This is a genomic window from Thalassotalea atypica, from assembly GCF_030295975.1.
GTDB lineage: Bacteria > Pseudomonadota > Gammaproteobacteria > Enterobacterales > Alteromonadaceae > Thalassotalea_F > Thalassotalea_F atypica.
This window is the reverse complement of the sequence record NZ_AP027364.1, coordinates 1,326,446-1,384,116: the sequence shown is the minus strand read 5'-3', so window position 1 is coordinate 1,384,116 and position 57,671 is coordinate 1,326,446. Positions and strand designations below refer to the sequence as shown.

Annotated in this window: 50 protein-coding genes and 1 pseudogene (2 of these 51 running past the window's edge); 10 read left to right on the top strand and 41 right to left on the bottom strand. The window is 40.2% G+C overall.

The genetic code is table 11. The features are described 5' to 3' along the window. The 3 genes from QUE03_RS06435 to topA all read right to left on the bottom strand — a co-directional run. Nucleotides 1–98, bottom strand: partial view of a TonB-dependent receptor gene (locus QUE03_RS06435; RefSeq protein WP_286266307.1) — the 5' portion only. 2,143 nt of this gene lie to the left of the window's left edge; the window shows 98 of its 2,241 coding nt (coding positions 1–98); the start codon lies at nt 96–98; its stop codon lies beyond the left edge, outside the window. Nucleotides 99–177: 79 nt separating this feature from the next. After that, nucleotides 178–1,584 carry an amidohydrolase gene (locus tag QUE03_RS06430; protein ID WP_286266304.1) on the bottom strand — a complete coding sequence of 469 codons (1,407 nt, stop codon included), beginning with the start codon at nt 1,582–1,584 and terminating at the stop codon, nt 178–180. Nucleotides 1,585–2,103: 519 nt separating this feature from the next. Further along, on the bottom strand, nt 2,104–4,770 hold the full coding sequence (gene topA / locus QUE03_RS06425) for a type I DNA topoisomerase (RefSeq protein WP_286267776.1): 2,667 nt from the start codon (nt 4,768–4,770) through the stop codon (nt 2,104–2,106). Between the two features lie 407 nt (nt 4,771–5,177). Between topA and QUE03_RS06420 the strand changes: the two genes are divergently transcribed. Further along, entirely contained in the window at nt 5,178–6,287 is a 1,110-nt protein-coding gene (locus QUE03_RS06420) for an arginase family protein (RefSeq protein ID WP_286266302.1), read from the top strand. 131 nt (nt 6,288–6,418) lie between these two features. Here the strand turns inward: QUE03_RS06420 and QUE03_RS06415 are convergent, their stop codons facing one another. The 16 genes from QUE03_RS06415 to QUE03_RS06340 all read right to left on the bottom strand — a co-directional run bounded on the left by QUE03_RS06415 (nt 6,419) and on the right by QUE03_RS06340 (nt 25,652). Next, nucleotides 6,419–7,345, bottom strand: coding sequence for a DUF4097 family beta strand repeat-containing protein (locus QUE03_RS06415; RefSeq protein WP_286266300.1), 927 nt, complete (start codon nt 7,343–7,345; stop codon nt 6,419–6,421). 204 nt (nt 7,346–7,549) lie between these two features. After that, entirely contained in the window at nt 7,550–9,022 is a 1,473-nt protein-coding gene (locus QUE03_RS06410; protein ID WP_286266299.1) for an NADH-quinone oxidoreductase subunit N, read from the bottom strand. Next, the gene (locus tag QUE03_RS06405) at nt 9,016–10,500 is read right to left on the bottom strand and encodes a complex I subunit 4 family protein (protein WP_286266297.1); all 1,485 of its coding nucleotides are present in this window, start codon (nt 10,498–10,500) and stop codon (nt 9,016–9,018) included. Before QUE03_RS06405 ends, QUE03_RS06410 begins: the two co-directional genes overlap by 7 nt. Then, the gene (gene nuoL / locus QUE03_RS06400) at nt 10,497–12,353 is read right to left on the bottom strand and encodes an NADH-quinone oxidoreductase subunit L (RefSeq protein WP_286266295.1); all 1,857 of its coding nucleotides are present in this window, start codon (nt 12,351–12,353) and stop codon (nt 10,497–10,499) included. The genes QUE03_RS06405 and nuoL overlap by 4 nt, the downstream gene beginning before the upstream one ends. Nucleotides 12,354–12,360: 7 nt before the next feature. Further along, a complete protein-coding gene (nuoK, locus tag QUE03_RS06395) occupies nt 12,361–12,669 on the bottom strand; it encodes an NADH-quinone oxidoreductase subunit NuoK (RefSeq protein WP_286266293.1) in 309 nt (102 codons plus the stop codon). Then, nucleotides 12,666–13,181 carry an NADH-quinone oxidoreductase subunit J gene (nuoJ, locus tag QUE03_RS06390; RefSeq protein WP_286266291.1) on the bottom strand — a complete coding sequence of 172 codons (516 nt, stop codon included), beginning with the start codon at nt 13,179–13,181 and terminating at the stop codon, nt 12,666–12,668. Before nuoJ ends, nuoK begins: the two co-directional genes overlap by 4 nt. Nucleotides 13,182–13,194: 13 nt before the next feature. After that, complete coding sequence (gene nuoI / locus QUE03_RS06385) at nt 13,195–13,710, bottom strand: NADH-quinone oxidoreductase subunit NuoI (protein ID WP_286266288.1); 516 nt, start codon at nt 13,708–13,710, stop codon at nt 13,195–13,197. Beyond that, entirely contained in the window at nt 13,703–14,677 is a 975-nt protein-coding gene (nuoH, locus tag QUE03_RS06380) for an NADH-quinone oxidoreductase subunit NuoH (RefSeq protein ID WP_286266286.1), read from the bottom strand. The genes nuoI and nuoH overlap by 8 nt, the downstream gene beginning before the upstream one ends. Next, complete coding sequence (nuoG, locus tag QUE03_RS06375; RefSeq protein WP_286266285.1) at nt 14,670–17,687, bottom strand: NADH-quinone oxidoreductase subunit NuoG; 3,018 nt, start codon at nt 17,685–17,687, stop codon at nt 14,670–14,672. The genes nuoH and nuoG overlap by 8 nt, the downstream gene beginning before the upstream one ends. Beyond that, complete coding sequence (gene nuoF, locus QUE03_RS06370; RefSeq protein WP_286266283.1) at nt 17,629–18,933, bottom strand: NADH-quinone oxidoreductase subunit NuoF; 1,305 nt, start codon at nt 18,931–18,933, stop codon at nt 17,629–17,631. The genes nuoG and nuoF overlap by 59 nt, the downstream gene beginning before the upstream one ends. Further along, nucleotides 18,926–19,510 (bottom strand): NADH-quinone oxidoreductase subunit NuoE, encoded by a 585-nt coding sequence (gene nuoE / locus QUE03_RS06365; protein WP_350227409.1) that lies wholly within the window; start codon nt 19,508–19,510, stop codon nt 18,926–18,928. The genes nuoF and nuoE overlap by 8 nt, the downstream gene beginning before the upstream one ends. After that, the gene (gene nuoC / locus QUE03_RS06360) at nt 19,485–21,281 is read right to left on the bottom strand and encodes an NADH-quinone oxidoreductase subunit C/D (protein WP_286266282.1); all 1,797 of its coding nucleotides are present in this window, start codon (nt 21,279–21,281) and stop codon (nt 19,485–19,487) included. The genes nuoE and nuoC overlap by 26 nt, the downstream gene beginning before the upstream one ends. Then, a complete protein-coding gene (locus QUE03_RS06355) occupies nt 21,281–21,880 on the bottom strand; it encodes a NuoB/complex I 20 kDa subunit family protein (RefSeq protein WP_434020152.1) in 600 nt (199 codons plus the stop codon). The genes nuoC and QUE03_RS06355 overlap by 1 nt, the downstream gene beginning before the upstream one ends. A 38-nt stretch (nt 21,881–21,918) precedes the next feature. Further along, nucleotides 21,919–22,326: an NADH-quinone oxidoreductase subunit A gene (gene ndhC / locus QUE03_RS06350; RefSeq protein ID WP_286266280.1), complete on the bottom strand. Its 408-nt coding sequence runs from the start codon at nt 22,324–22,326 to the stop codon at nt 21,919–21,921. Nucleotides 22,327–22,840: 514 nt separating this feature from the next. Further along, on the bottom strand, nt 22,841–24,685 hold the full coding sequence (locus QUE03_RS06345) for a M1 family metallopeptidase (RefSeq protein WP_286266279.1): 1,845 nt from the start codon (nt 24,683–24,685) through the stop codon (nt 22,841–22,843). A 100-nt stretch (nt 24,686–24,785) separates the two neighbouring features. Further along, nucleotides 24,786–25,652 (bottom strand): flagellar protein MotY, encoded by an 867-nt coding sequence (locus QUE03_RS06340; protein WP_286266278.1) that lies wholly within the window; start codon nt 25,650–25,652, stop codon nt 24,786–24,788. A 174-nt stretch (nt 25,653–25,826) separates the two neighbouring features. Here QUE03_RS06340 and rnt point away from each other — a divergent pair, with 174 nt between their 5' ends. After that, nucleotides 25,827–26,504, top strand: a complete 678-nt coding sequence (gene rnt / locus QUE03_RS06335; protein ID WP_286266277.1) for a ribonuclease T — start codon at nt 25,827–25,829, stop codon at nt 26,502–26,504. Between the two features lie 63 nt (nt 26,505–26,567). Here rnt and QUE03_RS06330 read toward each other — a convergent pair whose 3' ends face one another. Next, nucleotides 26,568–27,173 (bottom strand): peroxiredoxin, encoded by a 606-nt coding sequence (locus QUE03_RS06330; RefSeq protein WP_286266276.1) that lies wholly within the window; start codon nt 27,171–27,173, stop codon nt 26,568–26,570. A 105-nt stretch (nt 27,174–27,278) separates the two neighbouring features. Further along, on the bottom strand, nt 27,279–27,617 hold the full coding sequence (locus QUE03_RS06325; RefSeq protein ID WP_286266275.1) for a Grx4 family monothiol glutaredoxin: 339 nt from the start codon (nt 27,615–27,617) through the stop codon (nt 27,279–27,281). 250 nt (nt 27,618–27,867) lie between these two features. Here QUE03_RS06325 and sodB point away from each other — a divergent pair, with 250 nt between their 5' ends. From sodB to QUE03_RS06305, 4 genes are all read left to right on the top strand, one after another. Further along, nucleotides 27,868–28,449 (top strand): superoxide dismutase [Fe], encoded by a 582-nt coding sequence (gene sodB, locus QUE03_RS06320; protein WP_286266272.1) that lies wholly within the window; start codon nt 27,868–27,870, stop codon nt 28,447–28,449. A gap of 226 nt (nt 28,450–28,675) precedes the next feature. Then, nucleotides 28,676–30,610 carry a PrkA family serine protein kinase gene (locus tag QUE03_RS06315; protein ID WP_286266271.1) on the top strand — a complete coding sequence of 645 codons (1,935 nt, stop codon included), beginning with the start codon at nt 28,676–28,678 and terminating at the stop codon, nt 30,608–30,610. Nucleotides 30,611–30,633: 23 nt separating this feature from the next. After that, the gene (locus QUE03_RS06310; RefSeq protein WP_286266267.1) at nt 30,634–31,911 is read left to right on the top strand and encodes a YeaH/YhbH family protein; all 1,278 of its coding nucleotides are present in this window, start codon (nt 30,634–30,636) and stop codon (nt 31,909–31,911) included. 22 nt (nt 31,912–31,933) lie between these two features. Continuing rightward, nucleotides 31,934–33,445, top strand: a complete 1,512-nt coding sequence (locus tag QUE03_RS06305; protein WP_286266265.1) for a SpoVR family protein — start codon at nt 31,934–31,936, stop codon at nt 33,443–33,445. A 66-nt stretch (nt 33,446–33,511) separates the two neighbouring features. Here the strand turns inward: QUE03_RS06305 and QUE03_RS06300 are convergent, their stop codons facing one another. The 4 genes from QUE03_RS06300 to fadR all read right to left on the bottom strand — a co-directional run bounded on the left by QUE03_RS06300 (nt 33,512) and on the right by fadR (nt 37,653). Beyond that, complete coding sequence (locus QUE03_RS06300; protein ID WP_286266263.1) at nt 33,512–34,336, bottom strand: tetratricopeptide repeat protein; 825 nt, start codon at nt 34,334–34,336, stop codon at nt 33,512–33,514. Nucleotides 34,337–34,828: 492 nt separating this feature from the next. Next, on the bottom strand, nt 34,829–35,656 hold the full coding sequence (locus tag QUE03_RS06295) for a tetratricopeptide repeat protein (RefSeq protein WP_286266261.1): 828 nt from the start codon (nt 35,654–35,656) through the stop codon (nt 34,829–34,831). Between the two features lie 213 nt (nt 35,657–35,869). Next, nucleotides 35,870–36,694 carry a tetratricopeptide repeat protein gene (locus tag QUE03_RS06290; protein WP_286266259.1) on the bottom strand — a complete coding sequence of 275 codons (825 nt, stop codon included), beginning with the start codon at nt 36,692–36,694 and terminating at the stop codon, nt 35,870–35,872. Between the two features lie 248 nt (nt 36,695–36,942). Next, on the bottom strand, nt 36,943–37,653 hold the full coding sequence (gene fadR / locus QUE03_RS06285; RefSeq protein WP_286266257.1) for a fatty acid metabolism transcriptional regulator FadR: 711 nt from the start codon (nt 37,651–37,653) through the stop codon (nt 36,943–36,945). 306 nt (nt 37,654–37,959) lie between these two features. On the opposite strand from fadR, the gene nhaB reads away from it, so the two are divergent. Together nhaB and dsbB are read left to right on the top strand one after the other, a co-directional pair. Beyond that, entirely contained in the window at nt 37,960–39,549 is a 1,590-nt protein-coding gene (gene nhaB, locus QUE03_RS06280; protein ID WP_286266255.1) for a sodium/proton antiporter NhaB, read from the top strand. An 88-nt stretch (nt 39,550–39,637) separates the two neighbouring features. Then, nucleotides 39,638–40,156 (top strand): disulfide bond formation protein DsbB, encoded by a 519-nt coding sequence (gene dsbB / locus QUE03_RS06275; RefSeq protein ID WP_286266253.1) that lies wholly within the window; start codon nt 39,638–39,640, stop codon nt 40,154–40,156. Nucleotides 40,157–40,216: 60 nt separating this feature from the next. Here dsbB and QUE03_RS06270 read toward each other — a convergent pair whose 3' ends face one another. Continuing rightward, the gene (locus tag QUE03_RS06270; protein ID WP_286266251.1) at nt 40,217–40,858 is read right to left on the bottom strand and encodes a LiaF domain-containing protein; all 642 of its coding nucleotides are present in this window, start codon (nt 40,856–40,858) and stop codon (nt 40,217–40,219) included. Nucleotides 40,859–41,022: 164 nt separating this feature from the next. Beyond that, a complete protein-coding gene (locus tag QUE03_RS06265; protein WP_286266248.1) occupies nt 41,023–42,156 on the bottom strand; it encodes a tRNA-queuosine alpha-mannosyltransferase domain-containing protein in 1,134 nt (377 codons plus the stop codon). A 145-nt stretch (nt 42,157–42,301) separates the two neighbouring features. Here QUE03_RS06265 and QUE03_RS06260 point away from each other — a divergent pair, with 145 nt between their 5' ends. Then, on the top strand, nt 42,302–43,054 hold the full coding sequence (locus QUE03_RS06260) for an MBL fold metallo-hydrolase (RefSeq protein ID WP_286267772.1): 753 nt from the start codon (nt 42,302–42,304) through the stop codon (nt 43,052–43,054). 71 nt (nt 43,055–43,125) lie between these two features. Here the strand turns inward: QUE03_RS06260 and QUE03_RS06255 are convergent. Beyond that, nucleotides 43,126–43,898 (bottom strand): annotated as a pseudogene (locus tag QUE03_RS06255) (alpha/beta hydrolase family protein); the annotation flags it as partial. Then, the gene (locus QUE03_RS06250; protein WP_286266246.1) at nt 43,883–44,179 is read right to left on the bottom strand and encodes a hypothetical protein; all 297 of its coding nucleotides are present in this window, start codon (nt 44,177–44,179) and stop codon (nt 43,883–43,885) included. The gene QUE03_RS06250 and the pseudogene QUE03_RS06255, both read right to left, overlap by 16 nt. A 199-nt stretch (nt 44,180–44,378) precedes the next feature. Between QUE03_RS06250 and QUE03_RS06245 the strand changes: the two genes are divergently transcribed. Continuing rightward, nucleotides 44,379–44,594 (top strand): dodecin, encoded by a 216-nt coding sequence (locus QUE03_RS06245; protein WP_286266245.1) that lies wholly within the window; start codon nt 44,379–44,381, stop codon nt 44,592–44,594. 38 nt (nt 44,595–44,632) lie between these two features. On the opposite strand, the gene lepB is transcribed toward QUE03_RS06245, so the two are convergent. The 12 genes from lepB to ileS form a co-directional block, all read right to left on the bottom strand. After that, nucleotides 44,633–45,280 carry a signal peptidase I gene (lepB, locus tag QUE03_RS06240; RefSeq protein ID WP_286266242.1) on the bottom strand — a complete coding sequence of 216 codons (648 nt, stop codon included), beginning with the start codon at nt 45,278–45,280 and terminating at the stop codon, nt 44,633–44,635. A gap of 113 nt (nt 45,281–45,393) precedes the next feature. After that, nucleotides 45,394–46,332: a DUF808 domain-containing protein gene (locus QUE03_RS06235; protein ID WP_286266240.1), complete on the bottom strand. Its 939-nt coding sequence runs from the start codon at nt 46,330–46,332 to the stop codon at nt 45,394–45,396. Nucleotides 46,333–46,725: 393 nt separating this feature from the next. Then, a complete protein-coding gene (locus tag QUE03_RS06230) occupies nt 46,726–47,043 on the bottom strand; it encodes a TapY2 family type IVa secretion system protein (RefSeq protein ID WP_286266238.1) in 318 nt (105 codons plus the stop codon). A 1-nt stretch (nt 47,044) separates the two neighbouring features. Then, nucleotides 47,045–47,467, bottom strand: a complete 423-nt coding sequence (locus QUE03_RS06225) for a type IV pilin protein (protein ID WP_286266236.1) — start codon at nt 47,465–47,467, stop codon at nt 47,045–47,047. A gap of 2 nt (nt 47,468–47,469) precedes the next feature. Beyond that, nucleotides 47,470–51,042 (bottom strand): pilus assembly protein, encoded by a 3,573-nt coding sequence (locus tag QUE03_RS06220; RefSeq protein WP_286266234.1) that lies wholly within the window; start codon nt 51,040–51,042, stop codon nt 47,470–47,472. A gap of 2 nt (nt 51,043–51,044) precedes the next feature. Then, complete coding sequence (locus tag QUE03_RS06215) at nt 51,045–51,509, bottom strand: pilus assembly PilX N-terminal domain-containing protein (RefSeq protein ID WP_286266232.1); 465 nt, start codon at nt 51,507–51,509, stop codon at nt 51,045–51,047. Continuing rightward, nucleotides 51,500–52,471 carry a PilW family protein gene (locus QUE03_RS06210; protein ID WP_286266231.1) on the bottom strand — a complete coding sequence of 324 codons (972 nt, stop codon included), beginning with the start codon at nt 52,469–52,471 and terminating at the stop codon, nt 51,500–51,502. Before QUE03_RS06210 ends, QUE03_RS06215 begins: the two co-directional genes overlap by 10 nt. A 10-nt stretch (nt 52,472–52,481) precedes the next feature. After that, a complete protein-coding gene (pilV, locus tag QUE03_RS06205; protein ID WP_286266228.1) occupies nt 52,482–53,015 on the bottom strand; it encodes a type IV pilus modification protein PilV in 534 nt (177 codons plus the stop codon). 282 nt (nt 53,016–53,297) lie between these two features. Then, complete coding sequence (gene ispH / locus QUE03_RS06200; RefSeq protein ID WP_286266227.1) at nt 53,298–54,227, bottom strand: 4-hydroxy-3-methylbut-2-enyl diphosphate reductase; 930 nt, start codon at nt 54,225–54,227, stop codon at nt 53,298–53,300. A 9-nt stretch (nt 54,228–54,236) separates the two neighbouring features. Continuing rightward, nucleotides 54,237–54,674 (bottom strand): FKBP-type peptidyl-prolyl cis-trans isomerase, encoded by a 438-nt coding sequence (gene fkpB, locus QUE03_RS06195; RefSeq protein WP_286266225.1) that lies wholly within the window; start codon nt 54,672–54,674, stop codon nt 54,237–54,239. Between the two features lie 5 nt (nt 54,675–54,679). Continuing rightward, nucleotides 54,680–55,192 carry a signal peptidase II gene (lspA, locus tag QUE03_RS06190; RefSeq protein WP_286266223.1) on the bottom strand — a complete coding sequence of 171 codons (513 nt, stop codon included), beginning with the start codon at nt 55,190–55,192 and terminating at the stop codon, nt 54,680–54,682. A gap of 115 nt (nt 55,193–55,307) precedes the next feature. Then, nucleotides 55,308–57,671, bottom strand: partial view of an isoleucine--tRNA ligase gene (gene ileS / locus QUE03_RS06185; protein WP_286266221.1) — the 3' portion only. 474 nt of this gene lie beyond the right edge of the window; the window shows 2,364 of its 2,838 coding nt (coding positions 475–2,838); the start codon falls outside the window, past its right edge — the gene reads right to left on this strand; it ends in the stop codon at nt 55,308–55,310.

The following is a 57,671-nucleotide window of genomic DNA, read 5'->3' as shown; positions in this document are numbered from 1 at the left end:
CCCTCCACTGCATCTTCTGCTAATGCAGTCGATGGCAATGTCAAAGGGAGTAAGCACAAAGATGCCTTGATACTTCTTGTTAAAACGTTAAGTTTCATTGTATTACAATCTCTAATTTTAAAGGACAATTGGTTGAATTTGACGATGCTCACATACTGAGATTCATGATGCGCATCGCTATAAAATGCTTTTTCCTTGCTGAAGCAAACTTTGTTTTATTTCTTGGCTAAAAGCTGTCGCTTGATCGATAATTTCTTTTTCGTCTGCGGTTAATACGTTTCTGTTTTTCATTAGTAACCTACCATCGACAATGCTGTGCTGAACATCTGTAGCATTTGCTGAATATACCAGTGCGGAATAAGGGTTATAGATAGGTGTCATGTTGGGAGATTTAGTACTAATAACAATAATGTCTGCTCGTTTGCCAAGCTCAAGTGAGCCAATTTCTTTTGCTAGATTAAGCGCACGAGCGCTACCTATAGTTGCCATTTTGATAACATCAATGGCTGGCATCAAACTACGGTCTTGATGCCATAGTTTATGAACTTTCGCGACTTGATTAAATTCATCAATCAAGCTTAATGTATTGCCAGACATAGGCCCGTCAGTGCCAAGCCCAACATCTACATGTTGCTTCAACATTTCAACCACAGGTGAGACGCCTTTAGCTGACTTAATATTTGCACTCATGTTGTGAGCAACACCAACCTGATGCTTTTTTAGTAAAGCTATATCTTGTTCACCGGCCAATATGACATGCGCACCAACAAGCTTTTCGTTTAACGCACCTATGCTTTCCAAGTAAGCGATTGGTGACAAACCACCACTTCGTTTTGCGATAACATTTTGTTCTTTTTTAGACTCGGCTAGGTGTGTAAGTACGGGAACATCGTATTCTAATGAAAGGCGTGCAACGGTTTTTAGGTCGTCTGTAGAATTAGTGTAGGGGCCATGTGGAGCAAATGCCGGAGTAATACGCGGATGTCCTTTATATTTTTTTATGAACTGCTCTGTAAGCTCAATAGCGTCTTTGGGCGTTTTTGCATCAGCTTGTGGATATTTGATGATGGATTGGCCCAATACTGCTCGTAAGCCCATTTCATCAACTGCTTTTGCAACTTCTTCTTCAAAGTAATACATATCGGCGTAGGTCGTCACTCCACCTTTAAGCATTTCCAAGTTGCCAAGGCGCGCCCCTTTATAAACCATCTCACGAGACACAAAGGCCTTCTCCAATGGGAAAATATAGTTATGCAATCGGTTAGCTACATCATCTCCCAATGAACGAAATAGTGACATCGAGGCATGGGTGTGCGCATTGATCAAACCAGGCATGACAATATCACCGTCAACATCCAGTGTTGTTTGTGCCTGATACCTTTGTGCCATTGATTGAGGGCCTATAGCGACGATTCGGTTTCCTTTTATTGCAACCACGCCACAGGAGTATTCGTTGAGTTGATCATCCATGGTCAACACTCGACCATTGATGATTAAGATATCTACAGGCTCTTTAGCACAAATTGAGGTCGAGATTACAGAGCAGAAAAGAAAGATAAATAAGCTTAATTGATACTTAACCATAATGGATCCAATTGAATAACTTTCACTTCCCTAATCAAAATAGGGCCTTATTAAAATCCATTTCAGCAAAACAACGAAAATAAAAAAATTAAACTAACACGAAATAAAATGATTCAGACGTACAGTTCAGTTACAAAAAACAATGAAACATAACAATTTATAACCTTATAAATCAATTAGTTAAATACATATTCATGGTTCATTTTTTGCCGAAAGGATTATACTCATGAGATAACGACGCACAACTGTTTTGAGGCTAAATTGCGACAAATTACGTTAAATTGGAAAAATTGGGACAGGATGAAAATCAAGCGTAAATTACTGCAACTAGAATTAACAAAAAATCAACATCTGTGGCTACTTTGAAGTGAGTTAACACAAGGAGATATTGAGATATTAGTCGTAGAATTTTTATGGAATGCTGTAGAAGTTGTTACACTTACACGTTGGTTTGAATAATTACAGGCATTAAAAAAGGCGCAAAGCGCCTTTTTATTTTTTCAAACTAAAAGTACCATACTAGGCTTTCTTTTTAGTGGATTTTTTAGCGGGTTTCTTAGCGGCTTTCTTGGTTTGCTCTTCAACCCACTTACCGTCTACAAATTTAGCTACCCAGCCGGTCGCTTTCCCTTCAATCTCGGTCATCACGTATTGTTCTTTGGTTTTTCGACTATAACGAACAACCGCAAGATTGCCTTGAGGATCTTCTGCTGGCGCATCGGCTAGATAATAAAATTTCGGTGAAATTCTATCCCTAAAACGTTGTAACTCTGCTACTTTAGGGGCTCTAGTCTCGCGAGAACGCGGGAATGAGCTTGCCGCCATAAATATACCCGCAGCACCATCACGAAGTACAAAATGCGCATCTGATTTTTCACAAGGTAGCTCTGGCAAGTGCACCGGATCTTCTTTTGGTGGAGCAGCTTCTCCATTAGCCAATAATTTGCGGGTGTTCTTACACTCTTCATTGGTACAATCAAAGTACTTACCAAATCGACCGGATTTCAGCTGCATTTCCGCACTACAGCGGTCACATTCCAAAACTGGGCCATCATAGCCTTTGATTTTGAATTCACCTTTTTCCAGTTCAAAGCCATCACACTGAGGGTTATTACCACATACGTGCAATTTACGTGTTTCATCGATCAAGTAGCTGTCCATCGCTGTTGAGCACTTCTTGCAGCGATGCATCGCACGTAAGGCTTCAGTTTCTTGATCTTCTGCTAATACATTGACATCTTCAGCCTCTTCACCAGGCGTAAGGTTCATTGTCGTTGTACAGCGTTCTTTTGGCGGTAAAGCATAACCAGAACAACCAAGGAAAACACCGGTAGATGCGGTACGAATGCCCATTTTGCGGCCACAGGTAGGACAATCAATATCAGTAATTACCGGCTCATTAGCTGGCATGCCACCTTCTTCTGTCGGCATATCAGCATTGGCTAACTGACCTTTAAAGTTTTCATAGAATTGATCAAGCACCAATTTCCATTCAATTTCACCACCTGCAATATTATCAAGCTCTTGCTCCATATTGGCGGTGAAATCGTAGCTCATTAAGTTGCTGAAACTAGTTGATAAACTATCAGTAACTATTTCACCCATCTTTTCTGCATAGAATCGTTTTTTATCTAAACGGACATAACCGCGATCTTGAATGGTCGATATTATTGATGCATATGTCGATGGGCGACCAATTGAGCGCTTTTCAAGCTCTTTTACAAGCGATGCTTCACCAAAACGAGCCGGCGGCTTAGTAAAGTGCTGAGCAGGCTCTAGAGCTTTAAGTGTAAGCACTTCGCCAATGCTTAAATCAGGCAAGTGTCTATCATCACCTTTTGAAAGTTGTGGGTGAACGCGTGTCCAACCATCAAACTTCATCACACGACCTTTTGCTTTTAAGTCGAACTTATCGGCAGATACCGTAATGGTTGATACGTCATAGCGAGCAGCGGTCATTTGACAAGCAACAAATTGACGCCAAATCAGTTCATACAATTTCTTGGCATCGGCTTCAATACCTTCCATAAAAGCAGATTCAAGTTTGACATTTGAAGGGCGGATCGCTTCATGCGCCTCTTGCGCATTTCCTTTACTGCCATAAACTTTAGCTTTTTCTGGTAAGTAGTTATCGCCAAAAGTATCGCTAATATAACTGCGTGCCATCGATACTGCATCGGCACTCAGATTGGTTGAATCGGTACGCATATACGTTATATGGCCAGCTTCATACAGACGCTGTGCTAGACCCATCGTACGTTTTACACCAAAGCCTAATTTTGTACTTGCCGCTTGTTGAAGTGTTGAGGTAATAAATGGAGCAGATGGCGTGCTTTTCGATGGTTTATCTTCACGCTTCGCAACTTTATACTCTGCTTTTTCTAAAATCGCTAAAGCAGTATCTGTCTGCTTTTTATTATTAGGTTTGAAAGCTTTACCGCCATCGTGGGTGACATCAAGTTGTAACTTAATACCGTCACTGTTTACGGTATCTGCAGAAACATCCCAAAATTCTTGCGGATCAAACGCCTTAATTTGACGTTCTTTTTCAACCACTAACTTCACCGCGACAGACTGAACACGCCCAGCTGATAAGCCTCTGGCAACCTTTTTCCAAAGTAGAGGGCTCACCATAAAGCCAACAACGCGGTCTAAAAATCGACGCGCCTGCTGAGCATTAACTCCAGGCATACTTAACTCACCTGGCGTAGCGAAGGCTTGTTGAATCGCGTTTTCAGTAATTTCGTTAAATACTACGCGGCGAAACTTATCATCGCCACCACCAATGATCTCTTTCAAGTGCCACGCAATTGCCTCTCCCTCTCTATCCAAATCGGTCGCGAGATAGATAGTGTCAGCAGTTGCTGCAATTTTTTGTAATTCGGCAACTACTTTTTCTTTACCGGGCAATATTTGATATTGTGCTTGCCAGTCTTTATCTGGGTCAATACCCATTCGATTGACTAAGGCTAGGCGATCACGCTTTGCTTTATATTTCGCCTTGGCCTCTGGTGACATTTTTCTTACTTCAGCCGCAGGCTTAGTTGCTACTTTTTTGCCAGTACTACTCGTTGGAAGGTCACGCACGTGACCAACACTAGATTTTACGATGTAATCCTTACCAAGATACTTGTTAATTGTTTTCGCTTTGGCTGGCGATTCCACAATTACCAGAGATTTTGCCATATAGTTTTGATTTCCAGCTAATGCCCATAGCATGTTTATGCAATGAGTCATTTTTCTTTTCCAACCCCACTTATAAATAGCGAGCAATCATTATTCGCGAAGTGCTGAGATGAAAAGAAAAGTTAATTATTAAGATTCTGTTAAATACTTATTAGTAGGTATATCCATAAATATGCAAAGTGACAAGTAAATATTTTTTATATTCATCTAAATGCCCTAATTTGCTATAATACTGCCACTTTTTTGGCGCATCATAATAGACTTTTACGAAAAACTTAAGAGGTGATTGACATTATTATTGTAACTGAACTAATAATTCAGCCATAAAACATGTGAAACATCACGCCAAAAAACATATCAATTGCTATATGCATATGACTTCAAAACTGAACAATTAGAGATTCAACATGACAAAGCCAAATTCTGATTTTTTTCAAAAACTTGCAAATTGTTTATGCCCTCCTGGCAACGGCGTGTTTACCGTCAATACCGCTAAGGAAAGAAAGGAAGCTTTGCACTCAGCGCTTTATGGTAAAACAGATGGCATTGAAACGTTGTGGAAAGAATCAATCAATAATATTTCAGCGCAAGATAAAGCCGTTATTCTAGGTATTGCCTCTGATTGTGGTGGTGGTATTTTACGTGGAGCAAACTGGGGACCACTATTTTTGCGCTCTTCACTTTTAAAACAATATCCCGAACTAAAAGCCTTCGATTTAGGCGATATCCGCGTTATTCCACATTTACTGCATGATAAATACTTAAATGATGCAACACTGGCCAATTGCCGTCGCGCGTTATATCAGGACGAACAATCAAATTACCCAGTTAGTCCACTATCTATTACAGAAGATGTATTACATGACTTTTACGCCCAGTATCCAGATAAAGGCATATTTGGTATCGGCGGTGACCATTCAATCAGTTACCCATTAACTAAGGCCTATTTACAAGCTAAAAAGGCCAATGGAAAACGTACGGCGATTATTCACTTTGATGCTCACACCGATTTACTCAAGGAGCGATTAGGTATCGATTTATGTTTTGGCTCTTGGTGTACGCACATATTGGAAGATCTTCATGAGAACCATCATTTAATTCAAGTAGGCATTCGCTCTAGCGGTAAACCAAAGTCGCACTGGGAAGGCACTTTCGGCGTTAAGCAACATTGGGCCCATGAGATTAAGGAGAAAGGTGTAGACGCTGTAATTGAATCAATCAAGGCACAGTTAGCACCAGAAAATATTGATGAGCTTTATGTCAGTTTTGATATTGACGCTCTCGATGAAGAATTTGCTTCTGCAACAGGCACGCCAGAGCCGAATGGCTTATCGCCAGAAGAAGCAATGAAGATACTAAAAGCGCTTGCAGATAATTACCCAATTACAGGCGCAGATATGATGGAAATTGCTCCATTTACAGACAGTTCAGGTCGAGGCGCAGTAAGTGCGACAAGTACCCTAAATGCGGCGTCAGAAATTTCTGCTTTCTTGCTTAATCAGATGAACAAAAACTAGTAGCTATAAGTTGAAAAAATAAAAAAGCCCTAGCTAGTTTGATAGCTAGGGCATTACCCAAAGGGTATAATGACAGATCTAAAACTAATTCACTTAAAGACTAAACTCACTACGAGTTTGGTCTAGTTTTTTCAACTCCCTATTTCAAATTCACCTTTCACTTGTTGTACTTTTAAATCTCCGGAGCCAGCTTCAATAATACTGAGCCCTCCTGCTTTGACTACATGTATGTCGCCTGATCCATCGTTGACCGTAACCTTACCTGTAATATTTTTAACAAGCATGTTGCCTGAGGCATCATCGATATCCACAGTACCATTAACGTTATTAACCTCTAGCTCGCCAGAGCCATCTTTAATTTCAACGTTTCCTATCACTTGGTTTACCGTCATATCACCTGAGGCATCAACAATTGACACCTGACCACCAATATTGTCGACACTCATCGCGCCTGACCCGTCTTCAATTGTTACATCACCGTTAATGTTAGTAACATTCAAATCACCCGAAGCATCGTCAATAACTAGCATTCCTTCAATATCAGAAACAATTAACGCACCTGAGCCGTCTTCAATCGCAAGGTTTGCACCAATATTAGCCAATGTTGCGCGACCTGAAGCGTCATCTAACTCAACACTACCATCAATGTTTTTGATCCATAAATCACCAGAGCCATCGGTAACATCAAGAGCAAGGTGCTTTGGCAAAGTAACTACAAGATCTATTCGTGGAGAATTGCCAACCCAAAAACCAGATGTGTTAAGTTTGGATATTAAATAAGCCTTGGTATGATCGCTATCTAAGCTTAATTCAAAACTATTGCTACCTTCTTTAGCTGTATAAATATCTGCTTTTACTGAAATATCAGAAGCTGTATCACTCCCGATAATACGTAATTCACCCGCTCCCGCATCGATATCTAACTTAACAATATCGTTTACCTCAATAGTAAGCTCCCGTTGCAGATGCACATTGGCTGTTGACGGTTTAGCAATAACCACACAACCTGAAAGCAGTGTAAAAAGTACTGCCGGTACTAAACATTTCGTTAATCTCATTTTAAAATCCGTGTTTTTCTTATTTATGATTCATTATGTGCTTAGTATCAAGTATCGCGCCACTAATTTATAACTAATAAATTCAATTACTTAGATTAATTATCTATAAAGCATTAGCATGTTTCGCCAATTACATTAGTCAAACATACTATTTATTGGGAAGATAAATGAGGTAAAGAGTCAATGACGGCTTAAAAAAGGGCTCTAAGTTAAGGCAATTAATTTGAGTAAAACATCAGGGTAAAGACCAATCGCCAAACCTAAAATAATTAGAGTTACAACGAAATTTAACGAATAGTTATTGGTAACTAAGCCTGTTGATTGAGGCAGTTTCATATCTTCAACAACTTGCTTTGCATTATCAAGTGTTTGATATTTATCGACCGCTGAAAACAAATTAATGATCAATGTCAGGTAGTAAAATAGACCGATTCCGCTTCCTACAACCATACCGCCTATCAAAATCCATTGGTTAGCTAATACCGCGTGAGAAAATAAATAAAACTTTCCTATAAATCCGGCTGATAGAGGAATGCCTGCTAAACTCAACAAGCCTACAAGTGTTAGCAATGCTAACGGCCTGTCTTTCCAAAACAATCCTTTGAAGTCATCAACACGAGTGACGTCTTCATTTAGGTAACGATAATTGAACTGAAAAACAACATAAAACACGGACATACTGGCGAGCACATAAGCAAACAAATACACCAAGGCACTTTGTTTAGCAAATACTATCGCATCGGTGTTTGTGATAACAACAACAACGAGTATATAGCCCATATGTGCGATTGAAGAATACGCCAATAGGCGTTTAACATCCGACTGACGTAAAGCAAGAAAATTACCGATAATCATAGACAGCACAGAAATAAATACGAGCATTTTGATGAAAATAGCCTCTTGAAAAATTGAGAAACTCGTTATTACCGTCAAGAGCACGATAAACATGGCGACCTTAGTGACTGTTGCCATAAACAAGGTGACTAACGTATGAGCACCTTGGTACACATCAGCTACCCATAAATGCAGAGGCGCTAACGCTAATTTGAATGCAACACCTAATAAAAACAACAACATGCCCGCATAATAAAAATTTGAGAATGTGTGTTCAGGACTTATGGCGCTGCTAAATGACAAAGAGCCCAACTCCCCATAAATGAACGCTATGCCAAGCAACATAAAGCTCGAAGCGACCGCACTTAAAATGAGGTATTTAAAGCTCGACTCAATCGCTAGGTCCCCTTCTCTGCAATAGCCTACCAAGCCAACAAGGGAAATACTTAATATTTCAAACCCTAAGAAAACTGCAGCAAAATGATCCGAGACCACTAAAACACTGGCGCCCAATATCGCGAGCAATATCAACAAATAAAACTCATCGTGCACTTCAACTTGATACATCAAAAATTTATAACTTAAACTGGCAACCATTAAGCCAGATAAGTAAACCAATATCTGCGCATATATTCCCATGGTACTAACCGAAAGCAATATAGTGACTTGCGTCGTTTCAATGCCAAGCAGATTAAAACATTGTATTGTTGCTAGCCCTAAGGCCAAGCAGGTATATATTTGAATAATACGTTGTGTTCTCTTCATTGCGATTAATAGCAACATAAAGGTAATAGCAAGCGCAATGATAAGCTGCGGAGAAAGTGCTAATATTTGATTTAACATAATGATACTCCTTTACCAATTGCGACAAGGGGCTCACCCCAAGCGCTTGCCAGTGTTGGGAGTTGCTTCAAAACGAGTTCAGGAAATAGCCCAAGTAATAATAAAAGTAAAAATAAACAGGCATTTACCGTTAGTTCACGAGAATTAATGTCAGTAATTTCCACTTTTGTTGGCCCGTGAAACGATGATTGAAACAACACCATGCCATATATTGCAGAGCCAATTAATCCTAAGGCAGCAATCGCAGTATAAAGAGGGAATTGCTTGAACGCGCCGACCAGAGATAAAAATTCACCAATAAAATTTGCAAGACCAGGTAATCCAAAAGCAGCTGATGCAAACACTAAGGCAAATCCACCTAACCTAGGCGCACCATGCCAGAACCCTCCCATTGCAGACAAGTCTCTCGAGTGGATGCGTGAATATATCATCCCTGCTAATGAAAACAGTGCCGCACTGCTTAGTCCGTGAGCCACTAAAGTTATAATTGCCCCTTTGTATGCTAAGGCGTTAAAGCTAAATAGCGCTAACATAACAAAACCCATGTGACTAATACTGCTATAAGCCACCATTCGTTTGATGTCACGTTGAGCAAAAGCTAATTTGGCTCCATATATCACACTGAATGCTCCCAATGGCACCGCAATAAATGCAAACCACTGACTGGCGTCAGGAAATAAGAAAATAACGAAACGTATTAAGCCATAGGCTCCAGTTTTCAACAGAACCCCTGCCAGTAATACACTACCTGCCGTAGGGGCTTGTGTATGAGCATCGGGTAACCAACTGTGAACAGGGATAGATGGTAGCTTCACCGCAAAAGCAATAAAAAAACCTAACATTAACCAGCGCGCAATATTCTGTGGCAGTTCCATACTGAGCCAGTCTTGATAGTAAAAGCTGAGTTGGCCTGTGATAGTTACATGTGAATATGCCATGGCAATAATCGCCGTGAGCATCAATAAACTACTCACTTGAGTAAAAATAAAAAACTTAATCGCCGCGAATATTCTATTCTCATGACCCCAAACGGCGATTAGAGCAGTCATTGGCAATAGCATGACTTCCCAAAAAAAGAAAAACAAGAATAGATCTACTGCGCTAAAAACGCCGATGATACCCGCGATAGACGCTAAAAGATTAAAATAATAAAAACCCCGTTTATCTTGAATTTCCTGCCAAGACACTAATACGCAAATAATACTCAACGCCAAAGTTAACAAAATCATCAACACACTTAAATAATCAATGCCAATTGCATACTCGATGTTTAAAAATGATATCCATGACACTCTTTGTAGCGTATTTAGTTGAGCAAAATTCAATTCACTGTTCGCAAGAAAAACAATAAAGAACAATAGGCTAGAAGATGTTGCAGCTAATGCTATCCAACGAGCACTATTGTCGAATTTACTGTCCAAGAACCAAGCGAAGATACCACCAAGCAGCAGTAGAAGCATTAATGACGAGATGATCATAATAAGAATACTCCAACTAAAAATAATGCCGCAAGACCAATACTGGCGGCAAACCAACGTGCTTGTCCGTTTTGCAGTCCAGACAAAGCGTCATGGCACAATTTTGAATACCATGCGAAAAACATCAATAATTGATCAAATATATCTTTGCGATTTAAATTGGCGATAAAGCAAAATGGATTGACCAACAGGGTTTGATATAAACCATCAAAACCTAAGCCCTTTCTACAAAATTCACTCCATTTACTTGTTGGTTCAATTAAATTAACAGGCGCTTTGCTCCGATATTCTTTAAAATAAAACCAAGAGAAAGCAACGCCGATAAAAGGGGTTGCAATGGCCAATGGATGTAACCAGATCGGTTCAGTACTCACGTTGGTGGCGTGAGATGGTAGTACCGTAGTAAGATCCAAAGGGATAAATCCACCTACGATAGAAAGCACAGCAAGAACGCTTAAAGCCATGACCATTAAATTACTGTTATTTTGTTCAACAGCAGACTCCACTCGCGAGGCTCCTAAAAAAGCGAGAAAGAATAATCGACAGCTATAAATACTCGTTATCAATGCGCCAACAATTGCTGCCCACCACAAAGTAGGTCCTGCCGTCGAAGACGACCACAGAGAGCCTATAATCGCTTCTTTAGAGAAAAAGCCCGATGTTCCCGGTAAAGCTATTAAGCACACGAGGCCAACGCTAAATAATGTGCTTTCTATAGGAAGTTTTTTGAATAAACCGCCCATTTTGAATAAATTTTGTTGATGATGTAAGGCAAGAATAACAGCGCCTGCACTTAAGAATAATAATGCTTTAAAAAAGGCATGCGTCATTAAATGAAATACTCCGGCTGACCAAGCGCCAGCTCCTAGAGCCAGCATCATGTAGCCTATTTGGCTCATGGTCGAATAGGCCAAAACCCGTTTGATATCCGTTTGAGCCAAGGCAGCAACACCGGCAAGTAACAATGTACCTGCACCTATCCACGCCACATAATTCATGACTTCCGGCGCTAAAATGAATAAACCGTTCATACGAGCAATAAGATATACGCCAGCAGTTACCATGGTTGCGGCATGAATCAAGGCACTTACAGGAGTAGGGCCAGCCATCGCGTCAGGCAACCAAGTTTGTAACGGTAATTGTGCTGATTTCCCAACGGCACCACCAAGTAAAAATAGGGCAATCCAATACGGGGCATTGTCGCCAACTTCCCACAATAGCGGAGCTTCTGCATTAACATTAGCAATGGTTAGGTCACCTAAAGTGTTAAATAATAAAAATAACCCTATCGCTAACGAGGTATCTCCAACACGAGTGACAATAAATGCTTTACGCGCAGCAAGCATATTATTTCTATCTTGATACCAAAAACCAATCAACAAAAAACTGCAAAGACCCACGCCTTCCCAGCCCAAATAAAGCAGCACTAAATTGTCAGCTAGCACTAGAATCAGCATCGCAACAACAAACAGATTCATGTACGCCATGAAACGAGTAAAATGGGGATCGGGTTTCATATAAGCCGCAGCAAATGCATGAATTAGAAAGCCAACGCCAGAAACGACCAAAATCATCACGCCTGATAACGCATCCAATGTAAAGCCAAAACTGATCGGTACGGCAGTCTCCAAATAGGGGGCGGTAAAAGAAAACCACTGCCATAACTCGGTGACCATTAAGTGATCTGACGTGGAGGCTAGCTGACTCACCAATACCATACTAGAGAGCGCACTCAAGCCAATACTCCCCACGCTCAGTAGACTTGCCACAGTCCAGCTCAAGCGCTGGCCAAAAGCAATTAATATCAGAAAACTCACCAGGGGATAAAAGGGTAACCAAGCTAAAAGGTTCATCTATTACCTAACCTCGCATCTTAGATAAAATGTCTATATCGACACTTTGAAACTTTTTCTGCATTCTGATGAGTAGTGCCAAACCAACGGCAACCTCGCTAGCTGCAAGTGTTAGAACGAGAATAAACATGATTTGGCCATCAGCCTGATGCCATGCACTGCCCGCGCCAATAAACGCGACGCCAACAGCGTTTAGCATCACTTCCAAACTCATTAGAATAAACAAGGTATTCTTTCTTACAATAACGCCGACAAAACCGATGAGGAACAATATGCTGGCCAGAATATAGGCATGTGTTAACGGTATTTCACTCATAAGTGTCCTCCCAAAACATCGGGTTTTGCATAATGATATGCAGCAATTAGCCCAGCGAGTAAGAGAAATGAAGCGATTTCAACAGCGAGTAAATATGGACCATAAAGCAAGATTCCCACTTGTTTTGCATCAATGATATTAACCGTTAGATGTTGTTGAAGTTGAGACTGATTTATAATGGCAATCAAGATCACAAGTAACGCTCCACCAAGTATAATCGGCCCAAGCCAGTTAATCAGACCACCAGCTTGAGGGGAATGCGCTGTTTCGTCCTGTGTCAGGCCAAACATCATCACAGCAAAGACGAAAAGAACTAAGATAGCTCCTGCATATACTATGACTTCCAAGCCAGCAGCAAAGGGTGCTCCCATTAAATAAAAGCAAACAGCAACCGCTAACAGCGATAGAACAAGGTAAAGAAGCGCATGTACGCTATGCCGACTTGAAACAACCTTTATGCTTGAAATAATGGCAATAGCAGCGGCCATATAGAAAAAAAATTCGATTGTCATGTTGTGCCCTCCACTATGGCATCAATCCTTTTACGTCTATGGGTGGTCTTTCCTTTTCTGCTTGTCCTTTTTCCTTTGCACCAACTGCAATACCACTGTGATGATAAAAATTGTATTCCGGGTATTTGCCAGGGCCGTTAATAAGTAGATGTTCTTTCTCATACACCAAATTTTGTCGGTCATATTCAGCCAACTCAACATCAGGTGTCAGCTGAATGGCATATGTGGGGCATGCTTCCTCGCAAAAGCCGCATAAAATGCACCTTGAAAAGTTGATCCTAAAAAACTCTGCTCGCTTTCTACCGTCATCATCAATCACCTGTTGCAAAGCAATACAGTCGACCGGGCACGCTACAGCGCATAAATTGCAAGCGACGCAGCGCTCTTCTCCATCAGGATCTCGGGTCAGCACAATACGGCCTCGATATCTTGGCGCTAAGTAAGGTTTTTTATCTGGATACTCGACAGTATCCGGTTTAGTGAATGTATGCTTTAAGACTAGCCACATGGTGCGAAATTGACTAAGCATAAAAACCTCCTAATTTTAATAAGGCGGTAACCACTAAGTTTATCAATGCTAATGGCAGCATTACCTGCCAACCAAAGGCCAGTAATTGGTCAAACCTTGGGCGAGGCAGTGACGTACGTAATAGAATAAAAAACATCACAAATCCCATCACCTTAGCTATAAACCAAAATAGTGGCGGTAACCAAGAAGCAAGAGGCTCTGGCATTAACCAGCCACCGAAAAACAATGTTACTGACATCGCAGAAATAAGCGTTACACCAAGGTACTCACCTAGAAAAAACAGTGCGAACTTTAATCCTGAGTACTCTGTATGAAACCCTGCAGTAAGTTCAGTTTCAGCTTCAGGTAAGTCAAACGGCAACCGGTGGCTCTCCGCAATTCCTGCTATAAGAAAAATACCAAAACCAACGAATTGGCTGGTAATTAACCAACCGGTTTGCTGGTATTCAACGATACTGCGTAGGTTAAAAGTGCCCGTGATAAGTACGACCCCCATCACTGAAAGTCCCATAAACACTTCATAGCTCACGGTTTGTGCCGCGGCTCGCATGCTACCTAAAATGGCATATTTTGAATTTGAAGCCCAACCGGCAAGTACTACGCTATAAACAGCTAAAGAAGCCATGGCCAAGAAAAATAGCAAGCCAATATTTAAGTCTGAAACGCCTATGGTAGGTGAAAATGGCATGACCGCAAAGCTCATCAATACACATACTGCGCCAATAACAGGCGCAAGTATAAAAATTCCCTTCTCACTAAACGAGGGAACCCAGTCTTCTTTACCTAAAATTTTGAGCAAGTCAGCAACTGACTGTAAGATTCCAAACGGTCCCACCCTATTGGGCCCCAATCTGTCTTGCCATATGCCAATCATTCTGCGCTCTACCCAAACCAACATAGCTGCTGTAGGGATCAATACGGCAATAATAATGAAGATTTCTAATAACTTATATATTACTTCAAGCATCGTTGAGCCCCCCAGCGTGAAGCCGGATCGGTATATATTGATCACGTTCCTGCAAGCGACGCAATACTTCTTCTTTGTTAATTTTGGCAACAGCAAATCGTGACTCGTTTGCTAAAACAAACTGTTTTTCTTCATCAGGACTTGCCAGTGCAAGTTCAATTGAGTCATGTTCTACATGCTTAGTGTATTCAGTACAGTCCAAACAAATAATGTTCTCGTCTATTAGGTAGTTCTTATTTTCTCTATGATTATCAATAACTATCCGTGCAAAGCACGTTAAATGGGAAAAAGTAAATTTTAGCAATTGCCCATGAGACCAAACTTTTGCCAACGCTACTTTGGGCGATACAGTGCAAGTATTTTCAGTGTGTAATAGGGTAAACTCAGGATTTAAGTTTGATTGCCATTCGCCTCGATACCACGGAGTTTTGGTCAGAACAGTAGTTGATATTTTCTCGGACGGTCTGGGTGCTGCTTCATCTGCTGACTTAATTGGCTTAGGTGAATTATTCGAAACATTATTTTTCATCGGTATATCATTGAGGCTTGATAAATCAATGAATAGTCGCGATATTTTTTCCTCTAGCTCTCCGCCAACTTGCTGTTGAAATTGAGTAACCGCTTGATTAGAATTCCAACCTGGCGCCCAAACAAAAGGAATTTCAGCATCTGCTGTTCCTGGCTTTCCTTCCATTGAAAATTTAAATTTTCCTTCTTTGACTTCCGTCGACTTAGGCTCATGAACGGATAAATTTGCAGTCTTAGCTGTTCTACCACTTGCACGTTTAGTTTCTCTGGCTATAACGCCAGTACCTTGCTCTAATGCTGATAAATCAAACTGTTGAAAGCTATCTGACAACGATACTCTTAGGTTTGTAAGGGCTTGAATGCGGTTGGTAAATGGTTTACTCGAAGCCTTGTTGATTAATCCGTCAAAGTAAGTCAGCCAGCGCCAGGATTCCATGATTGGCAGTTTCGGCAAACAACTTTGGTGGAACTGTTGTATTTCACCTTGGTAATTTACGTAGCAGCCACTTGATTCACTTACTGTTGCTACTGGTAGAAGTATATCCGCCTGTTCAGCAAAAATATGATGACTGTGATCCAATACTATCAGTAGCTTAGCTGCTTGTTTTAGCTTTTCTTTTTGTTGAAGACTCAGACCTTCCAATGCATTCTCTACTACAATCAAGCCATCACAATCGTCATTTTCCAACGCAGAAATGACGCCTTCAATGCTTAACGTCGACGAATCAAGTAAAGAAATTAACCCTATGGTATTCACCTCTGGAGGCAAAACAGTGCACTTAAGTCTAACGGCACTAGATGTTGTAGCTTCATTTGCACTAGTGTTATTCAATAACGCTGAAGTTTTTTGCATCAATTTTGTTATGCTAGCAATTAACTCCGGCATTGATAAAGACCAACCGCTGACTATTAAAGGAGCTTTAGCAGCAATCAAATCTTTACAAAGAACCGCTAATAGGAGCTGCTCTTCTTCTGATAATTGAGCAAATAATTCACCTGATTGCTCTGGCTTTTCAAGGAGCTTAAGATCAAGCATTTGGCTCAACGCCTGTATTAAATGCATAATACGTTGAGGGGTTTGTCGAAAAACCTTTTTGCTCACTTTATCAAGCTTAGTTTCAACGCTGTTAAGCGAATAAAGTGGCGTTAGCTCTTTTCCACCACACGTCCTTACCGCATCATCTTGCCATTTAGGAATGCCAATCGCCTTCGCTTTTTCGAAACTCTTGTTTCGCAGTGCTTGCCTTACAGCAAGTGATAAACGAGGGGATGTTTGGGTAATATCTTCGCCGACAATGAGCACGAAATCACTTTGCTCGACTTCTTTAATGCTTGCATTCTCAAATTGCTTAACATGCGCTAAATGCAATGAAGACAAGGCCATATATTCTTCGGTAAACCCACAAGAAAATGCGGCGTCACCAACAATTACCTTCAAATAGGCGTTTGTTTCCAAACTCGCTCTGGCTGAGCCAATGCCAATGAATTTTTTTCCTCTAAAATGCGCTAACGCCTTTTGGACATCCAATGATTTAAGTTGTTCAGACGATGCTTGGCTGATGCCTTTTGCTTGTGTTACTCGCTGATTTCCGTTAACAAAGCCCAAACCATATCGACCTCGATCACAAAGAAAGTAACCATTAATATCAGCGTTGAATCGGTTCGTCACCCGTCGGACCGAACCGTAACGCTCTCCGATACTGGTATTGCATCCAATAGAACAATGCGCGCATATCGACGGCGAAGATTGAAGATCCCATTTGCGGGTGTAATGGCTAGAAAATACCTTGTTTGTAAATACCCCTGTTGGGCATACCTCCACTAAGTTGCCACTGAATTCACTTTCCAAAGCACCATCAGATTGACGGCCGAAATACACTTGGTTCTTGGAGCCATAAACACCAAAGTCTTCACCACCTGCGTAATCCTTATAAAATCTGACACAACGGTAGCAGGTTATACAGCGGTTCATTTCATGACCAACAAGCTCACCTAAATATTGATTAGTGAACGTTCGTTTAGTCCCTTGATAAGATCGCGCACTATGACCTGTCATCACAGTCATGTCTTGTAAATGGCACTCTCCTCCTTCAGCGCACACCGGGCAGTCATGCGGGTGGTTTGTCATCATCGCGCTGACGACTTGCTCTCTAAATTCACTTGAGCTGTCATCTGATAAACCAATACGCATACCATCAACAACCGGAGTCATGCACGACATAATCACTCGACCACGACTATCATTTTCATCCATATATTGCGTGACGGCACATTGCCGACACGCGCCGACAGAGCCCATTGAAGGATGCCAGCAAAAATAGGGAAGATTTAGTTTTTGAGAAAGCACATTCGATAACAAGTTGTCTTCTTCATCAACTTGATAAGGCAAATTATCGATGTAAATGGTGATTGATTTAGTCAAATTACTGCCCTCCTTGGTACGGGCAACACCTATTTTCAACGTGCTGTTCAAATTCATCATGGAAGTACTTTAATGCACTTTTCAATGGTTCAACCGCACCAGGCGCCAATGCACAGTGTGTTTTTCCTAGCCACATGAAATCACAAAGCTTATGTAATGTGTCTATGTCTGCTTGAGTACCCCGCCCTTGCTCAATTCTCGCCAGTGTATCGACAGCCCACGGTGTGCCATCACGACAAGGCGTACACCAACCGCAAGATTCCTGAGCGAAAAACCTCATCAGGTTTAACACCATTGAAACTGGGCACTGATGATCGTCTAAGACAATTAAGCCCCCTGTTCCTAAACGACTTCCTGCTTTAGCGATGGAATCAAAATCCATCGCGACATCTAAGTGTTCTGGGAGTAAAAAATCTGTTGATGCGCCGCCAGGCAACAACCCTTTAAGCTTCAGTCCATCTTGCATACCGCCAGCATAGTCATTGAGGATCTGACCGATAGTCACACCCATAGGCCGTTCCCACAAACCTGCACTTTTCACCCTGCCACATGCGCCGTATATTTTAGTGCCTGCATCACTGCGAGGTGAAAGCTCCTTAAACCAACTGGTTCCATTTTTTAAGATATGCGGAAGGTTACTCAAAGTTTCCACATTATTCACGATGGTAGGTTTACCAAAGAGCCCACTAACCTGAGGAAATGGCGGCTTGGCTCGAGGGTTTGCGCGTTTACCTTCTAATGCATTGATAAGTGCGGTTTCTTCGCCGCAAATATATCGACCTGCACTGGTATGCAAATAAAGTTCAAGGCAATAGTCAGTTGCCTGTATTTTGTTGCCTAACCAATTGGCTTGATATGCTTCATCAATTGCTTTTTGCAATCGCTGCGCCGCGAGGTGATATTCCCCGCGCAAGAATATATAGGCCTTGTTCGCGCCAATGGTATAGGCCGCAATAATCATGGCTTCAATGAGCTGATGTGGAACACCTTCAAGCAATAAACGGTCTTTAAATGTACCGGGTTCCATTTCATCGGCGTTACACACTAAGTATTTATTGTCCGGTGCATTCTCGTCATCAGGTGAGAACATCGGAACAAAGCTCCATTTCATTCCTGTTGGAAAGCCTGCCCCTCCGCGCCCCTTCAAGGTGCTCTCCTTCACAATATCTAACACTTCAGCTGGGCTATGCTCTTGAATAGCCACAGTCGCTCCTTGATATCCGCCGGACGCTTGATATGCGCTAATATTCATTGGTTGTTCCAGGTCAACCCGGTAGGTTAATGGAAAGTCAAAGGCTTTATCCATTATCACCTCCATATTCGGCATCCACCGTGCTCTTGAGTGATTGTAAAACACTAACCGCTGACTCAGGAGTTAAATTGGTATACTGCTTTTTCCCAATCATCATGACTGGCGATTTATCACAAGCTCCTAAGCAGGCATTACTCAGCAAAGTAAACATACCATCGGCGCTAGTCTGGCCATACTCTATATCTAGGTGGCTACTGATAGATTCAAAAACTCTCTGGTAGTCCAGTAAGTGGCAACTAATACTGTCGCATAAATGAATAACAAAACGTCCAACTGGCTGGCGATAGATAAGATTATAGAACGTTGCTACCCCTTCTAATTGACTCGCTGGCATCTGCAACATATCGGCAATGGCAAAAAGACTTTCATCACTTATCCACCCCCTATATTGCTGAACAACTTTCAAAGCTTCGATGCCTGCTGCCTCTGGCGTTTCCATAATGCCAAGTTCATGAGTAATGGCTTCAATTTCTTGCTCTGAGAGGTAATGCGTATAGTCAATCTGAACGGTCTTAATGGTTTCAATTTCAATTGTTTTCATTTGCTCACCTATCCACATCGGCCATGACATAATCAATACTGCCAAGCGTGGCTATTAAATCTGCCACCATTTGACCCTGACTGATCAATGGCAACATTTGTAAATGCGCAAAGCTGGGTGTTCGTATACGGGTTCTATAACTCATGGTGCTGCCATCACTCACCAAGTGATATGCCATGATGCCCTTAGTTGCTTCAACACTTACCGTGACTTCTCCTGCAGGAATTGTTGGGCCCCAAGAGACATTGATGAAATGCGGGATCAAGGTATCAATATCCTGCATTGTTTTTGATTTATCTGGCGGTGTAGTTTGTGGATGTTCAGCTTTGTAAGGGCCTTCAGGCATGTTATTCAGGCATTGTTCGATGATTTTTATACTTTCTCGCATTTCATCAACGCGTACGCGGCAACGGTCATAACAATCTCCCTTGTTTCCTGTTGGTACTTCAAACTCAAATTGGTCGTAGCCGCTATAAGGTCGTTGTTTTCTTAAATCCCAGCTATACCCTGTAGCCCTTAACCCTGGACCGGTGACTCCCCAAGCTATTGCTTCTTCTGAGGTATAGGCGCCGATATCTACTGTGCGCTTTTTCAAGATTGAATTTTGCATGACCATTTTGTCATATTCGTCCAGGCGCTTTGGAAAGTAATTTACAAAGTCTCGTACTAGCGTATCCCACCCTTTAGGTAGGTCACTCGCGATGCCGCCAATCCTGAACCAACTAGGGTGCATTCTTGCACCTGTGAATGCTTCTATAATGCCAAAAAGTTTCTCTCGATCGACAAACATATAAAAAATTGGAGACAACGCCCCAACGTCTTGAGCAAAAGTGCCGTAAAACAGTAAATGACTCAAAATTCGAAACATTTCTGCTGTCATGATGCGTATCATTTTCGCTCTATCCGGTACATTAATACCGGCAAGTTGTTCAACTGCCATGACGTAAGGGAAGTTATTCATCACCCCGCCAAGGTAATCAATGCGATCGGTATAAGGAATGTAGCTATGCCAAGATTGCCGCTCGCCCATCTTCTCAGCACCACGATGGTGGTAACCTATATCAGGAACACAATCGACAATTTCTTCTCCATCCATTTGCAGCACAATTCGAAAAGCGCCATGAACACTTGGATGATTTGGGCCAAGGTTTAAAAACATAAAGTCGCTATTTTTACTCTGCCTTTTCATGCCCCATGCTTCAGGATTAAATTGTAGTGCTTCTTGCTCTTTGTCTTGCTGGTACTCAGGTAGCGTAAACGGGTCCATTTCAGTTGCACGGGCAGGATGTGTTTTCAATAATGGGTGTCCTTTCCATGTGGTTGGCATTAAGATTCGGGCTAAATGAGGATGTCCATCAAATGTGATACCAAACATGTCCCACACTTCTCTTTCATACCAATTTGCATTCGGCCAAAATTGGCAAATACTGTCTATCCTCTTGTCATGCCCAGCGAGAGACACTTTGATACGCAAATCAGTGTTTCGTTCATAGGAGCGAAGGTGATAACTAAGGGTAAATGCATCAGTTTGTGCGGACTTGTTTTGACGTTCACTTTCATCAATGGCTGAAAGATCAAAACACATATCAAATGCAGGCTGTAGTTCAAACCTTAGGATTTGCATTAACCCCAAAACATCTTTTTTATCGACCCAAACCGTAGGAATATCATCTTTGATCACATCCAAGACGGTAACAGGTGTGATTTTCAATGACGGAGATGTAGCTTTAATTTCGTCGATAACAGGAATTGCATCATTTAGCTGCCAATCCTGACTTAGGTGTAAATTAACGCTTCCCATCAGCAATCATCCGGCGAGTCAAGGTTAACCGTGCTAATACGATGGTCCAATTTAATGTCTCTTAAAGACGGCTTAGGTATTTCACTAATGCCTTGCTCGCCCACAACCCAACTCAGTGGTCGAGGTTGGTGCTGAATTTGATTTTGAAGTAATAAAAGTCCTTCTAACAAGGCTTCTGGCCTCGGAGGACAGCCTGGAACATAAACATCAACAGGAATAAATTTATCAACCCCTTGGACAACGCTGTAAATGTCATACATGCCACCAGAGTTGGCGCAAGAGCCCATTGAAATAATCCATCTTGGCTCTAACAATTGTTCGTATAAATGCTGAATAACAGGCGCCATTTTCCTAAAACACGTTCCTGATATAACCATCAAGTCTGCCTGTCTAGGCGTTGCTCTTATCACTTCAGCACCAAACCTTGCAATATCGTGTCTTGAAGTGAAGCTGGTAGCCATTTCGACATAACAGCAACTCAAACCAAAATTAAATGGCCAAATGGAGTTTTTACGACCCCAATTGACCAAGTCATCAAGTTTGGCAAACATCACATTTCTTTTCAGCTCTTCTTCATGAATGAGCTTAGCGTGTCCCATTTGCCTATCAAGTTCAGCCTTGGTTATAGACCAATCCATTAGGAAGCTCTCCTACTTCGTGACGGTTCATGACGTTTTTTAAGTTCCAACGCTCCAATTCGCCATAAATAAACTAGTGCGGCGAGCAAAATAGTGATGAAGATGCACGCTTCGATAAAGCCTGCCCAGCCAACTTCATCAAAAGCGATAACCCAAGCAAAAAGAAAAATAGTTTCTAAATCGAAAATAACGAAGAAGATGGCGTAGAGAAAAAAATGATTGGTGAAGCGGGTTCTATTGTCATCAACTGAAATAACACCCGACTCATAAGGTGTGTGTTTGGCTCTTGATTTAGTTTTGGGGCCGAGTACGTATGACAAAAGCAACATGCCAATAAGCATGATGACTAGGATGATGAAAAAGGCAGCAATTGGCCATAGTTGTTCTATTTGACTTGTAGTTTCCACAAATTCCCCAACAATCACTTCAGTGTGACAATTCCAATAAAGAAAAGATGATATGAACGCTCCGCTAGAAACAACACTGATATTGGTAGCGTACTAAGCAAGGTCACTTTTATTTACATCGATTCTTTCTAAATTGCTTAATTTTTAGTCTTATAATTTAAGGATAGTAAAAAATTTGGAAAAATGAAATTTATTCTTATATTTCAACAACTTTACTTATTAAAAGACGCAAAAGATGCCCTACCGAATTGTTCATTCAGCAATACAAGCCTTTGCTTGGGGTTTGACGAAATTTGTTCTTATTATATTAAGTCGTTCTTAGTGGTTTACCTCTTAAGATCTATAGCGCATTTTATTTTTAGTTAGAAGCATCTAAAGAAGTATAGAAAACAATTAGTTAAATTTACAAATAGCTAAATATAATTTTCATTAGTTTGCAGAAAAAATAAGATTAAACGCCATAAAAAAACGCTGATTAAAATCAGCGTTTTTTTATCTCTAAATGCGGTAAATATCAATTTAATATATTATCAATAGTCCCTTGTGCCAAAGGATGGTAGCCAGGTCGGGCTATTTGATATACTTCCCTAGCCCAAGCTTTCCCTTCACTTGACTCTGCCAATGATTTGTATATCGGCACAATCAACTTTCTGCGCCCAATGCCAATCAAATAATCTCTCATTGGCGCCATGACAACTTTGTAATTTGCCTTTAAAGCAAGCATGTACCAAGCGTGTGCAATTTCTGCATTGGTGCTTGTTGTTAGCTTAAATTGCTCATCCAACACTTTCATTTTTTCTAAAGAAATATTTACCGGCAAGTTATTAATGAAGTGCAGCCACTGATGAACTGTCCATTTGTCAGTTGGTAATGCTGATAACGATATTTGATCGCCAATATATTGAGATATTTGCTGATCAATTATGATGAATGCGTTTGAGGTTGGTTTTGGTACAAATGAAGGCAAGCCCTGCTCGTATATCCATTCATTGACCTGCTCCATACTAACAACACCAGGGTGTTTGTTGATCAATTCTTTTTCGATGTAAGTAACAAAAGCTTGTGTTCCAATCGGTTCGAAAGCGAATTGATCAAAATACTCACGGACGAACACGTCAAAGACATCACGACCAAACTTATTTTCTAAATAAATTAAGAACAATTGGCCTTTAGTATATGGCACTCCAGAAAAGGCGTCGTCAGGATCTCTGCCCGCTAAATCTATATAAAGCTGCGTATCGCCCGGAGGTAATTCAGCAATTTCATAACTTAAGCCTTGTGCGTCTAATGATTGCTCCATCACAGCACGGTTACGTCCAAATACTTCTTCCATGATGCGATTTTCAACATAACTGGTAAAGCCTTCGTTTAACCATAAATCGCGCCATGATTCGTTAGTCACCAAATTACCCGACCACGAATGTGCTAGTTCATGGGCAATAAGATTGACTAGGCTCTTGTCGCCGGCGATTACTGTTGGTGTAATAAAGGATAAACGAGGGTTTTCCATGCCGCCAAACGGAAAGCTTGGTGGCAAAATTAGTAGATCATATCTACCCCAACGGTATGGACCAAAGAGCTTTTCTGTCGCATCAATCATCGCCTGAGTATCGTTAAATTCTGCAACGGCTGAGTCAACAACACTTGGCTCTGCGTAAATACCAGTATATTTACTCATCGGCTTGAATGTTAAGTCCCCTACTCCAATTGCAATCAAGTATGGAGGAACAGGCTGCGGCATAGAAAAGTAGTAATCACCATCTTTTTTGGTGTCAGGCACATTATTCGCACTCATCACGGCGAGTAATTGAGGATCAGTACTGATCCGTGCTGTATAAGTCATACGGACACTTGGCGTATCTTGAATAGGGATCCAAGAACGTGCGTGAATGGCTTGGTTTTGACTAAACATAAACGGATGCTTTTTGCCTGCAGTCTGCGCTGGCGTTAACCATTGCAAACCTGATGCCTTGTCTGTCGATTGATAGTAAACACGTAACTTAGCGGCTTTAAATGGCGCACTCACCGTAAGCTTACTACCTAAAACATCGTCTCGTTTTGCTAATTCGAAATCAGCTTTTTGCCAATTGCCACTAGCACTTTTGGCCATCACTCGCTCAATAATAAGATCTCGTGTATCTAAATAAATTGGCTGGTTCGATTCACTGATCCAATGTAATGAAAGCTCGGCAAAACCTTCTAAAGCTTTTTCTTCAAAGTTGACAGACAAATCCAAATAGGCATGTTTGACTTTAACTTGGTCATAATTAGCATAGGTGTAATCGTCATTAACTTCGGCATAGGCAAGATTTACTATGCAAATTAGCGACAATAAGAAAACTGAAAAACGATGTTTCATTTATCTCTCTACTTTGTTGATGTATAAAAAATAGGCGTGTAGATTAAACCCAATCTACACGCCTATTCAACTGTTATATCTATTATACAATTTCTTTTTTCTATGGTTTTTCCATTTGGATCACAACACGGCGGTTTTTACTGCGGCCAATTACGCTGTTATTAGAGGCTATGTGTCTTTTCTCACCATAACCTTTAGCTTCTATTCGACTGGCATCAATGCCATTTTTAACAAAATATTCTCGAATTTTATTTGCTCGTTTCTCTGATGTTTTTTGGTTAGTCCAACGGCCACCATAACTATCAGAATAGGCATCAATTAGAACAAGCTCCAGTTCTGGATCTAAACTTAAATACTCACTGATCATCGCCATACGGCGCAAAGAAGCTTTAGTGAACTTATCGCCACCAAATTCAAAATTAAGTACGGTATAGGAAATATCCTCAAAGCTAAAATTCAGTAAATTCCCTAGACAACCAACGAATTCTCGATACGCTTCTTGAAAGCGGGCCGTCGACAATCCAACAGCTATTTTGTCTGCATTGCTATACCAATCATCATAATAAAACGTGGGATTCATGCCTTGCTCTAATTCACTGAGCATAGTCCAAGCAACTTTCTTGGATAGGCTAGGGTTGAATTGTTTAAACAACTTCATGTCTGCAAGTGTTCTATCACTCATACCTGGCCTAAAACTAGGGGCAACTGAACGTACTTCGGCTAATGAATAGCTGTCGGGCATCCTTAACATATCCAACTCAAACATCAAATTGTTTGAACGACTGGCTATACTCGCAAAGCGAGCTTCACCATAATTTGGAATGTTATGCGATAGAGTGCAATTTAAACGAGAGTTTTGAGACAGCTGCCACTCGGAACTAGCCAAATCCGCTTGATATTGGCGCATGCCTGCCTGTGCTTGGCTGGCTATAATTATCCCTAGAAATAGTGAAATTGTTTTTGTCATAGCATTCATTATTTAAAGTAACTTACACCCTATGTATCGACAGTCCTACGTTAAACTTTACCACTAATTAAAAAAAAGCGGGCTCTTAACAAATTCAGTAAACTCAGGTCGAGTTTGCTTGCTATATCTGAGATAATACAAAAATTATAGCTTTATTCATATCATTGTTCATTTATGTTAGACGTATCTAAAGAAACTACCGTAACCTCTAAAGAAGAAAAGTCGCCAATGGCGCAAAGATTCAGAGGATATTTCCCTGTAGTAATCGATGTAGAAACCGCAGGCTTTAATGCAAAAACCGATGCCCTCTTAGAAATGGCGGCCTGTACGTTAAAACTGGATGAGGCAAGTGGCGAATTTTCTATTGATGAGAAGATTTGGTTTAATATTGAGCCTTTTGAAGGCGCAAATCTTGAGCCCGCAGCATTAGAGTTTACCGGCATAGACCCAACAAACCCATTGCGCGGTGCAGTAGAAGAAAGCGATGCACTTAAAGAAATGTTTAAGCTCATTCGTAAAAAAATGAAAGCAGCAGGATGTCAACGCGCAGTTATGGTTGCTCATAACGCCGCCTTTGATTTAGGTTTCTTAAATGCAGCCATTGAACGTTGCAATATAAAGCGCAGTCCGTTTCATCCCTTTGTAAGCTTTGACACAACTACTTTATCCGGACTTGCTTTCGGTCAAACCGTGCTCGCTAAAGCTTGTGAAGCAGCAGAAATTGAGTTTAATAACAGTGAAGCTCACAGCGCACTTTATGATACCGAGAAAACGGCTGAATTGTTTTGCAAAATTATCAATAAATGGCAGCGCTTAGGTGGTTGGCCTTTAATTGCTGAAGAAGCCAAATAATGTATAAAAAAAGCCAGTCATTGACTGGCTTTTTTATTTACACTAATTTATTTTGTGGATAAATTATAATTCGTCAGCGTTATCCGCTAAGTAAGATGCAACACCTTCTGGAGATGCAGTCATACCTTTGTCACCTTTGTTCCAACCAGCAGGACACACTTCACCGTGTTCTTGGTGGAATTGTAATGCATCAACCATACGAATCATTTCATCAACGTTACGGCCTAGTGGTAAATCATTAACGACTTGATGACGAACATTGCCTTCTTCATCAATTAAGAATGAACCACGGAACGCAACACCTGCTTCAGGATGCTCAACGTCGTAAGCTTGACAAATTTCATGTTTAACGTCAGCAACTAAAGTGTATTGAACTGGGCCAATACCACCTTCATTTACTGGCGTGTTACGCCATGCATTATGAGAGAACTGAGAGTCAATAGAAACACCAATTACTTCGACGCCACGGCTTTGGAACTCTTCCATACGATGATCAAAAGCAAGTAACTCAGAAGGACATACAAATGTAAAATCTAATGGATAGAAAAATACAACTGCTTTTTTACCTTTAATTGCTTCTGAAAGTGTGAAGCTATCTACAATTTCACCGCTACCTAAAACTGCTGCTGCAGTGAAGTCCGGAGCTGGACGACCGACTAATACACTCATGTTATTCTCCAATGTTATAAAGTGTGACAATTAACAGCGTTAACCATTAATTAATTAATTCAACAGCACTAGTATTGTGCTGTATTGTAAAAATTCAACAGATTACTATGAATTTTCTTCAGTGCTTGCTTTGGCGGCAGACTCGGTAATTAACGTCTGTAATTCACCTTGTTGGTACATTTCCAAGATAATGTCACAACCACCAACTAGTTCACCGTCAATCCATAGTTGTGGAAATGTAGGCCAATCAGCATACTTTGGCAGCTCGGCACGAATGTCAGGGTTTTGTAGGATATCTACATAAGCAAACTTTTCACCACAAGACATTAACGCTTGTGAAGCTTGTGAAGAAAAGCCACAACTTGGCAACTTTGGTGAACCTTTCATATATAGCAAAATAGAATTTTCTGCGATTTGCTCTTTAATACGCTCAATAGTATCCATGACGACCTCTTTGCAAATGCTACAAGCACCATATGCTTATAATGCATTTTACTTAACTAAAAATAATAACTTAAACCTTGCAAAGTGATGGTATTACCCCAATATTTGGGTAAACTATGCAAGGCTTCGAAAACTTGAGTATTTTACTCGGTTTTTTATAAAAGCAAACTATTTCTTTAAGTTAAATTAAGAATATGTAAGTTTGTTGAATAATAAATATTTCTAATCAAAAAGTTCCTGGAGACTATAAATGGCTATTGAATTACCAGCATTACCTTATGCACAAGACGCATTAGAGCCGCACATTTCAGCAGAAACGCTATCATTTCACTACGGCAAGCATCACAACACATACGTTGTAAAGTTAAACGGTTTAATCGAAGGTACTGATTTCGAAGGTAAATCTTTAGAGGATATCGTTAAAACTTCAGAAGGCGGCGTATTTAACAACGCAGCTCAAATCTGGAACCACACTTTCTATTGGAACAGCCTAAGCCCAAATGGCGGTGGTGCTCCAACCGGCGCACTAGCTGACGCTATCAATGCAAGTTTTGGGTCATTTGATGAGTTTAAAGCACAATTCAACAACAGTGCAGTAAACAACTTCGGTTCAAGCTGGACTTGGTTAGTGCAAAACGCTGACGGCAGTTTAGCAATTGTAAATACATCAAATGCAGCAACACCATTAACTGACGAAGGTGTGACACCACTAATGACAGTTGATTTATGGGAACATGCTTACTACATTGATTACCGCAACCTACGTCCTAGTTACCTTGAAGGTTTCTGGGCATTAATTAACTGGGAATTTGCTTCAGCAAACTTCGCATAATTAATGAATGAGCATACTAAAAGTCAGTGTCTTCACTGACTTTTTTTTGCCTTCTTAAAGCTCTCGCCTTAAAAAAACACATTTCCAGCTAAATTCGCACGATAATATTTACACTTTTTTCTGCTAAAAACTTTCCTCTCTTTAGGAAAAAACTACTACGCTTATAAATAGATATTGCATTTCCTCGGTCTATATTAATACATCCTTTTCTGTCTGGGAGGCGATTATGAGTATTTTTGAGCATTATCAATCTCGTTATGATGAAGCACAGCAAGAAGAGTTTACTCTGCAAGAGTTCTTAAATATTTGTCGTGAAGATAAATATGCCTATGTAAGTGCTGCCGAACGGCTATTAAATGCCATAGGTGAACCGGAAATGGTGGACACTTCGAACGACCCAGCCCTTAGTCGTATTTTCTCAAACAGAGTCATCGCTCGTTATCCGGCTTTCAAAGATTTTTATGGTATGGAAGAAGCCATTGAACAAATAGTGTCTTATTTGAAGCATGCCGCGCAAGGCCTAGAAGAACAAAAACAAATTTTGTATCTATTAGGCCCTGTTGGTGGTGGTAAATCCTCACTGGCTGAGAAGTTAAAAGCGTTAATGCAGAATGAACCTATCTTTGTACTATGTGCAAATGGTGAGCGAAGCCCTGTCAACGATCACCCTTTTTGTCTATTTGACTCCAATTCTGACGGTAAAATACTTCAAGACGAGTACAACATCCCTGCGCGCTACTTGAATACGATTATCTCGCCTTGGGTTGCCAAGCGCTTGCACGAATTTAAAGGTGACATCGCTCAGTTTAAAGTTGTAAAAGTATATCCTTCTGTACTTGATCAAATAGCCATTGCAAAGACCGAGCCTGGAGACGACAACAATCAAGATATTTCATCTCTCGTAGGTAAAGTAGATATTCGTCAACTTGAGCACTTTGCCCAAAATGATCCCGATGCTTATAGTTACTCTGGCGCCTTATGCCGTGCTAATCAAGGTATGATGGAGTTTGTTGAGATGTTTAAGGCACCGATTAAAGTATTACACCCATTACTTACAGCCACCCAAGAAGGCAATTACAACCCAACCGAAGGCTTATCCGCACTGCCTTTTAACGGCATAATTTTAGCGCACTCAAACGAATCAGAGTGGCAAACGTTTAGAAACAACAAAAATAATGAAGCGTTTCTTGATCGAGTCTATATCGTCAAAGTACCTTATTGTATGCGTGTTTCTGAAGAAGTAAGAATTTACAAAAAGCTGTTAGAGCACAGTGAACTTAGCAATGCCCAATGCGCGCCTGATACCTTGGAAACCCTGGCACAGTTTTCTGTTTTATCACGCCTGAAAGATCCTGAGAACTCGAGCATCTATTCGAAAATGCGCGTTTACGATGGCGAAAGCCTAAAAGATACTGATCCTAAGGCCAAGTCCTATCAAGAATATCGAGACTATGCTGGTATCGATGAAGGCATGTCTGGGCTATCAACACGTTTTGCTTTTAAAATATTATCTCGCGTTTTTAATTTTGACCATTTAGAAGTTGCAGCAAATCCTGTTCACCTTTTCTATGTACTTGAGCAACAGGTAGAAAGAGAACAGCTACCAAGTGAGCAACAAGAACGATATTTAGAGTTTATTAAAGGCTACTTAACGCCGCAGTACATTGAGTTTATTGGGAAAGAAATACAAACGGCCTACTTAGAGTCCTACTCAGAGTATGGTCAGAACATTTTCGATCGATACGTCACCTACGCAGATTTCTGGATTCAAGATCAAGAGTATCGTGATGCAGAGACTGGGCAATTATTTAACCGAGAGGCCTTAAATAACGAATTAGAAAAAATCGAGAAACCCGCAGGCATCAGCAACCCTAAAGATTTCAGAAATGAAATAGTTAATTTTGTCTTACGCGCTAAAGCCAATAACAACGGGAAAAACCCTAATTGGACTAGCTATGAAAAATTACGCACGGTAATTGAAAAAAAAATGTTTTCCAATACTGAAGACTTGCTACCGGTCATTTCCTTTAATACCAAAACATCGACGGACGATCAGCAAAAACACGATGACTTTGTTGAACGTATGATGAGCAAGGGGTATACCCAAAAACAAGTACGGCTTTTATCAGAGTGGTATTTACGCGTCAGAAAATCTTCTTAACCTTGTATTAAGGAGATTAGCCTATGGCAAATTTTATTGATCGACGCCTAAACAGTAAAAACAAAAGCACGGTTAATCGTCAGCGCTTTATTAGAAGGTACAAGAATCAAATTAAGAAGTCTGTTTCTGATGCTATTAATAAGCGCGGCGTAACCGATATTGAGAGTGGCGAGAATATTTCTATTGCTCGCAAAGACCTCAGCGAGCCGATCTTCCACCAAGGAGAAGGCGGCATAAAAGATCGTGTTCACCCTGGCAATGATCAGTTTTCTACAGGTGATAAAATAAATCGACCACCAAAAGGGGCTGGCCAAGGTACTGGGCAAGGTGATGCAAGTAACAGCGGAGAAGGCCAAGAAGATTTTGTTTTTTCAATTTCGAAAGATGAATACCTAGACCTGCTATTTGAAAATCTAGAGTTGCCTAATTTAGAGCAAACTCAGTTTGATAAAATGATTGAGTACAAAACTGTACGCAGTGGGTTTTGTGCAGAAGGTTTGCCTGCCAATATTGATATTGTTAAGTCACTACAAGGTTCCATTGCACGCAGAATTGCAATGACATCAAGCAAACGCAAAGCATTGAAAGAAAAAGAAAGAGAACTCCTAGAACTAGAACAAGACAACCTCGACCATATTCAAGAAATTAAACAGATAAAACTTGAGATTGATGCGCTCAAGGAAAAAATTAAAAAAGTGCCTTTTATCGATACTTTTGATTTGCGCTACAGAAACTTTTCCAAAGAAGCTGTACCTACATCAAAAGCAGTGATGTTTTGTCTGATGGATGTTTCCGGTTCAATGGATCAAGCGACTAAAGATATTGCGAAACGATTTTATATCTTGTTATACCTATTTCTGACGCGTACTTATAAGGAAATTGACGTAGTCTATATTCGTCATCATACGCAAGCCAAGGAAGTCGATGAGCAAGAATTTTTTTATTCTCAAGAAACTGGGGGCACAATTGCATCTAGCGCTTTAGAGCTCATGTATAAAATCATGAATGATAGATACAGTTCAAATGATTGGAACATCTATGGCGCACAGGCATCGGATGGAGACAACTGGGCTGACGACTCACCATTATGCAAAAAACTTCTGTTGGAAAGAATTATGCCCAAAGCGCGCTATTTCAGCTATGTAGAGATCACTCAGCGTGCTCACCAAACATTATGGAATCAATACCTCGATGTCGCTCAATCTTGTGGTCACTTTGCTATGCAACACATTAAGAGTGTCGAAGATATCTATCCTGTGTTTAGAGAGCTTTTCAAAAAGAACGACAAAAGCGCCGCCTAATCAAAGAAGTGAGGACGAGCCAATGAACCAGACAAAGCCACTTGATGATAGTCCAGATTGGACATTTAAAAAGCTTACTCAATATCAAACTGAAATTGCGCGTGTTGCCCAGCATTATCGACTAGACACATATACAAACCAAATAGAGGTGATAACCGCAGAGCAAATGATGGATGCCTATGCCAGTGTCGGTATGCCTATTGGATACAACCATTGGACATTTGGTAAAAAATTCATACAAACAGAGCAAACATACAAACGCGGGCAAATGGGCTTAGCCTATGAAATAGTGATAAATTCGGATCCCTGCATTTCCTATCTCATGGAAGAAAATACCATGACCATGCAAGCTCTTGTTATGGCACATGCATGTTACGGTCACAATTCATTTTTTAAAGGAAATTATTTATTCAAATCCTGGACTGATGCAGGTTCAATAATCGACTACTTGCTATTTGCTAAAAAATACATTGCCGATTGCGAGCATAAGTACGGTATTAACGATGTAGAGACAACACTAGATGCCTGTCATGCACTAATGAATCATGGGGTTGACCGTTATAAACGACCTCAAAAAATATCCCTCGATGAAGAATTGAAAAGACAAAAAGAACGGGAAACTTATCTTCAATCACAAGTTAACTCATTATGGCGAACCTTACCGGCAAAAGAGAAAGAAGAGCCAAGTGGTAGTATCAAGTTTCCTATAGAGCCTCAAGAGAATTTACTTTATTTTATAGAAAAGAATGCTCCGTTATTAAAGCCATGGCAGCGAGAAATTGTCCGTATCGTACGAAAGATCTCTCAATACTTCTATCCACAAAAACAAACCCAAGTCATGAATGAGGGCTGGGCCTGCTTTTGGCATTACACTATCTTAAATCACTTGTACGACGAAGGGCTAGTTACCGATAAGTTCATGCTCGAATTTTTGCACAATCACACCAACGTCGTTGCCCAGCCTGATTATAATAGTCCTTATTACTCAGGTATAAACCCCTATGCATTAGGCTTTAATATGTTTATCGATATTCGCAGAATTTGCGAAAATCCAACGGAAGAAGACATCAAATGGTTTCCTGAAATCGCAGGTAAAAATTGGCTAGATACAATACATTTTGCCATGGAGAACTTTAAGGATGAGAGTTTTATCAGTCAGTTTTTGTCCCCAAAATTAATGCGCGAATTTAGAATGTTTCACATTCACGACGATCACAATAAAAACTATCTAGAAGTAGCTGCTATACATAACGAAAGTGGTTACCAAAATATTCGTACTGCATTATCAAACCAATATAATCTCAGTAATCTTGAGTCCAATATTCAAATTACTCATGCAGAAATAAACGGCGATCGCTCATTAACGCTCAAACATACACCGCACAATGCAGCACCTTTAGCGGATTCCTGCCAGGAAGTACTCAAACACTTGCACTATTTATGGGGCTTTGACGTAAAACTTATTGAAGAAAATAACGATGATGAAATCACAGAGCTAGCTCGTTGCCCTATGGCAACTGAAAAAGAAATCTAACAAAAACGACTTAATTATAAAGAGTCTATTAAGTCGTTGTTATCATATTTTTACATATAAGAATTTTTACTGCCCAGAGGCTGCACGATTATAGTTTACAAATAGAAACGTATAGTCAGCCATACCTTCAACACCATCAGAGGCATAACACTGAGTCCGCTCAGCACAGGATTTACCGGTAAAGCGTGTTCCTGTAGTTTTTACAGGGCGTCTATAGGTTACTAACTGTTCTCTTAACACAGTCTCTAGTGGCGGTGAAGTCACCGTGATCACTTCCATTTCATCTTTTGGCCACGATATAGAACCATCTCTTGAAGCCATCAAAGGTGATTGTTGTAGCTCTGCCATTAACTTAGGGAATGATTGTGGCGAGATCTCATTTTCTTGCTGAACGTATAATGCCACTTTAGCCACTTCAGGAAAACGCTGTTGATAAGCGTCAGCAAAGTATTCATCAGCTAGAGCATAATCTTGACGACCATATTTAGCATCAAAATAAATCATACCAAGAACAAAGTTAGCGGCTTTATAATCTTTTTTTGCTGCTTTCTTAAGGTAATCAATCCCCTTGTCTATGTCTTTATGGCCATCTTCACTTAAGTAAATAAGCCCCGCTTTAAGCTGAGCCGCACTATCACCTCCTATACGAGAGGCTTTTTTAAAGTACCTTAATGCCTCTCCCACATTTTTTTCAGTACCATATGCATGGTAATAAAACTGACCTAGCGTCGCCATTGCTTGTGGATGGCCTCGCTTAGCTGCCAATTTAAATTGATGGAAGTATTCTTCGCACTCTTGGGTTTGGCAATTTGACGGTAACTTAGCGGCAAAAACAGAGTTGCTTAACATCACAATTAGCACACCGGTAAACATGTTTTTAATAGTTTTCATGGTTAACTTCCCTTTTTCATATTTGGTACAAATAAAAGTTTCACCATCAATATATGATTGTAGCTAGCTATCCGCCTTTAATACCCTTTGACATTAGTTAATATTTTCTAATAACTAAGAGTAAGCAATTATTTATCTTTAGTTTTAAGAAGACAGAGACTCCCTTTCCCTCGCCAAGTTAACAATTGAATATCATTCGAAACCACCAGGAAATATGAGAAAAAATTATAGTGACTGAGAATGAATCTCACTTAGATAGTTCTACCAAACTTTGTAATTTCACAATGTAAGTGTGCTATGTCGGTGCAGCTTTTCAGTATTGAGGTGTGGGATCTGAACGAATCTATAAAAAAATAACGGTTATGGGAAGAGATAAATGTGATGAATTGCTGCTTGGAATACACATATTTACTAAGAAATAAATTAAAAAACGATGTCATTCATTAAAATAACATCGCTTTCTTACCTGATTTACGAAGTTACCTTACTGGGTTAGCCGCCACTAACGATTTTGCCAGTAAAGCCATCTAAAAACATGTTAGCAAATGCAGTACCATCCGCAATGTCAACATTAATACAAGTTAAACGTTCAACACAGCTTTTACCTAAAAATCGAGTACCGACTGACTTAATGGGCTTTCTAAATTCAACAAGCTGTTCATTAAACGTGGTTTCAAGGGATGCGGAAGTAATGGTAATGACCTCGATATCACCTTCAGGCCAACTCATCGTTCCATCTTTATCTTTCTCAAGAGGTTTGTATTGCATCTGGGCATATAACTTAGGGAATGTATTGGTGTCTAGCGTCATGGTGTCATCAATAAACTCAATCGCTTCAGGTATTTGCTCAAATTTGCTCTTATAAGATTTTGCAAAATAGGCGTCTGCTTTTTTGATGTCTTGACGACCATAACTTTCATCCAAATGCACCATACCCAAAACAAAGTTAGCGCCTTTAAATTTATTGCTCGCAGCTTTTTCCAAATATTCAACACCCTCATCGATATCTTTATGCGATTTACTGGTTAAATAGATAAAGCCGGCTTTAAACTGGGCCGCACCATCTTTGTATCGTGACGCTTTTTTCAAATATTTAAGCGCAAGCTTTTCATTTTTATCTGTACCATACCCGTGGTAATACATTTGCCCCAACATGCCCACAGCTTGAGGGTGCCCACGTTTAGCCGCTTTCTTATATTGCTTAAAGTAATTAATGCAAGATGATGTATCGCATTGTGACATTTTTTGCGCCAGGGTATTAGCTGACATGAGTAACGTAACAAGCATCATTAAACCACTAATTTTAGAAGCACTTATCATAATTTCCTTCCTTTATGTTAATTAGTAATGTTAGGTAAAATATAACCATTACTATTAAGCTAGCTTCATATGAAAAATAGTCCAAGACCTCTCATCACTATACCCGCTCCGTTCATCACTTAAGTCAAAATTTTTCAAATCTAGGAAAAACAGGCATAAAAAAAGGTGAGGTATTTCAGTCAGCAATACCTCACCAAGCTCTACCAAAACGTATTAGTTACTAACGTTAGCCCCTGAAAATGTATTTAAAAACGTATTAGCAAAAGCACTACCGTCTGCAATACCAACACTGACACATGTCATACGTTGCACACAATTTTTACCGTGAAATCTTGTACCAACAGACTTGATCGGTTTTCTAAAGACAAGCAGTTGTTGGTCAAATGTAGTTTCGAGTGATGGAGATGAGATGGTAATTATCTCAATATTTCCTGTAGGCCAATTTATCGAGCCATCATCGTCTTTTTGAAGTGGTTTTTTCTGCATTTCGGCAAATAGCTTAGGAAAAGTTGCTGCATCCAAAGTCATGGTTGTTTCAATAAATTGCACCGCCTCTGGCATCTGTTCAAACTTAGCCTCATAAGACTTCGCTAAATATTTATCGGCTTGTTTGATGTCTTGACGACCGTATTTTTTATCCAAATGCACCATACCCAAAACAAAGTTAGCGCCTTTGAACTCATTATCTGCAGCCTTTTCTAAATACTCGATGCCATCATCTATGTCTTTATACTCTTCACTTGTTAAGTAGATGTAGCCCGCTTTAAACTGTGCTGCCGCATCTTTGCTTCTAGAAGCTTTCTTCAGAAATTTCAACGCCAATTTTTCATTTTTTTCAGTGCCATAAGCGTGATAATACATTTGCCCCAGGGTTGCCATCGCTTGGGTATGGCCACGTTTGGCCGCCTTTCTGTATTGTTCAAAGTAATTGACGCAGGTGGAAGTATCACATTGAGTCATTTTTTGCGCTGAAATGTTTGGCGAAATGATTAACGCACTAAACATCAAGATGCCACAGACTTTAGAAGCATTTATCATAAATTTATTCCTTTGTTTTCATTATTAACCGTCTCTGTTAATAAAATGTTGATGACTATTGATAACCTATATTTTCAAAAGGAATTCTCCAATACCACTTATCACTGTATATCCACCATTCATCACTAATATGAAATTTTGATTTACTTTACCGGACGAGTGTTAATATGGTGAAAAGTTACGGGCACAAAAAAACGAGTACAAGAAACCTTGCACTCGTTTTATATATTTTCATAAAGTATATTGAGCTATTCAGCTAATTCTTTAAGTACTTCTTCTTTCAATTCTAACCAAAGCTTGCCTGATTCTATACCGTATTTGCGAACGGCAAATACCGACTCATCAAATTTTCCGGCTTTTGCATGCTCAATTAAGCTCTCATAATATTGTCGAGAGATTTCTCTGCCTTTAGGATGTTTAAAGTACAAACCGCCCAGTCGAGAATATAACCCTCTAAAACCATTAAGAATAAGTAAATAAATTGAGTTCCCCGAAGCAACTACTAACTCTTTGTTTAACCTGTAGTCAAAATCAGCAAAATCTTCACCATTATCCGCTACCTCTTTGTAGCCTTCTAGGATTTCAATTGCTTTCTCAGGGTTATTTTTAATGGCTCCACGGACATAGATTGCACTGATATTTGTACGCGCTGACATCAGGTTATCAACCAACTCAGGAATACCATCTTGATCGAGTTGCGCTAACGTTTCCAAAATATTCAAACTGGATGTTTCCCAAAAATTATTCACTTTGGTCGGTTTACCATGCTTGATTGTCAGCCATCCATCACGAGCTAAACGTTGCAACACTTCGCGTAACGTAGTTCGTGTGACACCAATCAGTTCTGATAGCTCACGCTCTGCGGGAAGGATAGATCCAGGAGGAAATCCTCCGTTCCAAATTGATTCGACGATATACTGCTCTGCGAATCCAGCTGGACTCTGTGCTTTTATGACCATTAAGATGACATCACTTTCACGTTATAAATTACAACTGATTGTACCAGAAGAATAAGTCAGCACAACCAGTTATAAGCTTGTTTTTGCAACACCAAAGACACATCACTTATATATATTGAATTTTAACCTACTGAGTAAAGCCAATAGTAGAAAAAAATGGCTCGCTTTTCACGTTGCTATTGATGCACTTCAACTTTTGATGTGCTTTCTTTAAACCAATCAAATTATTGTGTTATATTCGGATTACACAATTAAAATGTAAGCAGTTTATGTTTACCCATAATTATTTTCTAAAAAAGGTAAGTTATGCAGCAATCGTATATGAGTGCTTTCTTTAAAAACTTTTTAGGCAACTCGCCAGAATGGTATAAATACGCAATTATTGCGTTCTTAGTAATTAACCCAATTCTCTTCTTCTATGTCAGTCCATATATAGCTGGATGGGCATTAGTGTTGGAATTTATCTTTACGTTAGCGATGGCGCTGAAATGTTATCCATTACAGCCTGGAGGCTTACTAGCCATTGAAGCTGTTTTTATTGGCATGACCACCCCAAAGCACGTACTCAGTGAAATCATCATTAACATTGAAGTACTGCTACTATTAATCTTTATGGTCGCCGGTATTTATTTCATGAAAAACCTGCTACTGTTTTTGTTCACGAAAATAATTACTCGTGTTAAATCTAAAACCGCCGTATCCCTACTATTTTGTTTCGCCGCAGCATTCCTCTCTGCGTTTTTAGATGCGTTGACGGTAATTGCTGTAATCATCAGCGTCGCCGTTGGTTTCTACTCTGTTTACCATAAAGTAGCCTCAGGTAAAGATTTTCATCACGACCATGATCATACTTCAGATAACGAACTGGCCGAACTTTCGCGTAACGACTTGGACGACTTTCGTGCGTATTTACGCAACTTATTAATGCATGCTGGTGTAGGTACTGCTTTAGGTGGTGTTTGTACTATTGTCGGTGAGCCACAAAACGTTATTATTGGTCAACAAGCAAATTGGGAGTTTGTAGAATTTGCTATTCGTATGTCACCGGTTACTTTTCCTGTATTTATCGCTGGTATGTTGACATGTGTATTATTGGAAAAACTGAAATGGTTTGGCTATGGTGCCCATCTTCCTGATAATGTTCGAAATATTCTGCAAGACTTTGATGAGCAAGAATCAAAAAAACGTACTCGCCGTGACAATTTAAAGCTCATTATGCAAGGTGTTGTTGGTGTTTGGTTAATTGTTGCGCTAGCACTTCATCTAGCGGCTGTTGGCCTAATTGGTTTAACCGTTATTATCTTCGCCACGGTGTTTACTGGTGTTACTGACGAACATCAAATTGGTCATGCATTTGAAGAAGCATTACCTTTTACCGCGCTACTAGCAGTATTTTTTGCCATTGTTGCTGTAATTATCGATCAAAAGCTATTTAGCCCAGTCATTACTTGGGTACTGACGTTTGAAGGAAATATGCAACTGGTAATGTTCTACTTAGCAAATGGCTTCTTATCCATGGTATCCGACAATGTCTTTGTTGGTACGGTATATATAACAGAAGTGAAAAAAGCTCTATTAGCCGGACAAATCACGCGCGATCAATTTGATATGTTAGCTGTAGCTATTAACACAGGTACAAACTTACCAAGTGTGGCAACACCTAACGGGCAAGCAGCTTTCTTATTCTTGTTAACATCTGCCTTAGCGCCTTTGATTCGCTTATCATACGGTCGAATGGTGGTAATGGCTTTCCCTTATACTATAGTGTTAACCATTGTAGGTTTGTTAACGATCTCTTCAGGTTTCTTAACCAGTCAAACGGCTGCCTACTATGAATCCGGTCTCATTCACCATCACACCGTAGATGAAGCGAAAGAAGACCCCGCTGGTCACTAATAATTTTTAACAAAAAGCGTCTTATAGGCGCTTTTTTTTTATCTTGAATTAGATACACTATTACAATTTTTAAGAATAAGGCTTTTTAGTGAAATTTATCAGCGACCTTCCCTTGTCTTCTCGCCCATGGTTATTATTGCTCCTTAGCGCACTAATATTTGAAGCATGCGCATTATTTTTTCAATACGGTATGGAGCTCAAACCATGCATCATGTGCATATATCAACGTGTTGCGATATGGGCAATTTTCTTTGGAGGAGTGATCGGCATTATTGCGCCTCAACAACTATTATTTAGGTTAATCGGATATGGGCTATGGGGAACAGGGGCCGTATGGGGCTTACTGATTGCATTAGAACATGTTGAAATGCAAAGCTCTGCAATGTCATTATTCTTCACCTGCGAATTTGTACCCAATTTCCCAAGTTGGGCACCACTACATGAGTGGATACCGTTCTTGTTTGAGGCCTCAGGAGATTGTGGAGAGATCAGCTGGCAATTCTTCGGTTATAGTATGCCTCAATGGATGGTAGTAATATTTGCTGGATACACTGCAGTGCTTGCAATAGTACTACTGACCAGAATTGCTGTCGCGAAAAACCTATAAGAGTTAGGAGCTCAAAAAAAAGCGAGTTCTACTCGCTTTTTTTGTTGGTTAAGCATCATGTTAATTAAACATGTTTTTCATACTGTCTGCAAAAGCAACAAAGCGTTCTTTAATGGTACGTTTTATTTTAATATCTATACCACTGAAAATAGACAAACCTTCAATGATGATAGTTGGCGCATTAGTTAACTGTGTAGACGGTGCACTGTTGTCCACGCTACCGAAAATACAAAATGCTTTTGAAATGACATTTACGTTTTCAGGTACATAGATGTTATCGCCGCTGAACAAGCTAAATAGCTTTATCGTGACTTGTGGTTGGCTAAATTTTGCATCAGTAAAATCAATATCAGAGCCACTAAAAATGCTAAACACACGAACTTCTTTTGCTACGTGCCAAGCACCATTTCTATTACTGCCACTAAAAACGTTCACCAAGTAATCAATCTCTTGAGTCTCGCCCGGTTCAAAATTATTGAAAAAATCCCGCTTTTTATTATCTACATACGTCTGATCAACGCTAATATCTAAATCATCCGCCAAGGCTGAAATTTCTTTGTTGTCGCGGCTTTCCATCGCAATATCTAAGCGTCGTTCAAATGCTTCGTAAGAAAGCTCACCATGACTGTAGTTCATGATCAGTTTATCAATAACTTCTTCTCTAACCGTTTCTGTTGGCCTATCTTCAGTAGCGACTGGCATACATACATCCTTTTCATGTGATAAGAAATCAATTTAAGTTCATAATATAAGCAATCTCTGCACCATAATTTATATCCTTATAAATCAATTGGTTATGATTTTTTATGCAAGTTAGTTTGTATAAAGTCACAATCGTTACGTTTTCTAACCAACAAACTCAACATTTAGACCACATCAGCAAACAGTGTTCGATATTCATGAATTAAGTTTTCCCATAGCAAGTTAGGCAGTTTTTGTTTGGCTTTTTGTTGTATTGCATGCCATGAAACACCACTTTCTTGTTTATCGAGACTATAACGATATAGCCTTTTGGCAATAGATATCGCATCAATTTCTTCATATTGATCATTGTATTTTGATAACCGCGTACCGTATAAGAACTGGCAGTCAAAATGCTCTGGATAAGCCAACCTATTCGGCACTAATGGAATAGCGCCGTGCTGTACTGCTTGCAGAATTGATAGCCCTTGAAAGTCGTGGTCGGCTGTTGAGAGCACAATATCAACTGAATACAGTAGCTCATGATACTCATTAACATCTTCAACATAGCCCCAATAACCAATGTTTTCGCTAAACTCTGCTTTGATACGCTCAAAAACATCAGGCACCTGGCTGAACCGCTGACCTACAATATGAATGGTAAAGTCATCACTTTTCCTTTTCAGTAGAATTAATGATTTGTAGAGTAATTCAGGCCCTTTATCAAACTCCCAACGATGATTCCATAATACTTGCAACCTTTTACTTTTCTCACTACTACGGTGCTTCCTGGGCAACACAGAGTTTAAGGGAACCGGAATCACAGTAGATTTGCTATTTAATATTCCTGCAATACCTTTTGGTACATGATCAGGCAACTTTTTCATCAATGCATCTATTCCAGTGAGAAAGGTAGAACGATTGAACTCCGAATTAAATACAATACGAGTAGCCGACAATGCGGTGTATATCGAGGTTATTTGTGGCTCAACCGACGAAAACTCCAGACCAGACTTAGGGTATTCAAACTGATTCTCGTGGAAGTAAACAATACTCGGTATATTCGCTAGATTTGGTACAAGACCTTTGAGCGCAGATAAGTCAGTCATTGAGGTCGCAATTATTAAGTCATATGACTGTGACAACAATTTCCGCTCAGTATATGCCCAAGTTAAGCTATTCCCCCTAACACGCCATGAAAAAAATCGAGCAGGTAGAGAGAGCACATGCCATTTATGTTGATTACACTGTGTTACCAACCCTTTACGCCAATATTGATGACTTTGTGCATCGTAGGCAGAGAGTAATAAAATTTTCATATTAACCTTAAGTTGTTCCTACATTAGTGCCTATAGCATAGAAGGAAACATTATGTGTAAAATCTGCAAATAACTTGTCTGGTCTGACAACTCTAAGACATAATAGAAAGAGATGACAACTTTAAAGAAACAAATAAACAAAACCATGAAATTACACCATATTGAAGGCTATATTCAATCGATATACTTGGTTGAATACACTGATAAGTTCCTTTTGCTTGATGGTTGTTGTCGTGCTGATATTCCTGTCATCCAACAGTTTATTGAATTGCAGCTCGGCCGTAAATTTTCAGAGCTAGCCCTTGTAGTGGTCACTCATATGCACCCTGATCACGCTGGTGCTGCAGCGAAGTTACGAGCGCTTACCGGATGTAGAATAGCGGTAGCAAATGTTAATGGTCATTGGTATACAGGCATAGATGGCGTATTAATGTTGCTCACAGATGTCGCATTGGCGCACTGGGTAGCCAAAAGAATGGGGAAACCAAAGAAAAGACTTTGGTACCAAACGCGATTTACTCCTGACTTTAAATTAGATGATGGTGATTTGCTACCTGGTTTTGAAGAGTGGCAAGCGCATTTTACCCAAGGACATACCGATAGGGATTTATCGTTACTGCATATTCCATCTCAAAAAATATATATTGCGGACTTGATGGTCAAAGTAAAAGGCAAATATATCCCTCCTTTTCCTGTGTTTTATCCAAATCGTTATTTAGCCTCAATTAATAAAATAAAAGACTTGAATGTCAATGCTCTTTGGCTCGCTCATGGCGGTGAAATCCAACTGTCAGAAGATGATTATCAACATTTATTTGAAAAATCGCCGAGGCAACCCATGACCCATTGGCGCTCAGTGAAATCTAAATTTAAAACAGTGCTAAGCAATAAAGCTTAAATCATCTACGGTGAGAAATGGGGAACAACCGCCATTAATTTTTCACCGAGTATTTCAAGAAACTTATCGTTTTATAGATGCTCTACTAAAAAGGTCAAATACTTATCAGCAGTCTCGATCCTATTTGCTTTCTTGCTAAAACCATGACCTTCATCGTCAAATATCAAGTAATCAACAAAGGTGCCCCCTGCCCTAATTGAAGCAACCATTTCATCGCTTTTTATCTGTAGAACTCGAGGATCATTTTTACCTTATACAACTAACACGGGGCTTTTGACTTGATGGCCGAAAAAACTGGAGAAATGTTATGTAAACGCTCTTGGTCGGTAGTAGGATCGCCTAGTTCATCGTAAAGTGATTTTCTAAATGCTTCCCAATACGGTGGGATATTCTCTAACGTTCTAACCCAATTGGTGACGCCAAAAAAATTGATGCCCGCCTTAAACTCATCGGTAAATGCCATTGTAGCCATCGTTAAATAACCACCATAGCTGCCACCAATGACACCTATTTTACCTTTATCTACCCAGTTTAATGACTGAAGATAATACTTATTAAAAACAATATCCTGTAAATCATGATCGCCGTGATGTTTATCATCTAAATGGAAAAACGTTTTGCTGTATCCACTCGAACCACGATTATTAACTTTAAAAACGGCGTAGCCATTATTAACCAATAACTGTACAACCTCAGAGTAGCCTTTTCGGCTTTGACCTCCGGGGCCCCCATGAATCCAGTTAAGGGATAGCACCATACTACGCTCAGCTTGTTTAGGCTTATATAAAATTCCAGGTATTTCTATACCATCAAAGCTCTTGAATCGCTTCACTTCGCCATCAACAGGCACTTTATAAGCGTTAAAATGCCACTTTGATCGCTACTAACCAACACTGCGCTGGCATCAACATTCAATGATGAACCAAATATAGAAGTGGTTTGATAAAATTCTTCCGCGCTATGGGTTTGAAATAGAGCAAAGTCTAATTCAGCGCTCTGAATCGTCGACGGTTCCTCTTGTTGCTTTGAACATGCAAAAAGGAAAAAGAGTATGTTAGCAAGAGTAGGTATTTCGGCAGATTTTTCATGGTATGTTCCATCATTATCAATGTAGAAGCTTTCCACTACATGAACCGAGCAAACTGTTCGGCCAACTGCTTGTTAATAGAGTGTTACACTAGCAGTGTAGTTTATTATTCGCATATGTGAATTCTATGAAAAGTCAAATAAAATCAATTAGCTAAAATAGACTACCTAATTCTTAATTTTTAACTATAGTTTTAATGTAACGAACGAATTTTCGACTTAAGTTTTGGGAGAACATATGTCTGATCACCGCACATACAAAAAAATTGAAATTGTTGGTTCCTCACCCATCAGCACGGACGAAGCGATTAAAAATGCTATTAGCCATTGTGGTAAAACAGTTAAAAATATGGACTGGTTTGAAGTTACTGAAACGCGTGGACATATCGTTCACGGTAAAGTAGCCCATTTTCAAGTGACATTGAAAATAGGCTTTAGATTGGAAAACAGCTGACATTAAAAGCTACATCAATGATTTGTTTCACAAACTAACTAAAGTTCATGAAAAAAGCGTTCCGCTCTTGGTAACCATTTTTTATAATCAAGTGACAACACCACATATTGAGAGCGACCAACAATTTCATGTCGAGGTACAAAACCTATAACTCTTGAGTCAGCGCTTTTATCTCGATTATCCCCTAAGACTAAATAATGGCCTTGTGGCACCTCAACTGCAGAAAAATTGGCTAGCTTGCTAGGTACTCTGGATGTTGTTACCAGGTGACTAATTTCATTAATTTGCTCTATTTGATATGTTTTGTCATTAAATTGAGTATCTACTTGATAAGAAACACTCTTACCATTGATGCTTAATCTATTGTTCTGCATTGCTACAATATCTCCTGGAACGCCGATCACTCTTTTAATTAGTCGTTTATCGGCGACTTTAGAATCAAAAATAATGATCTCATTCGTTTTCGGATCATCGAGCTTCAGCAGTGAAATATGACTAAAAGGCAGGCGAATATCGTAGGCCATCTTATTGACAAAAACGCGATCTCCTTCGAGGATTGTTGGTTTCATAGAGCCTGTGGGCACATCACTCCAGTCTGCTATTGCACTTCTAAAAACTAACATCAATGTAACAAACAATAATATCGACTTATTGCTTCGCCAGAATTTCTTCATAAAACGACTCATTTTATTCCTTAACAGAGAATGTATTTCAACAAGACAATAGAGTCTTATTGCGCAAGTTAGTTCTGAATTAGTTCATAAGTTGTCTTTCACATTTGTAACAATTCGTTTATCACTTAATTCGATGCTCTCAATTTGCTCACGGCATGAACCATTAAAAGAACAACAAACCCTGAAAATAGTCCTACAATGCCGTCAAATATTATAGGAGCTATTATTGAAATAAACGTGCCCAATGCATTGCTCACCCACATTTCCAGTTGTTGGCTCAAGTGATGAAAAATTGAAAAGCTGTGTGTCAATATGCCGCCTCCAACGAGGAACATGGCTAGTGTTCCAATCACAGACAGTGCTTTCATTAACCAAGGAGCAAAAACTAAAATGGCCCGTCCTAACGCTCTTTGTAAAGGGTTAAAAGAACCAGAGACTGATTTTCTTAATAAATATAGTCCTAAATCATCGAGTTTCACTATCCCAGCTACAAGGCCGTAAACCCCCACAGTGATTAGTATGGCTAAAGCAGACACTACCGTCACTTGCATTTCAAAACTCACGTTTTGAAGAGTTCCAAGCACGATGACAACAATTTCAGCCGAAAGAATAAAGTCAGTGCGGATTGCTCCCTTAATTTTATCCTTTTCTAAAGCAACTAAATCAACATTAGCATCGGCAACAGCAGCCAATTTTTGCAAATGTTGTTCGTGTTTTTCTTCAGTTGAATGCAAATATTTATCAGCCAGTTTCTCACTACCTTCAAAGCAAAGATACAAACCACCGATAACAAGTAAAACCGTTATCAAAGGTGGCGCAAAGGCACTAATTAATAGTGCTGCGGGAACTAAAATAAGTTTATTTAAGAACGAGCCTTTTGCCACCGCCCAAACAACCGGAAGCTCACGTTCTGCCTTTACACCAGAAACTTGTTCAGCATTTAGTGCCAAATCATCACCTAATACACCGGCAGTCTTTTTAGCGGCGACTTTTGAAAGTACGGCCACATCATCAAGCAAAGTTGCGATATCATCGATTAGTGCTAATAAACTTGAGCCTGCCACAGCTACCTCTATTAATTAAAATAATATGTTTGGGTTATAAACTGACAGTTTTGTTTAAAATATTCAAGTAGATAAATATTGCGGTAGTGCAGGACAAGGGCCCGGTAACATATCAAAGCTAGCGACTACCTAAAATTAATAGCAGCATACCATTGCAAGGACAGCCTACTTTTACCCAATTGACTTGAAAAATTGATGAATATTTAAATTAGGAAGGTGAAATTAACTAATATCATAAGCAATTGATGGCATCAGTTCTGAGTAAAACCAAAGGTACATGAAGTAATAGTTTTAACTTGACCTATTTGGTCAGTTAAAAGTCATTAGCTGTTAAAACTAAATAAACCTTAACTGACCAATGGCCATTTCACGGCCTCAGTAATACTGTAACTATTAACGTAAAGTCGACTCTTCAAGAGTTTTTGCTCTTGAGTTACTAAAGTCACTGTCTGCCGTTATACATTCAAACACTTTATATACGGCTACTTTCTTTTTCGCATCATTTACCATAACTTTTCTCTTGGTCAACCCTTTTACGTAAGAGTTAAAACGATCAGCAGGGATGTTTGCAAAGTGAATCATCTCTCCACCACCAAGTAATTCTAGATGACACTTCACTTCTACTTTATTGGCGTTGGTGCTTGTTTTAGCTTGCGTAACCAGTGACAAGCTAGATAAAAGAGTAAGGGTTATGATTAAAAAATATTTCATGTTAATTTTCCCAGCAATCTGTACCTGAAGCATCTCGATACCCAGTATTAGTTATCGTTAACGTTTTACAAGCGGCGTCTGCTGACGCTTGTGTACCAACAGCGGTAGCAGTTAGCGTGAACGTACCCGCCGTGATAGCGGCATCAATCGAATAATAACCGCCACCTCCGCCTTGCGTTGTAATATAAGGATCTGCGCTAAGCCCTAATTCAGTCATGTCTGCGGTATAGCTTCTATTATCTAAAAAATGTTGTTCCATTAAGCCCGCAACTCTAAGTAACTCTCGTTGCCCTTCTGTGCGATTAGATTTAGCGACATAAGACGTGTACGACGGGTAGCCTACAGCGGCTAAAATGCCAACAATCGCTACAACTATCATCACTTCGATTAGGGTAAAACCACGGATGTTATTTTTAATATTCATGTTTAGTCCAATTCAGTTACAACGACATGAGATCTCATGGTCTTTAGATTTATTCCTTCACAATTACCATCAGCATCGCACAAAATTAACGGATCGCCTGTCAAAGTGGCCAAAGGATTTCCAACCACTTTATTTGATTCAGTGTCATCATCTGGATCAGTCGGTTTATCTACGGTAATAATGGTTATTTTATCGGTAATAATGCCTGGCGTTTCTAGTTTACGCTGAGAATAAATATTGATACCTAATGCTAAGTCCATAGCATATAAATGTGCTTCTCCGCCTTCAATTTTACAAACATTGTCATCCTCATTAGCAGGATAAAATGCATTGAAATAGGCAACCCCTGCAATGGCTTCAGGCTTAGCTACACTTTTCTCGCCAGACGTTTCTAAATCAACAAACCAACCTTTATGGGTACTGACATCTAATGCTAAGGTTTTATAAGCTGCGGAATCAGGGTCAAGGCCTTCAAAGGGGTTGTTTGTATAGTTATATAAATCATCTAATACGATAGTCGTCGGCGCAGTTTCAAACTTTTGCGTAATAATATTTTCATCCTTGATCATAAACAATTTATCAAGCGTATTGCTATCAAGGGGACTGGTTCTGTCACCACTACCTATTAATACAGCATCGTAGGGTACTTGCGTTTGATGGGTTGTAATGGTCTCATTGCCATCTTCATCCGTCTCTTTGTGAGTAAAGGTCTCTGTTATTAGCGCTCTTGCTATGGTGGGCTCAGCAAAAAAGCGCCTGTCATTAAGCTCAACATCGTCACTTCCCAGTGACGCTAACTTGACTGCATTCCAATCACTTGTGGTAGCGTTTGGCATATCAATACGCCAGACCATGCCGCCCGTATCACCTACATATAGCCTGTCGGTAAAGCTATCCGAATCACTGTCCATAACAGCAATAGCTGAAGGCACACTATCAACACCAGGGAAAGCAGGCGTTGTTGATGGCGTCATACTCCACAATAATGTGCCTTCTTCTGCATCTACCATGTACATACCACGTCCAGTGAGATCATCGGTACCAACTCCGGCAGTGTCTTTAGCCGTTGAATATCCCGCACCAAAAATTAACACCGGCTTACCTACATCACCCGATTTATTAATATGAGAGAAGGAAACTCTTGGCGTTGACCATGACTGCCCCATTTCAGAAAACCCTCCCGTAGACTCATCAATTTTCCACATCAATGAAGGACTATCAGGGTATGAAACGTCGATAGCATAGTAAGATGAGCCTCCTCGGCGCAGTCCTACGAATACCCACGCTTTATCGCCATCTGTTGCGGTAACAGAGCCATCACCATTTTTATCGAGAATATAAGCAACCGCAGTACCGTCTACTCCGTATATTTTATCTGATGAAGTGGAGTTTTCTCTTAATTTTGCATAATTTCCAAAAAATTCTTTCGGCATAAATGCCCATTGTTCAGAGACCGATGTACCGGCGTCATCAAACATATGAATTGCACCGGCATTGGTGCCAACAATTATTCTTAATTTTTGATTATTCTCAGTTCCGCCATAATTAATCACTAGCGGTTTTGAATGCAATGGGTCGCCAAACACATCTTTTCGCATATCGGTAGTGGAATTATCTTTATCTTCGTTATCGACATCGTAACCCAATGCCCAGTTTAAATTGCTATCGATATCTACCTCAGCAACACCAAGCGCATTGGCTAACTCTGTATTTCCACCAAGAGCGCTGGCCGCATTGGCTTTAGTTAATAGTTTAAACGCGCCGCCTGTGCCCAAGTCGCTGTATACTTTTCGCGTAGAGGGTTGCATTTTGCTGAACATTTCAACAACACCGCCTTCTGAAACTTGGCCGCCATCTTTTGTTGAAGACCAAATGGTTTGAGCGTCACTATCAATGTTTCCATTACTGTCTATGGCACTATCACCATTACCATCAACCACTTTAGTACCTGATAACTCTAGCTTTTTCAAATTACCAGGCCAGCGAGGCCCTTTATCTGGTGTAAACATCGCGTAATAAACAGAGTCTAATGTTTCGGTACGGTCAAAGTTATTTGACGCCACAGATGGCGCAGTAAAGCTAGAGTCTTCTTTCAATATTTCAATGATTGAATTCACTAAAGAGTTAAGCAACATATCTGGGTTGTTCGCATTGTAATAACCGCCACCGCCATTTTTACCGGCAGTTTTCAGTAATTTAACAGCATCAGAGTCACCCTCTTGGATATCTGTACCATTACATGTATCTTCTTCACCTTCTGCAACGGGATCGCATGTTGCTAAGCCAAAACCAATCGCAGTTAGTTGAGACGTCTGTGTTTCATCCACTGTACTATTAATGTCATTTGTTCGCATCCAACCCGCTAACGCTGCCAAATAATTGTCAGTTCCATCTACGTCCATCGGCGCGCCCATGCCGGGCAGCGCAGCAACAAGACCGTTGGCCGCAGCATCCATGGTCGGCGCACCGTCAGTCATCAAGATAACATAGACGTCATCACCACAACCTTGAAATGGAGAAATATAAGAGCCGCCTTCTTCAATTGAAGTATCGCGTGGCGGCGTATTACCGGTATATGAGCCACCTCGGTTAGAGTCATCATCCCCATAGTAAACAGGATTGCCAGCGAAATATTGCAATGCTTCATATAACGATTCACAAAGCGGAGTGTTCGTTTCTGGGTCTAATTGGTTATTGATAATATCTAGAATATTTTCTTCATTGTCCGGCGTCATTTCACCAATGCCAGCAACAATTCGACCACCATCTCGCGTGTTTTCACCTTCATGATTGTGATTGAAGATTTGTAAACCAAACTCAACACCAGGAAATGCTCTGATCACCGTAGACATAGCCTCTTGAGCAATCTCTAAACGAGATAAGTTAACTTCAGCAATATCAGGGTCGGTTTTATAGCGTAAATAATTATCTGAATATAGCGTAACAACTTCACCTAAGCCCATTGCTGTATTGGTTTTAGTAATATCAGCATTATGATATATAGGATTTTTCTTTGTCCCTTCACCATCAACTGGGTAGCCATCGTCTATTTTGTTACCGTCTTTATCAATACCTTTATTGGTTGGGTCTTCTGCTTGAATATCTTCTAAACAGTCTATCACTTCAATATTGGCGCCATTATTATCTGGAATTTCTTGCCAACTGCCCGAATTGCCACTAAAGGCATATTCGCGGATATAACCGGTAAAAAAACCAACCGTATTCAAGGCTGTACGTGCTGCTTCACAGCTGTTTATTTCTTCTAGAAATCGCCTTTGCTCACTTGGGCTATCAGGAACAGGGAGAGTAGCGCCATCAAGACCTACGCCCTTAGTAAAATAAACAAATTTATCCGACAGCGAGTTAAAACCGCCGGTTGCCGGGTAAGGAAAAGTAGGGTCGTATTTTTCATTTGTGACTTCTTCCGTTTTCATACTGCCGGAATTATCGAAAATGATAAGAATTTTCGGCTTGGCACCGACTCTAACACTTTCATTACCAAGGTATAATTCTATATCTTCAGCGGCCACTAAAATCGGAAGAAGGGCGCTACATAAAAAGAGTAATTTTTTCATTATTAATTCCCTACATTGAGTAACTGCTGCGAAATACCAGCATCAACATTTACATTACTACTACCAAGTCTTCCATAGTTATTATTAACCGTTATGTTAAGGACATTACATTTGATCAATTCATTTGATGAAGCTAAACGGCTATGGCTGCAATCCGCCATCGTATTATTATTATTACGATTGGTAATAGTAATATCGGATACGTTAACCATGGTTACTGAATTAACTGGTTGCGGAAAAATCTGTCCTGTAAAAAGGTTATTACCACTTGTAACTTGATCTGCAATAGTTTCATCAACTGCGCTTATTGCCGCTTGTTGAGCAATGAGTTTTTCCTCACTTGCCCCTGACATTTTTATATCGGTTGAGGTATTTAACATGATTGCCGATGCGACGGCGGTTAATGCGACTAAAAAGACTAAAGCGGTAATCAGTACCACGCCTTTTTGTTTGTTCATTATTGCCATATTTCTACATCTCCATTATGAAGCGTTACTGTTGAGCTAAATAGCATTCTTCGGTAATTGTCATTCGTGGCATTTATCGTTAGATCACCTAACTGATAAGATAGCGTATTCGTGTATTTAAGATCTGGATTAATATCTCGCACCAGAACAAATATCTTTGCTGCCACTATTCGTGAACTAGATTCGTTATCCCACAAAGCTTGCGTCATTTGGTCTGCAGGAATAAAAGCATCGACAACACCGTCTAATTGGCCATCGGCAGCAGAATCAATGCCATATTGAATTCTAATCCGCTCTACCCCATCGATCATCGGTTGAGCATTCATTGTGTTAGCCAATGATCTTAAGTTTAGTACAGGAACGACCCCATCTCCGACTGTATCATTAGACACATAATAGACATGGTGTTGATATTCCCAAGCCCGGCTATCATTAATTGCAGGTATCGCGTCACCGCTATCAATAATTTGCCCTGCTACAGTATTTGTCACTAAATAATAACGATCGGCGGGTAATGGATTGGCGGTATTGAACGGGTTTACCACCGTTCTTTTAATTTGTAATATATCTGAGCCTGTTACCGCATTGGTTATGCAGCCCATTTCATTGGCGCCGTCAGCGGTTTTCCCCCAAATGGTTCTAAATGTGCCCAGTGCCGTAGGAAACGTACCATTGTTTAACCCGTCTCCGGTACATTCTCCTGCCGGAGCCGCGGGCACGCCTAATAAATTACTTGAACTTAAGGGCATTGACAAATCCCCCCAGAAACCTTGTCGCATCAAATCATCCGATAATATGCTGATCGCTATTCGACCGGTCTCTTGCATTTCACCATAACTTGAGGTTTCAGCCGATGTGCTTCTCATACCAACAAAGACCAAACTAATACCACTGAACAGGAATAGCCCTATGGTTAAGGAAATGAGTATTTCTACAATGGTAAAACCATTTTGCTTTGTCATTTAAGATCCCTTAAAACAAAAATGCATTCAATGTTATTTGGCGTCGCTTATCTGAAGCTGACCCACATGAACTTCCAGCCGCGCCATCAGAAGTTTTAGTTCTACCTTCCCAGCTGATCACAATAGCGACCGCTTGCGCATTATGAGTTATGCAACCACGAGCATTAACCAGCCCACCACGGTTATTGGTCCCCTCAAATGCATCAGCGCCTCTTAATGCTTGAGACCACTCAAAGAGATCATTCGTAACCATTTGAGCTGAAGTACAAATTGCCGCGGGATTATTGCATCGGGTATCGGGTTCGGTAAGGGCTACATCGCCGTAGGTGCCATTATATGTATTTAAAACAGCAGCATCTGCGCTATTACTGCGCATGCGCTCGATAATGTCCTGCGCTAAAGATGACGCAAGTGAGCGCTGCATAGCATCAAAACTACCTTGCTTTGCAACGCTTTGCATAGCAACGGCACCTAATATACCTGTTACCATAATAAAAAGTGCAACAAGCACTTCAATAAATGTCATGCCACGATGATTTACCATTAGTCCAACATCTCATAAAATCTTGAATTTATTCGGTAAGTATAGGTTTTTCGGCACAATAAGGGAAAGAGGTAATTTATAATAACTATAAATACCTTTATAACAACATATGTGTTAAATCTCACCTTAGTGGACTTCATTAACCCATACCTATATCCATATAATGGGCAGTAATGTATTTTCTAATACACAGTACCACCCACGGTTGTATCCAAAGTTAAGCGATTAATCCGAAACTGTGTATTTAGAGCCGTTTCTGCTTAACTTTTAGTCAATTCAAGACTATCTCAATTCAAGCGGAACAGCAAATACAATATTCTCTTCGCGTCCAGGATGTTCGATAACTTCATGTCCGCCAAGGTTTTTAAGTTTCTCGATGACCTGTTTAACAAGTACCTCAGGAGCTGATGCGCCTGCTGTAACGCCCACTTTACTGACATCAGACAACCAACTTTCATCAATGTTGTCTGCGGTATCAATTAAGAATGCTTTGGTGCCCATCTTATCCGCTAGCTCACGCAAACGATTAGAATTGGAGCTATTTTTAGCACCAACTACGAGTAAGAGCTCCACCTTCTCAGCAATGGACCTCACGGCATCTTGCCTGTTTTGAGTGGCGTAACAAATATCGTCTTTGCGAGGACCTTGTATTGCAGGAAACCTCTTTTGCAACGCATTGATTACATCACTTGTATCATCGACCGACAATGTTGTTTGACTACAAAAATAAAGCTGTTCTGGATTCTTGATGTCTAACTTATCAACATCTTCAGCTGATTCTGCGAGATATATGCCACCAAGCTCACTATCATACTGCCCCATTGTCCCTTCAACTTCAGGGTGGCCGGCATGACCAATAAGCACGCATTCGATACCTTTTCTGCTCGCACGAGAGACCTCCATATGTACTTTGGTCACTAATGGACAAGTTGCATCAAAAACCTTTAAGCCTCTTAATTTTGCTTCATTTCTCACCGCTTTCGATACGCCGTGCGCACTAAAAATTACCGTGCTGTCATCCGGCACTTCATTTAGTTCGTCTACAAAAACAGCACCACGATCTTTTAAGCCGTTCACAACAAATTTGTTATGAACTACTTCATGTCGAACATAAATAGGCGCTTCAAATAAATCTAATGCCCTATCAACAATACTGATGGCGCGATCAACGCCAGCACAGAAACCCCGAGGATTGGCTAAAATAATTTCCATTTTTACGTCCTATTTCTGAATTTCAACGATATCGATAACAAATGTAATCGCTTGGCCTGCAAGTGGGTGATTAAAATCGACAGTAACAGAGCCACCTGATACTTCTGTGATCATGCCGGGTAATTCAATATTTCCTGGCTGAGTGAAAGTAATAATATTACCCACTTGCGCTGGCGCATCTGTTGAAAACTTAGTGGCGTCCACGTAGTGTATATTATCAGGATTTGGCTCACCAAAGGCATCTACCGCCGCTAGAGTAAATTCCTTAGAATCTCCAGCCGCCATACCAAGTATTTGCGCTTCAAAAGCAGGAGAAATGCTCTTATCGCCCATATTAATCACTGACGGTTTATTGTGGACTTTAGTACTATCAGCCGCAGAGCCATCTGCTAATTTCATGGTGATATGAGCAATAATACGTGAATCGTTTCTAATTACTTGCGTCATGGAGGTTAAACCTTATCTTGAATTTTGTTTACTTTTTCTTCGTCTTTTTTAAAAGAATCAACAACCATTAACGCAGCCCCTACAAAAATTGCGGAATCCGCAATATTGAACGCTGGCCAATGATAAGTGTCATAATAAAAATCTAAAAAGTCGATAACATAACCAAACAATACACGGTCAATTAAGTTACCTAACGCACCACTTAACAGTAGCGCAAATGCGATGGATAATATTTTGTTTTCTTTCGGAGTTCTTGCGAGCCAAACAACAAAAATAATGCTAGCAACGGTAGCCATTGCGGTAAAAAACCAACGTTGCCAACCCGTTTGATCCGCTAAAAAGCTAAAGGCCGCGCCGGGATTTTGAGCGTAGGTGATATTGAAAAAGTCAGTGACAGGGATTCGTTCATAAAGCCCAAGGTTCATTGCCACATACTGTTTTGTCACTTGATCAAGAATCAACAATAAAACCGTTAACCACAGCCACGTTAAGCCGGAATGTTGAAAATAATTCTTCATATAACTTTTTAACTTCCAATCAATTAAATCTGAGATAACTGTGTCAAAGCTAGATAATAGAAGCCGCTATCAAAGTAGCGGCCCCATTAACTATTTAGCATAAGTTTCAGTAAGACTATGCGAATTGACGTTGTTCACCATCGCCATCAACATTGGTGACACAACGAACACATAAGTCAGCATGTGCTTCATCATGACCTACATCGTCAGTGTAATGCCAACAACGCTCGCACTTAGTTCCCGTCGATGCTGATACTGTTAAAGTTAGTTGCTCTAACTCTGTCTTTATTGCATCTGCTGGCATTTCATTTACTACAGAGACAGTAGCTCCTGAGGTAATTAGAACGAAACGAAGCTCTTCACCTAGTTGTTGAACCGATTCAGCTAAATCACCAGACACATACAATGTCACTTCTGCTTCAAGCGCTTTACCAACAATCTTTTCTTTACGTGCATTTTCTAATGCTTTGTTCACTTCAGCACGCACTAATAAAATTTGGCTCCAATACTCATTATTGAGCACTTCATCAGCGGGTAAGCTCACTAATCCTTTAAACCACACATCAGTGAACACAAATTCACCACGCTTTTCACTATTTAGTTCAGGCAATGCTTGCCAGATTTCTTGGGCAGTAAATGACAGAATCGGCGCCATCCAACGAGTCATGGCTTCTGCAATTAAGTACATTGCCGTTTGACATGAACGACGAGCGATACCGTCTTCTTTAGCCGTATATTGTCTGTCTTTAATGATATCTAAGTAGAACCCACCTAGCTCCGTTGTACAGAAGTTCATTAACTTATGAACCACTTGGTGGAATTCATATTCTTCATACGCGGCAACAATTTCTTCTTGCAGTTGCGCTGCGCGGCCTACAACCCAACGATCAAGCGCAACCATATCATCTAAGGCAACACTGTGGCTTTCTGGTTCAAAACCATTAATGTTTGCAAGTAAGAAGCGCGACGTGTTACGAATACGACGATATGCATCGGCTTGACGATTAAATATTTCATCTGAGACAGTTATTTCTTGGGTGTAATTTACCGAAGCGACCCACAAACGTAAAATATCAGCGCCAAGCTTATTAGTAATTTCAGACGGCGTGATCACATTGCCTAATGATTTAGACATTTTGTGACCGTTAACATCGACTGTAAAGCCATGTGTCAATACTTGACGATAAGGCGCTTTACCGTTCATCGCAACAGAAGACATCATTGAAGACATGAACCAGCCACGGTGTTGGTCACTACCTTCTAAGTACAAGTCAGCAATATCATCAAACTCTTCGCGAGCTGCTACAACTGATGAGTGAGTTGTACCGGAATCAAACCAAACATCCAGTGTATCCGGTACTTTTACAAAATCCTGCGCGTCGTCGCCAATCAGCTCTTGTGCTTCAAGATCAAACCATGCTTGAATGCCTTGCTTTTCAACTTTTAAGGCGACTTCTTCAATTAATTCAATGCTTCTTGGGTGCAATGCACCAGTATCTTTGTGAATAAACAAAGCGATCGGAACACCCCACGTACGTTGACGTGAAATACACCAGTCCGGACGACCTTCAACCATAGACTCAATACGGCTTTGTCCCCAGTCAGGGATCCACTGCGTGTTTTTGATTTCGTTTAAAGAGGCCTGACGCAAGTCTTTCTTGTCCATGCTAATAAACCACTGAGGGGTTGCACGGAAAATAATAGGCGTTTTGTGTCTCCAACAATGCGGGTAGCTATGTTCGTAGGCATGATGATGCAGTAACGCGCCATGTTCTTTCAACGTTTCTACTACACTTGTGTTCGCTTTAAAGACATGTTGTCCAGCGAAAAGCTCTGTATCTTCTAAATAAACGCCATTAGCACCAACAGGGTTTGCAACTTCTAAATCGTATTGTTTACCTACAACAAAATCGTCGACACCGTGACCCGGTGCAGTGTGAACACACCCTGTACCAGAGTCGGTCGTAACGTGTTCACCACAAATGATTGGTACAGAGAAATCGTAAAACGGATGTTTCACTTGAACTAAGTCTAAGTCAGCACCTTTACAAAAACCTAACGCATGGTATTTTTCAACATCAAAGCGATCAACACATGACTGAACCAGATCAGAAGCAAGAATTAATCTGAACTTCTTACCGTCTTTTTCACATTGTACTAATGTGTACTCGACTTCTGGATGCACTGAAATCGCACGGTTCGCAGGCAGCGTCCACGGAGTAGTAGTCCAAATAACAACAGAAATATCACCTTCGCCTGCATGATCTTCTGGGTGAGAAAATTTATCTGCCACACTGTTATCTAACGCGGTAAATGTCACGTCAATTGCAGGCGACTGTTTATCTTTGTACTCAACTTCAGCTTCAGCAAGTGCTGAACCACAATCAGTACACCAATGTACAGGTTTGAAGCCTTGCTGCAGGTGACCATTTTCAGCGATTTTACCTAAAGCGCGGATAATGTTCGCTTCAGTATCGAA

Bases quoted from the DNA above. Each gene is read 5' to 3' on its own strand.
- QUE03_RS06430 (WP_286266304.1), bottom strand. From the start codon at position 1,584: ATGGTTAAGTATCAATTAAGCTTATTTATCTTTCTTTTCTGCTCTGTA.
- topA (WP_286267776.1), bottom strand. From the start codon at position 4,770: ATGGCAAAATCTCTGGTAATTGTGGAATCGCCAGCCAAAGCGAAAACA.
- QUE03_RS06420 (WP_286266302.1), top strand. From the start codon at position 5,178: ATGACAAAGCCAAATTCTGATTTTTTTCAAAAACTTGCAAATTGTTTA.
- QUE03_RS06415 (WP_286266300.1), bottom strand. From the start codon at position 7,345: ATGAGATTAACGAAATGTTTAGTACCGGCAGTACTTTTTACACTGCTT.
- QUE03_RS06410 (WP_286266299.1), bottom strand. From the start codon at position 9,022: ATGTTAAATCAAATATTAGCACTTTCTCCGCAGCTTATCATTGCGCTT.
- QUE03_RS06405 (WP_286266297.1), bottom strand. From the start codon at position 10,500: ATGATCATCTCGTCATTAATGCTTCTACTGCTGCTTGGTGGTATCTTC.
- nuoL (WP_286266295.1), bottom strand. From the start codon at position 12,353: ATGAACCTTTTAGCTTGGTTACCCTTTTATCCCCTGGTGAGTTTTCTG.
- nuoK (WP_286266293.1), bottom strand. From the start codon at position 12,669: ATGAGTGAAATACCGTTAACACATGCCTATATTCTGGCCAGCATATTG.
- nuoJ (WP_286266291.1), bottom strand. From the start codon at position 13,181: ATGACAATCGAATTTTTTTTCTATATGGCCGCTGCTATTGCCATTATT.
- nuoI (WP_286266288.1), bottom strand. From the start codon at position 13,710: ATGCTTAGTCAATTTCGCACCATGTGGCTAGTCTTAAAGCATACATTC.
- nuoH (WP_286266286.1), bottom strand. From the start codon at position 14,677: ATGCTTGAAGTAATATATAAGTTATTAGAAATCTTCATTATTATTGCC.
- nuoG (WP_286266285.1), bottom strand. From the start codon at position 17,687: ATGATGAATTTGAACAGCACGTTGAAAATAGGTGTTGCCCGTACCAAG.
- nuoF (WP_286266283.1), bottom strand. From the start codon at position 18,933: ATGGATAAAGCCTTTGACTTTCCATTAACCTACCGGGTTGACCTGGAA.
- nuoE (WP_350227409.1), bottom strand. From the start codon at position 19,510: ATGTCATGGCCGATGTGGATAGGTGAGCAAATGAAAACAATTGAAATT.
- nuoC (WP_286266282.1), bottom strand. From the start codon at position 21,281: ATGGGAAGCGTTAATTTACACCTAAGTCAGGATTGGCAGCTAAATGAT.
- QUE03_RS06355 (WP_434020152.1), bottom strand. From the start codon at position 21,880: ATGGGACACGCTAAGCTCATTCATGAAGAAGAGCTGAAAAGAAATGTG.
- QUE03_RS06345 (WP_286266279.1), bottom strand. From the start codon at position 24,685: ATGAAACATCGTTTTTCAGTTTTCTTATTGTCGCTAATTTGCATAGTA.
- QUE03_RS06340 (WP_286266278.1), bottom strand. From the start codon at position 25,652: ATGACAAAAACAATTTCACTATTTCTAGGGATAATTATAGCCAGCCAA.
- rnt (WP_286266277.1), top strand. From the start codon at position 25,827: ATGTTAGACGTATCTAAAGAAACTACCGTAACCTCTAAAGAAGAAAAG.
- QUE03_RS06330 (WP_286266276.1), bottom strand. From the start codon at position 27,173: ATGAGTGTATTAGTCGGTCGTCCAGCTCCGGACTTCACTGCAGCAGCA.
- QUE03_RS06325 (WP_286266275.1), bottom strand. From the start codon at position 27,617: ATGGATACTATTGAGCGTATTAAAGAGCAAATCGCAGAAAATTCTATT.
- sodB (WP_286266272.1), top strand. From the start codon at position 27,868: ATGGCTATTGAATTACCAGCATTACCTTATGCACAAGACGCATTAGAG.
- QUE03_RS06315 (WP_286266271.1), top strand. From the start codon at position 28,676: ATGAGTATTTTTGAGCATTATCAATCTCGTTATGATGAAGCACAGCAA.
- QUE03_RS06310 (WP_286266267.1), top strand. From the start codon at position 30,634: ATGGCAAATTTTATTGATCGACGCCTAAACAGTAAAAACAAAAGCACG.
- QUE03_RS06305 (WP_286266265.1), top strand. From the start codon at position 31,934: ATGAACCAGACAAAGCCACTTGATGATAGTCCAGATTGGACATTTAAA.
- QUE03_RS06300 (WP_286266263.1), bottom strand. From the start codon at position 34,336: ATGAAAACTATTAAAAACATGTTTACCGGTGTGCTAATTGTGATGTTA.
- QUE03_RS06295 (WP_286266261.1), bottom strand. From the start codon at position 35,656: ATGATAAGTGCTTCTAAAATTAGTGGTTTAATGATGCTTGTTACGTTA.
- QUE03_RS06290 (WP_286266259.1), bottom strand. From the start codon at position 36,694: ATGATAAATGCTTCTAAAGTCTGTGGCATCTTGATGTTTAGTGCGTTA.
- fadR (WP_286266257.1), bottom strand. From the start codon at position 37,653: ATGGTCATAAAAGCACAGAGTCCAGCTGGATTCGCAGAGCAGTATATC.
- nhaB (WP_286266255.1), top strand. From the start codon at position 37,960: ATGCAGCAATCGTATATGAGTGCTTTCTTTAAAAACTTTTTAGGCAAC.
- QUE03_RS06270 (WP_286266251.1), bottom strand. From the start codon at position 40,858: ATGCCAGTCGCTACTGAAGATAGGCCAACAGAAACGGTTAGAGAAGAA.
- QUE03_RS06265 (WP_286266248.1), bottom strand. From the start codon at position 42,156: ATGAAAATTTTATTACTCTCTGCCTACGATGCACAAAGTCATCAATAT.
- QUE03_RS06260 (WP_286267772.1), top strand. From the start codon at position 42,302: ATGAAATTACACCATATTGAAGGCTATATTCAATCGATATACTTGGTT.
- QUE03_RS06245 (WP_286266245.1), top strand. From the start codon at position 44,379: ATGTCTGATCACCGCACATACAAAAAAATTGAAATTGTTGGTTCCTCA.
- lepB (WP_286266242.1), bottom strand. From the start codon at position 45,280: ATGAGTCGTTTTATGAAGAAATTCTGGCGAAGCAATAAGTCGATATTA.
- QUE03_RS06230 (WP_286266238.1), bottom strand. From the start codon at position 47,043: ATGAAATATTTTTTAATCATAACCCTTACTCTTTTATCTAGCTTGTCA.
- QUE03_RS06225 (WP_286266236.1), bottom strand. From the start codon at position 47,467: ATGAATATTAAAAATAACATCCGTGGTTTTACCCTAATCGAAGTGATG.
- QUE03_RS06220 (WP_286266234.1), bottom strand. From the start codon at position 51,042: ATGAAAAAATTACTCTTTTTATGTAGCGCCCTTCTTCCGATTTTAGTG.
- QUE03_RS06215 (WP_286266232.1), bottom strand. From the start codon at position 51,509: ATGGCAATAATGAACAAACAAAAAGGCGTGGTACTGATTACCGCTTTA.
- QUE03_RS06210 (WP_286266231.1), bottom strand. From the start codon at position 52,471: ATGACAAAGCAAAATGGTTTTACCATTGTAGAAATACTCATTTCCTTA.
- pilV (WP_286266228.1), bottom strand. From the start codon at position 53,015: ATGGTAAATCATCGTGGCATGACATTTATTGAAGTGCTTGTTGCACTT.
- ispH (WP_286266227.1), bottom strand. From the start codon at position 54,227: ATGGAAATTATTTTAGCCAATCCTCGGGGTTTCTGTGCTGGCGTTGAT.
- fkpB (WP_286266225.1), bottom strand. From the start codon at position 54,674: ATGACGCAAGTAATTAGAAACGATTCACGTATTATTGCTCATATCACC.
- lspA (WP_286266223.1), bottom strand. From the start codon at position 55,192: ATGAAGAATTATTTTCAACATTCCGGCTTAACGTGGCTGTGGTTAACG.